This window comes from Brevibacillus centrosporus, from assembly GCF_046622605.1.
In the GTDB taxonomy this organism is placed as follows: Bacteria; Bacillota; Bacilli; order Brevibacillales; family Brevibacillaceae; genus Brevibacillus; species Brevibacillus centrosporus.
This window is the reverse complement of sequence record NZ_CP176856.1, coordinates 27501-84382: the sequence shown is the minus strand read 5'-3', so window position 1 is coordinate 84382 and position 56882 is coordinate 27501. Positions and strand designations below refer to the sequence as shown.

General features: G+C 49.8%; 58 protein-coding genes, 2 tRNA genes, 1 rRNA gene, 1 other RNA gene, 1 pseudogene and 1 other annotated feature (2 of these 64 cut by a window edge). Of the genes and pseudogenes, 17 read left to right on the top strand and 46 right to left on the bottom strand.

Translation table 11 applies throughout. From position 1 onward, the window contains the following. The 7 genes from holB to ACLIN2_RS00495 form a co-directional block, all read right to left on the bottom strand. A protein-coding gene (holB, locus tag ACLIN2_RS00525; RefSeq protein WP_301173241.1) for a DNA polymerase III subunit delta' crosses the window boundary here: on the bottom strand, window positions 1-824 show its 5' portion. It extends 157 nt beyond the left edge of the window; only the first 824 of its 981 coding nucleotides appear in the window; its start codon is at window positions 822-824; its stop codon lies beyond the left edge, outside the window. Window positions 825-840: 16 nt separating this feature from the next. Beyond that, window positions 841-1287 carry a YaaR family protein gene (locus ACLIN2_RS00520; RefSeq protein WP_092274896.1) on the bottom strand — a complete coding sequence of 149 codons (447 nt, stop codon included), beginning with the start codon at window positions 1285-1287 and terminating at the stop codon, window positions 841-843. A gap of 103 nt (window positions 1288-1390) precedes the next feature. Beyond that, the gene (locus ACLIN2_RS00515) at window positions 1391-1720 is read right to left on the bottom strand and encodes a cyclic-di-AMP receptor (RefSeq protein ID WP_007719896.1); all 330 of its coding nucleotides are present in this window, start codon (window positions 1718-1720) and stop codon (window positions 1391-1393) included. Window positions 1721-1858: 138 nt separating this feature from the next. Then, complete coding sequence (gene tmk / locus ACLIN2_RS00510) at window positions 1859-2494, bottom strand: dTMP kinase (RefSeq protein WP_400588027.1); 636 nt, start codon at window positions 2492-2494, stop codon at window positions 1859-1861. Window positions 2495-2536: 42 nt separating this feature from the next. Next, a complete protein-coding gene (locus tag ACLIN2_RS00505) occupies window positions 2537-4009 on the bottom strand; it encodes an aminotransferase class I/II-fold pyridoxal phosphate-dependent enzyme (protein WP_411503008.1) in 1473 nt (490 codons plus the stop codon). A gap of 97 nt (window positions 4010-4106) precedes the next feature. Further along, entirely contained in the window at window positions 4107-4289 is a 183-nt protein-coding gene (locus tag ACLIN2_RS00500) for a sigma factor G inhibitor Gin (RefSeq protein ID WP_092275068.1), read from the bottom strand. 60 nt (window positions 4290-4349) lie between these two features. Continuing rightward, window positions 4350-5345, bottom strand: coding sequence for a hypothetical protein (locus tag ACLIN2_RS00495; RefSeq protein ID WP_411503007.1), 996 nt, complete (start codon window positions 5343-5345; stop codon window positions 4350-4352). Between the two features lie 191 nt (window positions 5346-5536). On the opposite strand from ACLIN2_RS00495, the gene ACLIN2_RS00490 reads away from it, so the two are divergent. After that, on the top strand, window positions 5537-6064 hold the full coding sequence (locus ACLIN2_RS00490) for a hypothetical protein (RefSeq protein WP_411503006.1): 528 nt from the start codon (window positions 5537-5539) through the stop codon (window positions 6062-6064). Window positions 6065-6083: 19 nt separating this feature from the next. On the opposite strand, the gene ACLIN2_RS00485 is transcribed toward ACLIN2_RS00490, so the two are convergent. The 10 genes from ACLIN2_RS00485 to ACLIN2_RS00440 form a co-directional block, all read right to left on the bottom strand. Continuing rightward, on the bottom strand, window positions 6084-6350 hold the full coding sequence (locus ACLIN2_RS00485; RefSeq protein WP_092274881.1) for a pro-sigmaK processing inhibitor BofA family protein: 267 nt from the start codon (window positions 6348-6350) through the stop codon (window positions 6084-6086). Between the two features lie 12 nt (window positions 6351-6362). Next, complete coding sequence (locus tag ACLIN2_RS00480) at window positions 6363-6593, bottom strand: DUF2508 family protein (RefSeq protein ID WP_092274878.1); 231 nt, start codon at window positions 6591-6593, stop codon at window positions 6363-6365. 12 nt (window positions 6594-6605) lie between these two features. After that, a complete protein-coding gene (locus ACLIN2_RS00475; RefSeq protein WP_411503005.1) occupies window positions 6606-7580 on the bottom strand; it encodes a CPBP family intramembrane glutamic endopeptidase in 975 nt (324 codons plus the stop codon). 57 nt (window positions 7581-7637) lie between these two features. Then, window positions 7638-8120: an SRPBCC family protein gene (locus tag ACLIN2_RS00470; RefSeq protein ID WP_122961463.1), complete on the bottom strand. Its 483-nt coding sequence runs from the start codon at window positions 8118-8120 to the stop codon at window positions 7638-7640. Between the two features lie 80 nt (window positions 8121-8200). Beyond that, entirely contained in the window at window positions 8201-8797 is a 597-nt protein-coding gene (gene recR, locus ACLIN2_RS00465; RefSeq protein ID WP_092274871.1) for a recombination mediator RecR, read from the bottom strand. Between the two features lie 30 nt (window positions 8798-8827). Beyond that, window positions 8828-9139 (bottom strand): YbaB/EbfC family nucleoid-associated protein, encoded by a 312-nt coding sequence (locus ACLIN2_RS00460; RefSeq protein ID WP_092275065.1) that lies wholly within the window; start codon window positions 9137-9139, stop codon window positions 8828-8830. A 39-nt stretch (window positions 9140-9178) separates the two neighbouring features. Then, window positions 9179-10879, bottom strand: a complete 1701-nt coding sequence (gene dnaX, locus ACLIN2_RS00455) for a DNA polymerase III subunit gamma/tau (protein WP_411503004.1) — start codon at window positions 10877-10879, stop codon at window positions 9179-9181. Window positions 10880-11139: 260 nt separating this feature from the next. Beyond that, window positions 11140-12570, bottom strand: coding sequence for a PAS domain-containing sensor histidine kinase (locus ACLIN2_RS00450; RefSeq protein ID WP_092274865.1), 1431 nt, complete (start codon window positions 12568-12570; stop codon window positions 11140-11142). Window positions 12571-12832: 262 nt separating this feature from the next. After that, window positions 12833-13097, bottom strand: an RNA gene (ffs, locus tag ACLIN2_RS00445) — signal recognition particle sRNA large type. A 71-nt stretch (window positions 13098-13168) separates the two neighbouring features. After that, window positions 13169-14752 (bottom strand): HD domain-containing phosphohydrolase, encoded by a 1584-nt coding sequence (locus ACLIN2_RS00440; RefSeq protein ID WP_411503003.1) that lies wholly within the window; start codon window positions 14750-14752, stop codon window positions 13169-13171. 322 nt (window positions 14753-15074) lie between these two features. Here ACLIN2_RS00440 and ACLIN2_RS00435 point away from each other — a divergent pair, with 322 nt between their 5' ends. Further along, window positions 15075-15965 (top strand): EamA family transporter, encoded by an 891-nt coding sequence (locus ACLIN2_RS00435; RefSeq protein ID WP_411503002.1) that lies wholly within the window; start codon window positions 15075-15077, stop codon window positions 15963-15965. Between the two features lie 57 nt (window positions 15966-16022). Here the strand turns inward: ACLIN2_RS00435 and ACLIN2_RS00430 are convergent, their stop codons facing one another. The 3 genes and pseudogenes from ACLIN2_RS00430 to ACLIN2_RS00420 form a co-directional block, all read right to left on the bottom strand. Next, entirely contained in the window at window positions 16023-16901 is an 879-nt protein-coding gene (locus ACLIN2_RS00430) for a DMT family transporter (RefSeq protein WP_411503001.1), read from the bottom strand. 251 nt (window positions 16902-17152) lie between these two features. Further along, window positions 17153-17621 (bottom strand): annotated as a pseudogene (locus tag ACLIN2_RS00425) (DedA family protein); the annotation flags it as partial. A 22-nt stretch (window positions 17622-17643) separates the two neighbouring features. Further along, complete coding sequence (locus tag ACLIN2_RS00420) at window positions 17644-18231, bottom strand: class I SAM-dependent methyltransferase (protein WP_092275062.1); 588 nt, start codon at window positions 18229-18231, stop codon at window positions 17644-17646. 249 nt (window positions 18232-18480) lie between these two features. Between ACLIN2_RS00420 and ACLIN2_RS00415 the strand changes: the two genes are divergently transcribed. After that, window positions 18481-18789 (top strand): DUF4870 domain-containing protein, encoded by a 309-nt coding sequence (locus ACLIN2_RS00415; protein WP_092274849.1) that lies wholly within the window; start codon window positions 18481-18483, stop codon window positions 18787-18789. A 144-nt stretch (window positions 18790-18933) separates the two neighbouring features. Here ACLIN2_RS00415 and ACLIN2_RS00410 read toward each other — a convergent pair whose 3' ends face one another. The 9 genes from ACLIN2_RS00410 to ACLIN2_RS00370 form a co-directional block, all read right to left on the bottom strand. After that, window positions 18934-19569: an NAD(P)-dependent oxidoreductase gene (locus ACLIN2_RS00410; protein ID WP_122961470.1), complete on the bottom strand. Its 636-nt coding sequence runs from the start codon at window positions 19567-19569 to the stop codon at window positions 18934-18936. Window positions 19570-19891: 322 nt separating this feature from the next. Continuing rightward, window positions 19892-20281, bottom strand: coding sequence for a rhodanese-like domain-containing protein (locus ACLIN2_RS00405; protein WP_092274842.1), 390 nt, complete (start codon window positions 20279-20281; stop codon window positions 19892-19894). A gap of 23 nt (window positions 20282-20304) precedes the next feature. Continuing rightward, window positions 20305-20571, bottom strand: a complete 267-nt coding sequence (locus ACLIN2_RS00400; protein ID WP_092274839.1) for a metal-sensitive transcriptional regulator — start codon at window positions 20569-20571, stop codon at window positions 20305-20307. 62 nt (window positions 20572-20633) lie between these two features. Beyond that, window positions 20634-21116 (bottom strand): DsrE/DsrF/DrsH-like family protein, encoded by a 483-nt coding sequence (locus tag ACLIN2_RS00395; protein WP_092274836.1) that lies wholly within the window; start codon window positions 21114-21116, stop codon window positions 20634-20636. Window positions 21117-21210: 94 nt separating this feature from the next. Further along, the gene (locus tag ACLIN2_RS00390; RefSeq protein ID WP_092274833.1) at window positions 21211-22002 is read right to left on the bottom strand and encodes a sulfite exporter TauE/SafE family protein; all 792 of its coding nucleotides are present in this window, start codon (window positions 22000-22002) and stop codon (window positions 21211-21213) included. 320 nt (window positions 22003-22322) lie between these two features. Continuing rightward, window positions 22323-22547: a sulfurtransferase TusA family protein gene (locus ACLIN2_RS00385; protein ID WP_092274830.1), complete on the bottom strand. Its 225-nt coding sequence runs from the start codon at window positions 22545-22547 to the stop codon at window positions 22323-22325. 45 nt (window positions 22548-22592) lie between these two features. Beyond that, complete coding sequence (locus ACLIN2_RS00380; protein WP_411503000.1) at window positions 22593-23744, bottom strand: MBL fold metallo-hydrolase; 1152 nt, start codon at window positions 23742-23744, stop codon at window positions 22593-22595. Between the two features lie 34 nt (window positions 23745-23778). Further along, entirely contained in the window at window positions 23779-24360 is a 582-nt protein-coding gene (locus tag ACLIN2_RS00375; RefSeq protein WP_411502999.1) for a sulfurtransferase TusA family protein, read from the bottom strand. A gap of 22 nt (window positions 24361-24382) precedes the next feature. Next, a complete protein-coding gene (locus tag ACLIN2_RS00370) occupies window positions 24383-24697 on the bottom strand; it encodes a rhodanese-like domain-containing protein (RefSeq protein ID WP_411502998.1) in 315 nt (104 codons plus the stop codon). Between the two features lie 229 nt (window positions 24698-24926). On the opposite strand from ACLIN2_RS00370, the gene ACLIN2_RS00365 reads away from it, so the two are divergent. From ACLIN2_RS00365 to ACLIN2_RS00350, 4 genes are all read left to right on the top strand, one after another. Beyond that, the gene (locus tag ACLIN2_RS00365) at window positions 24927-25457 is read left to right on the top strand and encodes a hypothetical protein (protein WP_411502997.1); all 531 of its coding nucleotides are present in this window, start codon (window positions 24927-24929) and stop codon (window positions 25455-25457) included. 17 nt (window positions 25458-25474) lie between these two features. Then, window positions 25475-27637 (top strand): ATP-binding cassette domain-containing protein, encoded by a 2163-nt coding sequence (locus tag ACLIN2_RS00360; RefSeq protein ID WP_411502996.1) that lies wholly within the window; start codon window positions 25475-25477, stop codon window positions 27635-27637. A gap of 12 nt (window positions 27638-27649) precedes the next feature. Then, on the top strand, window positions 27650-28171 hold the full coding sequence (locus ACLIN2_RS00355; protein WP_400587989.1) for a GNAT family N-acetyltransferase: 522 nt from the start codon (window positions 27650-27652) through the stop codon (window positions 28169-28171). A gap of 65 nt (window positions 28172-28236) precedes the next feature. Continuing rightward, window positions 28237-28362 carry a hypothetical protein gene (locus ACLIN2_RS00350; protein WP_258957874.1) on the top strand — a complete coding sequence of 42 codons (126 nt, stop codon included), beginning with the start codon at window positions 28237-28239 and terminating at the stop codon, window positions 28360-28362. A 126-nt stretch (window positions 28363-28488) separates the two neighbouring features. Here ACLIN2_RS00350 and ACLIN2_RS00345 read toward each other — a convergent pair. Beyond that, window positions 28489-28577 (bottom strand) — tRNA-Ser (locus tag ACLIN2_RS00345). 157 nt (window positions 28578-28734) lie between these two features. Between ACLIN2_RS00345 and ACLIN2_RS00340 the strand changes: the two genes are divergently transcribed. Continuing rightward, a complete protein-coding gene (locus ACLIN2_RS00340) occupies window positions 28735-29451 on the top strand; it encodes a pseudouridine synthase (protein ID WP_092274809.1) in 717 nt (238 codons plus the stop codon). 75 nt (window positions 29452-29526) lie between these two features. Here the strand turns inward: ACLIN2_RS00340 and tadA are convergent, their stop codons facing one another. Next, window positions 29527-30012 carry a tRNA adenosine(34) deaminase TadA gene (gene tadA / locus ACLIN2_RS00335; RefSeq protein WP_258957883.1) on the bottom strand — a complete coding sequence of 162 codons (486 nt, stop codon included), beginning with the start codon at window positions 30010-30012 and terminating at the stop codon, window positions 29527-29529. Between the two features lie 285 nt (window positions 30013-30297). On the opposite strand from tadA, the gene ACLIN2_RS00330 reads away from it, so the two are divergent. From ACLIN2_RS00330 to nagE, 6 genes are all read left to right on the top strand, one after another. Further along, window positions 30298-30795 carry a ribonuclease H-like YkuK family protein gene (locus ACLIN2_RS00330; protein ID WP_092274803.1) on the top strand — a complete coding sequence of 166 codons (498 nt, stop codon included), beginning with the start codon at window positions 30298-30300 and terminating at the stop codon, window positions 30793-30795. 276 nt (window positions 30796-31071) lie between these two features. Continuing rightward, window positions 31072-31926: a glucose PTS transporter transcription antiterminator GlcT gene (gene glcT / locus ACLIN2_RS00325; protein ID WP_092274800.1), complete on the top strand. Its 855-nt coding sequence runs from the start codon at window positions 31072-31074 to the stop codon at window positions 31924-31926. 127 nt (window positions 31927-32053) lie between these two features. Then, entirely contained in the window at window positions 32054-32548 is a 495-nt protein-coding gene (locus tag ACLIN2_RS00320; RefSeq protein WP_122923880.1) for a PTS sugar transporter subunit IIA, read from the top strand. Between the two features lie 33 nt (window positions 32549-32581). Beyond that, window positions 32582-32845, top strand: coding sequence for an HPr family phosphocarrier protein (locus tag ACLIN2_RS00315; RefSeq protein ID WP_092274794.1), 264 nt, complete (start codon window positions 32582-32584; stop codon window positions 32843-32845). Between the two features lie 32 nt (window positions 32846-32877). Beyond that, window positions 32878-34590, top strand: a complete 1713-nt coding sequence (ptsP, locus tag ACLIN2_RS00310) for a phosphoenolpyruvate--protein phosphotransferase (RefSeq protein WP_411502995.1) — start codon at window positions 32878-32880, stop codon at window positions 34588-34590. Between the two features lie 153 nt (window positions 34591-34743). Continuing rightward, window positions 34744-36183 carry an N-acetylglucosamine-specific PTS transporter subunit IIBC gene (gene nagE, locus ACLIN2_RS00305; RefSeq protein ID WP_092274788.1) on the top strand — a complete coding sequence of 480 codons (1440 nt, stop codon included), beginning with the start codon at window positions 34744-34746 and terminating at the stop codon, window positions 36181-36183. A 103-nt stretch (window positions 36184-36286) separates the two neighbouring features. Here nagE and ACLIN2_RS00300 read toward each other — a convergent pair whose 3' ends face one another. Beyond that, window positions 36287-36640 carry a winged helix-turn-helix transcriptional regulator gene (locus ACLIN2_RS00300; RefSeq protein ID WP_400588053.1) on the bottom strand — a complete coding sequence of 118 codons (354 nt, stop codon included), beginning with the start codon at window positions 36638-36640 and terminating at the stop codon, window positions 36287-36289. Window positions 36641-36849: 209 nt separating this feature from the next. Between ACLIN2_RS00300 and ACLIN2_RS00295 the strand changes: the two genes are divergently transcribed. Then, the gene (locus tag ACLIN2_RS00295; protein ID WP_092274785.1) at window positions 36850-37260 is read left to right on the top strand and encodes a DoxX family protein; all 411 of its coding nucleotides are present in this window, start codon (window positions 36850-36852) and stop codon (window positions 37258-37260) included. Window positions 37261-37363: 103 nt separating this feature from the next. Here the strand turns inward: ACLIN2_RS00295 and ACLIN2_RS00290 are convergent, their stop codons facing one another. From ACLIN2_RS00290 to ACLIN2_RS00265, 6 genes are all read right to left on the bottom strand, one after another. After that, window positions 37364-38578, bottom strand: coding sequence for an MFS transporter (locus tag ACLIN2_RS00290; protein ID WP_411502994.1), 1215 nt, complete (start codon window positions 38576-38578; stop codon window positions 37364-37366). Window positions 38579-38615: 37 nt separating this feature from the next. Then, window positions 38616-39041: a MarR family winged helix-turn-helix transcriptional regulator gene (locus tag ACLIN2_RS00285; protein WP_411502993.1), complete on the bottom strand. Its 426-nt coding sequence runs from the start codon at window positions 39039-39041 to the stop codon at window positions 38616-38618. Between the two features lie 131 nt (window positions 39042-39172). Further along, window positions 39173-40009: a pentapeptide repeat-containing protein gene (locus ACLIN2_RS00280; protein WP_400587977.1), complete on the bottom strand. Its 837-nt coding sequence runs from the start codon at window positions 40007-40009 to the stop codon at window positions 39173-39175. An 86-nt stretch (window positions 40010-40095) separates the two neighbouring features. Further along, complete coding sequence (gene spoIIP, locus ACLIN2_RS00275; protein WP_411502992.1) at window positions 40096-41814, bottom strand: stage II sporulation protein P; 1719 nt, start codon at window positions 41812-41814, stop codon at window positions 40096-40098. 204 nt (window positions 41815-42018) lie between these two features. Further along, window positions 42019-42222, bottom strand: a complete 204-nt coding sequence (locus ACLIN2_RS00270; RefSeq protein WP_092274774.1) for a hypothetical protein — start codon at window positions 42220-42222, stop codon at window positions 42019-42021. A 227-nt stretch (window positions 42223-42449) separates the two neighbouring features. Then, a tRNA-Arg gene (locus tag ACLIN2_RS00265) sits at window positions 42450-42526 on the bottom strand. A 312-nt stretch (window positions 42527-42838) separates the two neighbouring features. Here ACLIN2_RS00265 and ACLIN2_RS00260 point away from each other — a divergent pair. Further along, a complete protein-coding gene (locus ACLIN2_RS00260) occupies window positions 42839-44101 on the top strand; it encodes an MFS transporter (protein WP_122961482.1) in 1263 nt (420 codons plus the stop codon). Window positions 44102-44192: 91 nt separating this feature from the next. Here the strand turns inward: ACLIN2_RS00260 and aceA are convergent, their stop codons facing one another. The 7 genes from aceA to guaB all read right to left on the bottom strand — a co-directional run bounded on the left by aceA (window position 44193) and on the right by guaB (window position 54012). Next, window positions 44193-45482 (bottom strand): isocitrate lyase, encoded by a 1290-nt coding sequence (gene aceA, locus ACLIN2_RS00255; RefSeq protein WP_327933937.1) that lies wholly within the window; start codon window positions 45480-45482, stop codon window positions 44193-44195. A gap of 27 nt (window positions 45483-45509) precedes the next feature. Beyond that, window positions 45510-47120, bottom strand: a complete 1611-nt coding sequence (gene aceB, locus ACLIN2_RS00250; protein ID WP_411502991.1) for a malate synthase A — start codon at window positions 47118-47120, stop codon at window positions 45510-45512. 486 nt (window positions 47121-47606) lie between these two features. Further along, window positions 47607-48887 (bottom strand): serine--tRNA ligase, encoded by a 1281-nt coding sequence (gene serS, locus ACLIN2_RS00245; RefSeq protein WP_092274765.1) that lies wholly within the window; start codon window positions 48885-48887, stop codon window positions 47607-47609. A gap of 137 nt (window positions 48888-49024) precedes the next feature. Then, window positions 49025-49245, bottom strand: a binding site (T-box leader). Window positions 49246-49412: 167 nt separating this feature from the next. Next, window positions 49413-49988, bottom strand: coding sequence for a pyridoxal 5'-phosphate synthase glutaminase subunit PdxT (gene pdxT, locus ACLIN2_RS00240; protein ID WP_092274762.1), 576 nt, complete (start codon window positions 49986-49988; stop codon window positions 49413-49415). 10 nt (window positions 49989-49998) lie between these two features. Further along, window positions 49999-50883, bottom strand: coding sequence for a pyridoxal 5'-phosphate synthase lyase subunit PdxS (pdxS, locus tag ACLIN2_RS00235; protein ID WP_092274759.1), 885 nt, complete (start codon window positions 50881-50883; stop codon window positions 49999-50001). 170 nt (window positions 50884-51053) lie between these two features. After that, window positions 51054-52361: a D-alanyl-D-alanine carboxypeptidase family protein gene (locus ACLIN2_RS00230; RefSeq protein WP_092274755.1), complete on the bottom strand. Its 1308-nt coding sequence runs from the start codon at window positions 52359-52361 to the stop codon at window positions 51054-51056. A 190-nt stretch (window positions 52362-52551) separates the two neighbouring features. Further along, a complete protein-coding gene (gene guaB / locus ACLIN2_RS00225) occupies window positions 52552-54012 on the bottom strand; it encodes an IMP dehydrogenase (RefSeq protein ID WP_092274753.1) in 1461 nt (486 codons plus the stop codon). 167 nt (window positions 54013-54179) lie between these two features. Between guaB and ACLIN2_RS00220 the strand changes: the two genes are divergently transcribed. Then, window positions 54180-55214 carry a YaaC family protein gene (locus ACLIN2_RS00220; protein ID WP_411502990.1) on the top strand — a complete coding sequence of 345 codons (1035 nt, stop codon included), beginning with the start codon at window positions 54180-54182 and terminating at the stop codon, window positions 55212-55214. A 145-nt stretch (window positions 55215-55359) separates the two neighbouring features. Here ACLIN2_RS00220 and ACLIN2_RS00215 read toward each other — a convergent pair. Next, window positions 55360-56882: ribosomal RNA gene (locus tag ACLIN2_RS00215) — 23S ribosomal RNA — on the bottom strand; it runs 1405 nt beyond the window's last position.

Below are 56882 nucleotides of genomic sequence, written 5' to 3'. Positions count from 1 at the left end.
TCGCTGTTAATGAGATGGGCATGCCTGCCTACTTGCACATACAGGATATCGCGCAGCCAAAGGATGAGCAAATCTAAAAAGAGGGGTAGTTCCTCTTTAATTTTGTCGCTCTTTTGCAACATATCATGGATGGTAAAAAGCGCAGACGAATTGCGTTGTTTGCACTCCTGAATCAATTGTATCACTAGATTTCTCAGCTGTGCAAACGATTCTGATTGGCTGAGCACCTTGGCCTCTTCCACATTTGTCGTAATGTGGGAAGCAACCTGTGCCATGCCTGCCAAAACGCCTTCTCTTCGCAGTTCTACGGCGATTGCTTCTGCAGAAAGTGGGGAAAATTGTACGATTTGGCAACGCGACAAAATCGTAGGGAGCATCGCATGACTGTGCTCGGTAAGCAGCAGGGCCAGCACACCAGCAGGCGGCTCCTCCAAAAACTTGAGCAAGCTGTTGGCTGCCTGTGTCGTCATTTTATCGACATGCTCAATGATGTACACCTTGTGCTGGGATTCTACCGCTCGCATCGCCATTTCCTTTTGCAAGGCACGGATCTGGTCGATTTTAATAGAAGCTCCATCTGGTGTAATGAACAGCACATCGGGATGGTTGCCCCCCTCGATGCGCCTGCATGTAAGACAGGCCCCGCAGGCGTCAGCCTCCCTCTCCGGACAAAACAGGGATTTCGCCAGATGCAGGGCCATCTGCTTTTTGCCCGCGCCCTTGGGACCTGCTAGCAAGTAAGCATGCGCCAGCCGTTCGTTGCGAAGGCTATGGTACAGCAGCTCGGAAGCTCGAGGCTGCTGGGTAAATTGTGTCCATGTCATGTTTCTCAACACCTAACTAAAAGTACAGGTTGATCAGCATACCGCGAATCTCACCAATGCGGGCGAGCAAGTCGATCATCGGAGCTTGATCACTGAGCAGCTCATCGGTTAGTTTGAGCAGCTCCGCATCTACTTCTTTCACGATCTTGTACAGCCTGCTGCGGCCACGCCGGTTCATCCCCCGTCGATCGTCTAAGGCGATACCGTATTTGACGGCTTCCTCCATGAACTGTTTGACGAGATTTTTATAGGAATAAAAGTCACGTACGGAGCGGGAACGAGCTAAAATCTGCCCTTGCTTGTCGATATCAGACAGCAGCCGGTTCAACCGCTCCTGGGACATGCGTTCATCTTCACCTTGCACCATCGTGCCAAAATTCAGCTTTTCCAGCTGAGGATTTCTACGTGTATCTGCCGTTTTTACCATGTCCAGTTTAGGCCGAAGACCATCGCTGATTTTCAAATCGCCACCTCCGCATCCGATTCACAGTCTTTTTGTCCCCATGAGAATCAGTATATACGAAAGTGGCGAAAAAAGAGAGCAGGAACTACTTGAAAGAGAGCATTTAAAAAGAGTGGAATTCTCCGACGTCGAGTACGAATACGGCAGCTCCGCCTACCTGCACTTCCAGTGGATAAGGCATAAAGGAGTCTACGGCATTGCTGAGTGGGGATACAGGAGTGACCATCTGTTTACGGGATTTGCAGTTATGCGCAATGATGTCGATTACTTCCGGCACGCTTTCGTCAGACGTACCGATCAAGAATGTTGTGTTACCAGCGCGTAAAAAACTACCGGTACTAGCTAGCTTGGTAGCTCGAAACCCTTTTTTCACCAGCTGCTGAGACAGACGACCACTATCTTTGTCTTGGACGACCGCAACTACCATTTTCATCGGCTATCACCCTTTCCGCAAATAATCATTCCCATTAGGATGCTTGGTGTTTCATTGTATGATAAACATGTGGGCGTGGTACGATATTCTTCCTAAACATATTATACAGCATGTACGCGCTGAAACGGTACTGTCACCTTACAGTCTTGCAGTCAAAGCTGCCAAAGCGTCCGCGTACACCTGCTCCTCCGACTGACCGGCATCGATCATAACAAAGCGCTCAGGATCTCGCGCTATTGCCAGCTGGTAGCCTTCCCGGACGAGCTCGTGAAAACGCATCCCCTCCAGATCGAGACGATTTACCTCGCGCCCTCTCGCAGCATTAATTCTCGCCAATCCCACCTCGGGCTGGACGTCGAAAAACAGCGTCAGCTCTGGCATGCAGTCCCCTACAGCAAACTTGTTGATCGCGTACACTTCATCGATGCCCAATCCACGTGCATGTCCCTGATAAGCCAGGCTGCTATCGATAAACCGGTCGCAGAGCACCAGCTTGCCAGCTTCGAGAGCAGGCAGTACTTTCTCGGCCAAGTGCTGACTACGAGCAGCTGCATACAGCAAGGATTCCGTTCTTTTGTCCATTTGGGTATGCGCTGGATTTAAAATAATTTCGCGAATTTGCTCCGCAATCTCGATACCACCGGGCTCCCTGGTCAGGAGCACGTCCATACCTCGTTTACGCAGCTCCTCGTAAAGCCGTGCGATGATCGTGGATTTCCCCGCTCCTTCACCACCTTCCACCGTGATAAAACGACCTTTTTTTCCTGTTGTCACTTCTAGACTCCTCCCAGATCGGTTAAATCGCTTGTCGCTTGCTTATCGAAGTACTTGAATCGTCTGCAGCTGGTCGTCCTGTACACCATGAAAACGGGTCTGTCCCTTCCGGAGCTCGAGGAGCATCGCCAATCCTTGGGCATCCACACGCTCACCTGGGACGAGAACAGGGATTCCAGGCGGATAAGGAATCACCATTTCCGCGACTACTCTTCCCAGCGAGTGGTCCAACAGGATGGATTCCTTTGGTAAATCGACGGCCTCATCCATCGGTAAGACCTGCTCACGCAAATAATGCGAGGAGACAACACCTGCCTCCAAAATGCGCTCTGACCCCGGCTCGACCTCTATATCCAAGGATTCCAGCAGCCGAGCCAACGAGTCCAGATCACGGGCGCAGGTCCCTGCTGATGCTGCCAGCAGCACATGAGCAGAATCGGCCAGCTCAGGAAAAATTCCGTGCTTTTCCATGATGTGCTGCAAGGCAAAACCGTTTATTTGCTCCGTACGTACGTGTAAAAACAGCTTCAAAGGATCAAGAGTCGCGTAAACACTGCTGGCATCGAGCTGCGGCCACTCCAGCCATTCCAGCCTGCCGGTACGCTCCCGCAGCTTGTCCAGCTGAGGCAAAAGCCGCTCCCATTCCTCGTGGGCTTCCTGCACCAAATGACGGCGGGCCAAATCGAGCGAAGCCATCAGTACATAAGAGGGGCTCGATGATTGAATCATGGCCAAATACCGAAACAGTCGCTCCCGATCAATCCGCTCCCCCTGCATGTGCAGCATCGAGGACATCGTCATCGCCGAAGTCATTTTATGCGTGGACTGCACGGCTGCATCGGCACCGGACTGCATCGCAGAAAGCGGAAAGGCCGGATGGAAGCCAAAATGGGAACCGTGTGCCTCATCAATCAAAAGAGGAATGCCGTGCCTGTGTACGGTAGCTGCCATTTTCTCCAGGTCGATTCCCATTCCATAGTAGGTCGGGTTCGTCAAAAAGACTGCCTTGGCGTCGGGATGTGCTTGCAGGGCTCGTTCTACATCCTCACGCCTGACTCCGGCAGCCACTCCGGTAGCCAGATCTACGGCAGGAACCAGAAAGATGGGCGTTGCTCTTGCCATGATAATCCCGTGATAAACGGATTTGTGGCAATTGCGTTGGACGAGAATCTTGTCCCCTGGTCGGCATACCGTCATGATCAACGCGAGATTCCCTACCGTACTGCCCCCGATGAGAAACCGCGTCTCCTCTGCACCGAACGCCTCGGCTGCAAGCTGCTGCGCCTCGGCGATCACACCCTCCGGCTGATGCAGATCGTCGGTACCGTTGATTTCCGTAAGATCGATTTCCAATATACTTTGAAACCTGTGTTTGCCTTCTCTGTCAAAGCTATGTCCCATTTTATGTCCCGGAACATGAAACGGATGCGGGCGACGTTTGACGTGCCGTTCCAGCTGTTCATACAGGGGGGCTCGCTTTTGCCGCTCCCGAAAATCAGCATGTTTCCCCAACACGTATGGCTCACGTCCTTTATTGAAATGAATTACCCACTATTTTAGCATGATTTGGCATGAAAAAAGGCATCGGGATTTATCCGTTGCCTTTTTTCCTTCACGCATCTTTCCGTAGCCATATTCTCCGCATCTGGTGAATAAAGAACGGGTACTTTTCATCCTGCACGTCCGTGTTCACCATTTCCTGCTCGCATCTTTCGCAAATAAACTGCTCACAGATGGCGATTCCGTCGCTGCGCTCCAGTTCACAGACGATACATCGCTGAGCAATCTTTTCCATAGTATGAACGCCTGCCCTTTTCCTCAATCTACCAAACATTATACCCCATTATAATCAGCATCATTCCCAAACGTTCGTCTTTTCGCCGATAGCTCGGTAGCTGTGGAGCAAGCTGCGTGCTTCCTGAAGTGGAAAACAAGCGCAAGCGTCTAGAACAATCGCTTGTTTCATACATAGAACCAACTCGTGCAGCGGCAGTCCCCTGATGATACCGTCCGGTTTGCCAATCACCAGTAAATCTGCGTCTTTCAGTGCTTTTTCCCACGTCCTGTTCGTTGTCCATTCCGGAAAGATGTCGTTCGGAATTGACTCATCCTCTTGGGTAACCAAGCATACCTCTTTTCCCTGCAACCAGCTTTTATCCATCTCTCTCCAAAGCACAGCAGGACCCCATAGCGCGACTCGATGCACGTTCGACTTTTCTGCTACAAGCCTACCTTCCCGCTCAATCCACTGCATCACGCGCCGGTGGTCCAAACGTTCGGGATACAGCCAGTCCTGCCCTACTCTTCGGTCCATTCCCATCGCGCGCGCTACGGTTTGTAGAGAGATACCCTCCTGATCGCATACTTCTCCGAGCTCCACAAAAAAACGTTCCTTCCACACAAAATAGAGCGGCAGCTGACGGACTGCCTCGTCCACCTCCTTCGCTTTACAGACCAGCGACACCCGTTGACTTTTGGCAAGCGACCGACAGAGCGTACGCACCCAGAATCCATCTGCGGTACCACCGATCAACGCCTTTTCTCCGTCTGCCACCAGCGCCATCCTGACGACCTCCCATGCTTCATCGCCATCGCTGTTGTCGACCAATCGCTGTGCCCAGCCATATGGGATGCTCGGGCCATATAATAGCAGCAGTCCAGGAGTCGCACTTAATACAGGAAGCGCCTCTTCCCAAGCCCCCTGTGACGCCTCTTTGGTCAGCAGCACTCCATCCACCTTTTGTCTAGTCCACTCCGCCTGCTTTCCATAAGGGATCAGCTGTATGCCGCAAGCTTTCAAATCCCGACTCACCACCGAAGTGATCTCCTCTGACAAAGCCAGTAATCGCAAATCCGTACCTCCTCTACCTTCCTCCCTATCCTACCCATTCTTCCCTGCCGCTCATGCCATGGGCGCACACCAGCAAAAAAGCCGCCGGCAACGCCAACGGCTGAAATCTTTCCCATCTGATTCTTTTTCATCCAGGATGTCTGTGCGATAATAAAAATCGAAATCAAGGCTTGTCAGAGAGGAAGTGACGTATGAAGGAACCAATCAGTCAAACCATCTACAGCTACAAACTCCTATACCGCTTTCGTTGGGGTGTGATTGGTTACATGCTTCAATGGCTGCTGATGGGCTCGTCCTTGATCGGCATCTCCCTGTATCTGAGCATACCTGTTGCCAGGCTGATCGTCACACTCGCGATACTGCCAGCGATAGCCATCTGTCATCTCATCCTTTTTCGTCTCTACGCCCAGATGCGTATGCACAAGCCGCAAACGACAGCGGACATGCTCGTCTCACCTTGGTGGGGAAGTGGCTATCGCCTACCGGTTCCTCTAACCGTCTATCGCACAGGGGAGAGCACCGTTTTGTTCGGCTGCCTGCTTCTCGCTGCAGCTGCCTATGTATGGCTGCCCGTCGAATACGGCTTGACCTTGCTCAGCGGCACTATGGTTCTATCACTCCCTCGACTGCTGGCGCTGCTCGCGTCCTTTCGCCAGCCCAAGCAGTGCCGGGTAAAATACGAAAACCGCGGCGTCGCCTTCCTGCTTACGGATGGATAAAGCCTTCGTGCTCTGCTCGCTACATCACCCAAAGCTTGATAACTACGAGGGCTGCCAGGCCAGGGAGCCGCAGAAAACCAGCAAGCAATGCCGTAACCGGATTGATCGGGATGTGAAAGCTGGCAAGCTCCCCGACCAGATTGGCAAAGAACAGCAGGATGGCTCCGATCACCAATTGCATGATTCCAAAGCCAATCCAACGTACGGGGCCCGTCACCGATTTACTGGCCGCAATGACGAGTAAGATCCCCGCAATAATCAGCCCAACAACCCATCCCGTTTCCATGAGCTTTCCCCCTTACGCTTGCTTACGATGATGCTCCCGCTTCGCTTGCGAGAGAAGATACATATAGCGTTTCTCCGTCAACTGCAAATAGTAAATCGCATCATCCAAGCCGCCATCCGGCTCGCTGATCTCAACCAAATGGCGGGCGTGCTGCCAATCCTGTCTCGCCTGATTGACCGCAGCATCCAACCCCCCTGCGTCTACGTCGATCAGTATTCTCGTTTTCTTCCCCCACCTGCTCACCTGTGTACCTCCTTATTGAAAGTAGTACAGTACGCCAGTCAGATTGTTGACGGCATGCAGCAAAACCGCACCCCATATTGAGTCATAGCGATGGCGGACAAATCCCAATCCAAGCCCAATTACAAAGAGTGGGACAAACAAAGCCAAATCAATATGCAGCAGCGCAAACCATAGGCTGCTCAAGACAATGCCTATGACCGCTCCCACGCGTCGCACCAAGTACGTTTGGATAACTCCGCGAAACAGGATCTCTTCTGCGATAGGAACCATAATTCCAATCACGAGAAAGGACGCCGCTGCTGCCAGCATATCCGTCTGCTTTGCCTGCACAATCTCTTTTTCAATTTGCTGCTCACGCTCAGATGAGAGGGATAGCCCAAGCCAGTCCGACAATGGATTGGTTATCGCCACGTCCAAAACCTTGGCAATAAAAAGAAACAGAATCAACAGTGTGATGAGCATCCGTCCAAGCTGCGCAGGTCGTCGTACGCCGATTTCCCCCAAACGCCCCCGGAACCAAAGCGGGATCACAATCAGAAGAAACATTTGAAACGAAGCCGATTCAAAAGCCCCTCCGATGGTCCCCTCCGTAAAGAGAGTCCCTTCGAGAATCAAACCGTACAAGATCAGTGTGCATGTCTGAAATACATGCATCCATGCCACCATGTGCAGCACGTCATTGCCCGTCAAATCGCGGTCTCCCCAGTGCCATAGCGAGAAGCGACTTTGCTTCCACACACTGAGTACAAACCCCATCGCTCCGATCAAGCTAAGAGCCGTGATGATCAGCACCGTCAGCGATAGCCACATGGGCGGCTGCTCCATCGTCGATGCGACCCAGCGCCCGTCTTCTCCCCGGTAGAAACGTATGACGGAAAACTCTGCGGCAAACATCAGCCAATACCCTATAAACAGCATGATCGCCCACGGAGTAGACCGATGTCTCTCTGGCTCGATCCGCAGCGACATTCCCGGTCCTGTCACCATCTCTTCACGCTCCTATCTTCACTCTATGTCTCGTCCCACAAAAAAAGTCCGGTATTCTCAGACCTTCTTTTCTTCCATCTGCTTGAACTGCTTCTCTGCGACTTGCTTTAAATAGAGATTCCTCTCCAGCAGAAACCGTGTCATGTAAGCCTCCAGGACTAGCCTGTCCACGATTCTTCCCAGGAGCCCAAGCGGTGACGTATAGTCGAATGTATCGAGCATGCGGGTTCGATTTTTTCCAACGGGAATGAATTCATGCTCATGCCGAAAGCATTTGAATGCTCCGGAGACCATTTCATCGACAAAATAACGCGGCTGCTCCATCTCTGTAATTTTAGCCGTCAAACGCTGCTTGATGCCAAAGTGCACGGCCTCCCAGGTCACAGACTCTCCCAGCTCGATCAGACCGCTCGTTACGCCGCCTATCGCCTTCTCGCCCGTCTTGGCTGTTGACTCCATATGCAAATCAATACTTCTCGCTGCATCAAAACACACCTGCTGCGGTGCTTCAATCATCAGCTCCGAACGGATGACAGGCATCCCGTTTCCCTCCCTGCTTGGGTTCAAACATTCGCACAAAGCAAAAAAGACAGGTTCCCCCGTCTTTTAAGTTACTGCTCCTATAGCTCACGCCGACCTTCCAATGCTTTGGTCAACGTCACTTCATCTGCGTATTCCAGATCGCCGCCCACCGGCAATCCATGGGCAATGCGTGTGACCCGGATTCCGAAAGGCTTGATCAGACGAGAAATGTACATCGCTGTCGCTTCCCCTTCGATGTTGGGATTTGTCGCCAGGATGACCTCTTTGACTTGCTCGTCACTGAGGCGTTTCAAGAGATCCGGGATGCGAATATCTTCCGGACCGATTCCGTCCATGGGTGAGATCGCACCATGCAGCACGTGATAGTAGCCTTCGAATTCTCTCGTCTTCTCCATCGCCACCACATCCTTGGGCTCCTGTACCACGCAGATAACGGAGCCGTCTCTGCGCTTGTCCCTGCAAATGTGGCAAGGATCGAGATCCGTGATGTTGTTGCAAACGGAACAATAGTGCAGCTGGCGTTTGGCATTCACGAGCGCCTTTGCCAGGTCCAGTACATCGTCCTCTTTCATGTTCAGAACAAAAAAGGCAAGCCGCCCAGCGGTCTTGGGACCGATGCCGGGCAGTTTCATGAAGCCTTCGATCAGCTTGGATACCGGTTCTGGATAGAACATCGCGTCTGCTCCTTCAACTTCCTAATTCATTTAGAACAAACCTGGGATGTTCATTCCTCCTGTGAATTTGCCCATGTCTTTTGCCATCAGTTCGTCTGCTTTGCGCAGAGCGTCATTCACTGCAGTCAGCACGAGGTCTTGCAGCATTTCCACATCGTCTGGATCGATTACTTCAGGTTTGATGACGATTTCTTTTACTTGCTTGTGGCCGTCTGCTTTTACCAGAACAGCGCCACCACCAGCAGAGCCTTCGACCACTTTATCTTTCAGAGCTTCTTGCGCCTTTTGCATTTCTTCTTGCATTTTCTTTACTTGCTTCATCATTTGTTGCATTTGCTGCATGTTTTTCATGTGAGAGTCCTCCCTTTATTTGGTGTAGCTTCAGTCTTTTACTTCAACAAGATCTTCACCCACGAGCTTGATGGCTTCCATTAAGAACGGGTCTTGCTGTTCTTCGGCAGGCGTATCCTTCTGCCCTACCTGCTGCTCGACTGACTGCCATTCCTCTTCCATGATGGAGAGAAGCTGCAAGGGTCTTCCCAGCACACTTTGCAAAACTCGTTCAACGACGCCTTTCAGTTCAGGCTCCATGGTTTTATCACAGTGGATGGGACTGGTGAATGTAACCACCACTGAATCACTCGAGGCAGCAACAGGCTGACCGTTTACCAGCCAAGCCTGGTACTGGATTTTCACTTTTTTCAGATCGGTCAATATCTGGCTCCATTGTCCGCGCACCTGACGGGTCAGGTTTTCGTCCATTGCTTTGGCTACCTCACGCACTCTGTTCATCGAGGTACGCGAGCCGCCCCCTGCAGCAGCAATACGCTTTGGCTCCACTTTTCGTGGCTCCTCCGATTTTTGCGTCGGCAAGCTTACCTGCCCCTGCAATACTTGTGTGAGCCTCTCTTCCAAGACACGAATCCGATTTGCCATGCCATTTACTTCTTCATGATTCACTTGCACAGCTGCAGCAGCTGGTGCCCCCGCTTGCTGTGCAGTCGGCTGACAAAGTTTGACCAGCGTCAGCTCTACCAGCACTCTGGCGTACGTAGACCATTTTAGCTGAGATAGCGCCTGGTTGCACGTTTCGATCGCCGCGTACAACTCGGGAAAGCCGTAAAGCTCGGCTACGTGGGAGAATTGATCGTCAATCATCGTCCTCTCCACGATCTCCTCCAATTGAGGGGCCGTCTTCAAGAGCAGCATATCACGATAGTAATACAGAAAATCGTGCAGAAACTGCTCAGGGTCTTTCCCTTGCACCATGATCTGATCGAACTGCTCCATGACCTGTGCTACGTCACGTTCGGCGATGGACCGTGCCAGGACAGAAAAATACGTCTGGGAAACGGTTCCCGTGATCTGCATGATGTCGCTAGCTCGCACTTCGTCACGGCTAAAGCTGATCGCCTGGTCCAGCAGACTAAGAGCATCACGTGCACCGCCCTCCGCCATTTTGGCTACGAGCTGAAGCGCTTGTTCTTCGACTCGAACTCCTTGCGATTGGCAAATCTTTTGAAGCAGATTGACCATTACCTTTAGCGGAATCCGATGAAAATCGAAACGCTGGCAACGAGAAATAATGGTCGCAGGCAGCTTATGTGGCTCCGTTGTCGCCAAAATGAAAATGACGTGCGAAGGCGGTTCTTCCAGCGTTTTTAACAGCGCATTAAACGCCTCCGTCGTCAGCATATGCACTTCGTCAATGATGTACACCTTGTACTTGACATCGCTTGGGGCAAATTTGACTTTATCGCGAATATCGCGAATTTCTTCTACCCCACGGTTGGACGCGGCGTCAATCTCGAGTACATCTGTCACAGAGCCGCTTGTAATCGCCCGACAAGAACCGCATTCATTACACGGCTCACCGTCAATCGGCTGTTCACAGTTCACTGCTTTGGACATGATTTTCGCCGCACTGGTCTTACCCGTACCACGGGGACCATTGAACAAATAGGCATGGGAAAGCCGTCCTTCACGCAAAGCATTGCGCAAAGTAATCGTCACATGTTCTTGTCCGACAACATCCTGAAACGTCTGCGGTCGGTATACGCGATACAGCGCAGTATAAGCCATGTTCGTGTGACACTCCCCATCTGACAGTCCTCTTCTATATCCTTTTCATTATACACTATTGGCCTAGTTGGTACTAGGAAACTTGGATACGCCAATGGGCGGAGCCATAGTACCCAAAGGGCATAAGTCTCGCTTCTCTCACTTTGTTCGAAGTCTCGCTATGTTGCGCATGTACTGGATAGGAATCCTATAATTACTATCTGTACAAAGAAAACGCCCCATACACAAGGCTGCGCGGGACGCTTTCGCTTCTTCGTTTTTTACAGGTAAGGGAGCATGATATGAAAGGTTGTACCGTATCCTTTGGACGAGACGCGGATTTGCCCTCCGATATCGTGAATGATCTTCTGGCACACAGAAAGACCCAAGCCTGTTCCTTCTTCTTTGGTTGTGAAAAACGGGTCGAAAATCTTGTCGATGATGTAGAGAGGGATACCTGGCCCCGAATCGTGGATGTCGATGCTCACTTTGTCGCCATCCTGGTCGATGTGATGGGAAATGTGCAGAGTTCCTTGCTCGCCCATGGCCTCGATGCCGTTTTTGCAGATATTGAGGAATACCTGCTTGAGCAGCTCATTGTCCCCCACTACCATCGGAAGCTTGCCATTGGAGGTAAACTTCACGTCGATTCCATACAGGATTGCCTGTGATTCCACGATTGGCAAAATCTCTGCGAACACGGTATTGAGGTCCACCATGGAATACTGGATATTGCGCGGCTTGCTCAGCAAGAGAAACTCGCTCACCAGGGAATTAATCCGATTAATCTCAGTCAGCATGATTTCCGTGTATGCCTTTTCCCGATCCATCCCGCTTTCCGCAAACGATTGCAAGAACATTTGCAAAAATCCTTTGATAGATGTAAGCGGGTTACGGATTTCATGGGCTGTACCGGCAGCGATTTGCCCGATCATGGCTAACCGTTCGTTTCGTTCCAGCTTTTGCTCAAAGGAGCGCAGATTTGTAATATCTTTAAAAAGGACAAAAGCGCCTACCGTTTTCCCTGTCTCGTCCTGCAGTGTATTGGCATCTACGATCAGTTCATAGCGCTGATTGTCGTTGGTCCATGACGTGGCGATATTGTGCAATTTGACCCCTTCCAGCAGCTCTTTTTTAATGAGCCGATGCTGCTCCGGAATCCCCGCGAAAACACGGTCGATGTGTTTGTTGATGACCTGCAGGCGCTCCATACCTAGGAGCTTGCATGCCGTCTGGCTCGCCTCAATGATGTGGCCCTGTTCATCGAGTATAAACAAACCGAGGCTGGTGTCGTGTGTCAGCTTCGTCAGCAGTCGTTGAGACAACGCATGGTTGGTTTCCTGTGCCAACTGGAACAGATGAATCAAATACAAAGGCTGTTCGGTTTGCTGCACCAAAATCATCGCAGGGGTTTTTCCACACTTTCCTTGCCGATTCAGCCATTCCACTTCCACACTACATTCAAGCTGCTCTTCCTTTTGCAGGTGCTCGTCGTACATCTGTTCCATCGTACCATCAAAAGGAAGGATGATTTGAAACGGCCGATTGACAAGTTGATCGCGTGAAAATCCGGTTACGCGAAGCAATTGTTCGTTTACCTCTACGATACTACCCGCCTCATTCACCAGTAAAACAGCAGTAGGCAGTTGATGCATGAAATTCTGCAATCGTCTGGACGAGCCAACGAGATGTAGCGAAAAAGATGCACTCACAGCTTGTCCCCCCTGACCTATGGCGTATTTCAACGTGCAGGAAAGTACCTATTATCTCCCTCTTAAAAAATTTCGCGAAGAACCTCGTAAAACCTGCCCTGCAGCTTGTTCAAGAGGATAGAAATGTTTCGCTGTTTATCGTCAAAAAACAACAAAAAAAACGTGGGTCGATTGGAAAAGTTGGCAGGATGGACTTGAAGTGTGTAACAAAAATAGCATGCCTCCCGAAGGAAACATGCTATTGCTTTGTCGATATTAGGTACCGTGCACCTATCTTCGATAATCCTCATCCAAGCGTTACTTATGGCAGCAGCTCAGACCAGGCTGCCCTGCGGCACACGCGATGATCCACTTATGGCTGCTTCCTTCCGGACCTGACCAGGTTCATGGGTTCGCGTTGCACAGGACCCGATCCTCAACACCGCCGCCATAAGGCAGCCTCACATGAGGAAACCTATGATAGGAATTCAACCCTGCTATTGCGGATTGCAGGTTACAGGGCACCGCAACCTCCCCGTCTAGCACGGTACGATTAGAATACCAGAGATAAGAGTCGATAGCAAGGCGTAAACCCCAACCAATACAGGGAAACGTCCCCTTACCTTGCTTGTTTGGTTTGTTCCGGCGCTTTTTCCAGCGCGATCGCGCGCGGAATAGACTGCGCCTTTTCTTTTAAATGCAGCTCTTGGTATGCCTGTTGAAATACGTTCACGATCTTGGGGTCAAACTGCGTGCCTGCGCATTTCACAATTTCCTCATACGCCTGATCGAACGTCAACGCCTTTCGGTACGAGCGCGTCGTCGTCATGGCATCAAATGTATCCGCGACCGCAATAATTCGCCCGAAGAGGGAGATTTCCTCCCCTTTCAACTGATCGGGATAGCCTTTTCCGTCCCAGCGCTCATGATGATGGCGGACACCTGGACTAACGTGGGCCAAGCTCGCGATCTGTTCGACTATATTGGCACCAATAGACGAATGCTGCTTCATTTTTTCATATTCCTCGTTCGTCAGCTTCCCAGCCTTTAGCAGTACCTGGTCAGGAATCGCTACTTTGCCGATGTCGTGCATTAAACTAGCATAGCGTAAATCATCACGGGAGAATTGATCTCGAGTTTTTTCATCCAAATAATCGTAGAGAATAAGTGCGTATGCCGTGACTCGCTCTGTATGTCCTGCCGTATAGGGATCCTTCATCTCCACAGCCAGATAAAAGCTGCGCACGATTTGATCCAGGCTCTCCTGCATATACTCCCGTTCTCGCTCAATCAGGGTTTGCATTTGACCCGCCATCCGGTTGAATTTCTTCTCCAGCAGCTTGATTTCGTCCATCCCTTCAATCGGGACACGGATCGAGAAATCCCCACGCAAGAGCGAATCCGTAGCGGAGACTAATCTGTAAATCGGCTGACCAATCCACCGCGAGAAACGGTGGGCGACATATGCAGAAAAACCGACTACCAAACAGATTGTGATAAACAAGATCAGCTGCAGCCGCTCCAGTCGCTTATTGATCTCATCGGCTCCAATCCATTCCAGATAGCCGCTTCCACTGAAAGGAGATACGTAGTATACCGCATAATAGGTCTTTCCCTCGAGCCGGTACGTAAAGACACTGGTAGTCGACTGGCTGCTTACTATACTTCTTACAATATCCCGATTCTCAATCTCCTGTATTTGTTTGCCGATCTGATTCCCTCGGGTTTGGAGAAAAATTTTTCCGGTCTGGTTGATCACCATCAAATTGTCCTGCTCCTTGGAATAGCTCGTACGAATCCACTTGGAGAGGCTGTCCAAACGTATCTCTACCAGCAGTAAAGAGATTGGCTTGTCATCGTTGTCTCTGACTCTCTGTGCGATGTATATCGACCGGGGATTCCCCTCTGCATCCGTTCTGCTCAGTGCCCATATATTGTTTGAACTTTGCTCAAACGATTCCCTGGTGAACGAAATGGAGTCCTCCCCCCCTGTCCATCCCTTCTCAGGGTAAAGTGACGCAATGCTGCGATCACTCCTGATCAAGTGAATGTTCCCCACCATATCCTGATACTTCTTCTGGGAGAACAAGGGACGAAGCACTTCCAGATTGCGCTCGTCCGCACGCAGCAGCGGATGCTTCGCCAGGTGGTTGACCTCATCCTGTACCGTACGTAAAAACAGAGACAAGCGCGCATCAGCCATTTTGAGCTGACCCACTGAATTGGACTTGTACTGTTCAAATATAGCCTCTTTGGCCTCCTTATAAAACAAAAAACAAATAAAGAGAATTGGGAATAGGCTTAACAAAAGAAATGTTGAAAACAATCGATCTTTTACTTTCGATGAAAACATCCGCCCTCCCCTTTCCACTCGTGCGGTCCATTCGTCACTTCCTTATTTCCCGCACGGAGCCAGAGGAAAACCTCGGATTCGAGACAATATGAACGACTCACATAGACAAAGCCTGTAGTGCGTATTATCCTAGCTAAGGACTAAATGACATGTACAAGGAGACTTCCCATATATGCGCTACATTCTACTGGTTTTTTTAGGGGCTTGCAGCTATGGAATCCTCTCTACGATCGTCAAATTGGCTTACGAACAAGGGTACTCTCCAGCAGAAGTGATCAGTGGGCAAATGTTCTTCGGACTTGTGCTGACCTTGCTGCCCTCCTTGTTTTTCTTGCGCAAAAGACCGCGCAAAGGCCAATGGCTCCTCCTCGTTGCAGTCGGTTTAACCGTGGGATCGACGGGAATCTTCTACTACAACGCACTCCAATACATCCCAGCCTCCATCGCAATCGTCTTGCTTTTTCAATTCACATGGATGGGGGTATTCGCAGAGGCCATCCTGAATCGCCGACTACCCGACAGACAAACCATGGGCTCGCTAATTATTCTGCTGATCGGAACTTTGCTCGCCGGCGGTATTTTCGAGAGTGGCGGGATCGAGGAATTCAATCTGATCGGTGTATGCTTGGGTCTTCTTTCAGCGGTTTCTTATACGTTGTTTCTGCTTTTTAGCGGGAAGGCTGCGACTACGGTACATCCCTGGGTACGAAGCGCAAGCATGGCTTTCGGCTCCTTCCTTTTGGCGAGCGCAATCTATCCGCCTGTTTTCCTTTTCAATGGAGCTTTGTGGGATGGATTGTTCCCTTACGTTTTTTTGCTCGCTTTCTTCGGAATTTTGCTGCCAACTGTCCTGTTCAACTTTGGCATTCCACACATCGGTGCGGGAATGGCAGCCATTCTCGGTGCCGCCGAGCTGCCCATGGCTGTTGTCTCGTCCTACTTCGTTCTGCATGAATCGGTGAGCATGCCCCAGCTAATTGGCGTGATTGTCATTCTGCTAGGAATCGTACTGCCGGAATGGCTCCGCCAGCGCGGGACCAAACGCAATCCCGCCCGCAACTAATCACACGGGAAACCCCACCAGCTTGCAAGAAGCATAGGTGGGGTTTTGCATCGACAGCTATGTACGTTGATCGCTGAGCTCCGTAATGTAAATGCCGGCCAGCAATAAAAACACACCCGCCAAAATAGTCGGTGTAACGATTTCCCCCCACAGCAGCCAGGAAAACAGGAATGCAAACGCTGCTTCCAGCGAAAGAATGATGCTGACGTGTACAGGCGGAGAAAATTGCTGCGCCTTGATCTGAACGACATAGGCAAGCAGTGTGCCCAAGAGACAGTCAAACCAATAAGCAAACCATCCGTAGGGGCTGAGCCCATGTGGAACTGGCTCGGTAAACAGCGCAATGACAAGATCGATTACTCCCACAACGACAAGCTGGATCATGACGAAGCTGAGGGAATCGACATCTGCCTTTTTTTCATAGAAACGGTCAACCATCAGGATGTGCATGGCAAAAAAGACCGCACACAAAAAAACGAGTAGATCCCCGGAAGAAAGCCCTGTCCAATCCCCTTCTCCAGACAAGCAGGCCAGTCCCAAAAAGGCGAGAACGCTACCGATGATCGCCCCTTTTCCCACAGTCTTGCGACGCCAAAGAAAGTAAAGAAACGGGACGAGAATCACATTTGTCCCCGTAATGACCCCAGCTTTCCCCGGAGTCGTCCGATCGATCCCCAACAGCTGCAGCGTGAAGGCAGCACACAGAACCACCCCACATCCTATCCCTTGCAGCCATACTTCACGAGGAAGTGCTTGCAGCCTCCTCCAGATAAAAGGAAGCAGAATGAGTGCCGCGATGAGAAACCTCGTCCCTAAAAAATAATAGGGTGTCAGCTCCATCAGCAAATCCTTGCTCAAAATGAATGTATACCCCCAGGCCAGCGCGATGACAAACAGCGATAGATCGGCCCAGAGCAATTGTCTTTTTGTTGCCACAATCGTTTGTTCTCCCCTCTCACTCCGGTCTATTATAGTCGAAATTTCAAAATCAAAAAAACCTCCGGGATACCCAGAGGTTTACTTGCTGTATTCTTTGGAGGCAACTGTCCGCTCTTTTCGCCGTTTCCATACCTTGTAGCCATACACAGCTACTGCCGCCACGAGGACAAGACCCGCCACACCTGCCGCCATACCTTGCGTCAGCGTACTCAGATGCGCATTGAGGTAAGCGACGTTATTGCCGGTAATATGGCCAATCACAAACAGAATCAGTGTCCAGACAAGACCTGTCGTATAAGAAAACAGCGCATAGCGGCGAAACGTCATCTTGCCGATCCCCACCAAGTAAGGAACGACGTGGCGGACCACAGGCAAAAAATAACTGATGCACAGCGCATAGCTCCCGTACCGCTCCAAAAGAGACTGCGCATGTGCTACGTACTTGTGCATCCCCTTTTTCCGCCCGATCCAGTTTAAAGCTGGAGCGCCTACGGTTCTGCCCAGGACGTAACCAAGCGACAGCCCCGATACAACCCCCAAATAAGTAGCTACAAAAGCCGGGATGATCTTCAGAACGCCTGTAGAGGTCAACACACCGGCGGATAAAACAATCACTTCATCTGGAATTGGCATTCCCACAATCCCTAGCCACAACAAAAAGAAGAGGGCAAGATAACCAAACTGACCTACCGAATCCGTCAGCATCTCGACTACCATTCTCGTGTATTCCTCCTACGATCTATCCGATTTCCTTTCGGCACACATATACAAATGCAGGGGGAACATTGAATGGCACCAATTTGACAGATACGTCCGTAAAGACGTCCTTCAACTGTTTTTTCATTTGCAGCGAATATTGGAACGCTACAAATACCCCACCTGGCTTCAGGGCAGCATATACCTGCTCCATGATTTGATCACGCAGTGCCTGGGGAAAATTGGCAAACGGCAAGCCTGAAATGATCCCGTCTGCTTTTCCTAGTCCTGCTTCATTCAAAACACGCACCAGCTCTACGGCATCCTCGTGAAAAAGCGTATCTGGAAATTGAAGCTCCAGCCGCTTGCGCATGCTCGTTTCCTTTTCAAACGATACCAGTGTAGCGTCCGTTCGCTTTAGCTCCTCAATCCATTTGGTAAAAATGCCAGTTCCGGCACCCAGCTCTACGATCGTTTGCGCTTTATCCCAGTCGATTGGCTTCATCATTTGTTTGGCTAGCGCATGCGAACTTGGCGTAATACTTCCTACTTGACCCGGAGCTTGCAAGAAATTATAGAAGAACATCAGCCGTTCCTTTAAGCTGACCGGTTGATGGCAATGAATCATCATGGTTTGTCTCGCTCCTTTTTCTGTATAGAACATCTCGCTATACATGTCATCATACCCATTTTCCATTTAGAATTACTTATGGAAATACAAAAGATTTTCTTAAGATTCACAGTAACGGATTAGAAAGGAGTTTTCCTCCGTCTGCAGTCGGAATCGAAAATCACGCTTTTGATGGTTTTGGTTAGCCATATTCCTCGTATACAATAGGATCATAGAAGTTCGTCAGTGACGACGAGGAGGACTAATTCAATGGATTATAACGGTGTTAAAGCTATCACACATGCGAGTGCGTTTTTTGCTCCCTTCCTGGTGCCGTTGGTGGTATGGCTGCTCATGCAGGATCGCGATGCCAAAAATATGGCTCTACAGGCTTTGCTGTTTCACGTCTGCATCGGAGTACTGATCAGTATTTCCTGGGCATTGTCGTTCATTTTGATCGGCATTCCGTTCCTGATCGTATTCGGCCTGATGGGTATCTACTATCCAATCAAAGGCATCATTTACTCCTTAAAGGGAAGACCTTTCCACTACCCAGTGATTGGATCGCTGGTACGATAAATCCTCAGTAAATTTATATGCTTTCCGATAGTATAAAAAAATATAGAAAAATTGAAATAGGAAATTAGAACCTTTAGAAAATAAAATAAAAAAAGACGTGCATGGAGGACTTCCTCGGCACGTCTTTTTTCGTTTTCCTGGGGCTTACTTCGATCCTACCGTGAATCGTTCGTTGCGGTGCTGCGGGTTTTCGATTTCATCCAAAACGGCAATCGCATAGTCAGCGTAGCTCACGTAGCTTTGACCGCTAGCATTTACCAGCAGATGATCTTTTCCTACTACATAGGAACCTGTGCGAGCCCCTTCCGCGTCGAAGAAGGCAGACGGGCTGATGAACGTCCATTGAATGGAATCCGTCCCTTGCAGGATGCGCAGGTTCTCTCCCTGATTTTTTGCAGTTGCCAAAAACATTTCAGGGAAATCAGGAGTTTCCAGCACACGAGTTGTTTTGGCCTCGTCTACAAACAGGCTGCCAGCTCCGCCCACTACCAGCAAACGAGTGTTTGGTGCCCCCTTCATGGCTTCGATCAGCACGTTTCCTGCTTCTACATGCAACTGTTCTTCTCCGAGCGGCGCACCGAAAGCATTGACGACAACGTCTAATCCTTTCAGATCTTCTGCTTTCAGAGCGAAAACGTCTTTTTCCAATACCGCAACGTTCTCCTCCTTGATTTTTGCAGCGTCACGTACGATGGCAGTTACTTCATGTCCACGATCCAACGCTTCTTTCATGATCAACTTTCCTGCTTTTCCGCTTGCTCCAATAATGGCGATTTTCATGATCAATTCCCTCCGATAATGTATAGGATTCGTTTTAAAAAGGTATCGTTTTTTATTGTTGTAACCACACCGGTTACATCTGCTCCATAAAAGAAAGAGGTTTGACCACCTCTCGTTGTAATCATTTTAGTTACAACAGATAAAAATGTCAAGCTGTATTAGATCGCTACTGTCGCTCTATTCCTGGCATCCGAGGACTCCAATTTCGTCAATGGCGTTGTAATCGCGGCAGATGCCGGCTGGTCAGCCTACTAAGACTGAACAACAAAACCCCACAGAGATTGGTGTGCCTGGTGCATCCGTCTCTGTGGGGTTTCTCGTTCTATTTTTTCTTTTTTGCTCCTTGCCATGTCGAAATGCCGCCTCGCAAGTGAGCCATTTTGCTAAAACCGTGCTTGCTCAAGATTCTTGCGGCTTGCTTGCTGCGCATGCCGCTTCGGCAGTAGAGCAGAATATCATTTTTGCTGGATATTTCCTTGACGCGCTTGTTCAACTGGGACAGAGGAATATTCACAGCAGTCGGAATGAACCCGCTTTTATACTCGTGCGGCTCTCTCACGTCAATCAAAAGAACTCCACTCTTCTGCTGGACCCGCTCTTTAAACTGCTCTGCTGATAAGTTTTCCAGCCCCTTCACAGCCCTGAACTTTGAGATTAAATACCAGGTTGTAAACGCATAGGCAATGATCAAGACAATCGTCGACCAAACCATACAAGCACCTCCTCCGTATGTCCTTAGCGGCTTTTCACCAGCAGCTCGACAGCTTCCTTCACCATTTTCCCCGTGTCCCCTCCTGCCGCCTGTTCTTCCAACAGACAGCGCTGGAGATTTTCCGCCACGATCTGGGCAATGGCGCGGTCAGATGCATTCCGCACGGCAGACAGCTGCGCGACAACGTCCTTGCAGTTTTTCTGCTCGTCCATCATTTTCAGTACGCCGCGAACCTGTCCCTCGATTCTTCGCAGGCGACGCTTGATATCTTCACCGTAGTTGTAGTCCATTTTGAGAAACCTCCCGTTTCAGACAATACGTAGACAGGTATATTATACGAGAAAGGCGACCGTTAAATAAACAGATTTACCTTTGCTTGTGTGGCATCGCCCAGGTAAGCCGCTACCCCCGCGTATTCCATTCCGTCCAGCAATTCTTCCTGCTTTAAGCCCAACAGATCCATCGTCATCGTGCAGGCAACCAGCTTCACTCCCTGCTCCTGCGCAAGCTCAATCAGCTGTGGCAATGTCAAGGCGTTGTGCTTTTTCATGACGTGCTTGATCATTTCTGGTCCCATGCCCATCATGTTCATCTTGGACAAGCCGAGCTTTTTCGCTCCGCGTGGCATCATCCAGCCAAATGCTTTCTCGAGAAACCCTTTGTTCACCTTGACGATCTCGTCCTTACGCATAGTGTTCAAGCCCCAAAAGGTAAAAAAGATCGTGACGTCGTGGTCATAGGCAGCCGCTCCGTTTGCAATAATGAAGGCAGCAATCGCTTTATCTAAATCCCCGCTAAACAGGACAATCGTCGTTTTTTCTTTTTGGTTTTCCATGAAAAGACCCCCCCTTAGACTTTATACCATTACCCCTATAGGTAATTTACACGTGATGGAGAGCTTTTGTAAACGGAAATTTGCAGATTCCCGCCTACAGAAGAATTTCACTCCAAATTTTGATTGCTGTGGCGGCTATCAGGATCAGTAGTCCGTAACGCAACAGATTAATGTTTATCTTGGCACTAACCCTGCTCCCCAGCGGCGCCCCGATGACACTCCCGATCACCGTAAACAGAACGGGCCATACCGGAATATGCCCCGTCGTCAGCTTCCCTAGCACACCACCAATTGCAGAAATGAATACGATAGCGAGTGAAGACGCAATGGTTACTCTGGTAGGGATCTTCAGAACTGTGAGCATGATGGGAATGAGTACAAAAGCTCCGCCTGCCCCTACAATACCTGAAACGATGCCCACCACGAATGCAGACGGAATCGCGATGCCCCGGTTATAGGAAATCTCCTGTGCAGCCTCTTCGCTTCCCTTGTTCTTGATCAGCATGAGGATGACCGCCACTACAGCCAGGATTCCGTAAACGAAATTAATGCTCTCGCCTGACAAATACCGTGAGACAAAAGCGCCAATCAGACTCCCGAAGAGAATGCTGATCCCCATGTCCTTGACCAGCCCTTTGTGAATCAGCGGCGAGCCCTTTCCGTTTCTTTTGCGGAAAGCCAGCACTCCTGACAGCGAGGCAAAGAACACCTGGAACATGGAAATCGAAGAGACCTCCTGCGCCGTGAAGTGAGCCACTCCCAGCCAATCGGGGACGAAGAGCAGCAGCGGGTAATTGATGATCGCCCCGCCGATGCCAAGCAGCCCGGAGAAGAAGGAGCCGATCAGCCCCAGTATCAGCATGAGTACAAACAATAGAACTTCCATACGTCCTCCCTTCATTCTCAAAGATGGCTTGAGAATGTGCTTTCTGCCTTTTCAAATGAAGGATTATCAGGTAAAATCAATTCCAAGTAATTTAATGTGAATAAGGTGATATAAATGATTCGATATTTGAAATCGATCTTTCAACACCGTTGCCCCACCTGCCAAGAACGATTGCATTCTCATATAGATGGATTACGCTGTGAAAAAACATGTCCAAATGGCCATTACAAAGAGGAAACCTACGCCCATTTAGGTGTACGCATCATTTATGAGGATGGGAAATAAGCGAACACGACGCATCGTGCTCGCCTTTTTTCTGTTTAAGACTTTCTCACGAGAAATTTGTATACGCCGTTTTCTTCTTCGTGGGAGATCAATTCATTCTTCGTCTGCTTCACCCACGCAGAAAAGTCGTTGAGCGAGCCTTTGTCCGTCGAGAGAACCTCCATCGTTTGACCAGACTGCAAGCTGTCCAAAGCCTTCTTCGCTTTCACGATCGGCATTGGGCAAGCCATTCCCTTTGTATCTACTATAATATCAGCCATTCTGTATTCCTCCTCTTTATTTTTGACCCTTTTTCTGTGTTGTTTTTATTTATCGTGAACGGCACAGCGATTCGGTCCAATCTCCATTTCTCGCTGCTCATTCTCACTCGGCTTTCTTTTTCCCATGTTGGTTTGTCGAATCTCTTGATACGCATTCGGCTGCGGCGGCAGATTTTCTGTCACTGTTTTGCGGAATACCTCTTCGTCCTCCATTTGCAGACCAGGATTATTTGCAAACAGGTCACCCAAGCGTGCAGATACCACGCCCCTCTCACCCAGCTCTGTATATTGGCCGAAGTGAGCGGGAAGAACCAACAGATGATCCGACAGCTCCCTATATCGATTATACAAAGTATTCCGCAGGTCTCCCACCCAGTCTTCGGCAAGACCTGCCAAGTCAGGACGCCCGATCGAAGCGACAAACAGGATGTCTCCAGTCAGGAAATACGCCTCATCAATGATAAACGACGTACTCCCGATGGTATGTCCTGGAGAATAAATCGGCTGAATGGCGATTTTGGCGTTTCCCACCTGGATGTCGCGTCCTTCCTCCAGCTTTTCGTAGGCAAACGTCACCTCTGCCGCATCCTTCTCAGGGAGCCAATAGGTCGCTCCCACCTGCTCTGCCAGCCTTTTCCCACCCGAGATGTGGTCTGCGTGCAGATGCGTATCGATGGTGTGCGTAATTTTCACCTGCAGCTGTTTGGCAAATTCCGTATACGCCTCTGTCATGCGCAGTGTGTCAATTACAGCGGCCTCACCGTTTGAAACGACCATATAGGACAGACAGCCTTTTCCGATCCGGACAAACTGGTACAGCTCTCCCCCAGCGCGTAGGTCACCGACTTTTACCGGCTCCAGATGCTCGCTCCATGCTTTCATGCCGCCCTGCAAATAATAGACATCCGTTCTGCCTGCCTCAACCAGCTGCTCGGCTACAAAGATGGACGATCCCTCCTTCGCACAGACGACCAACACCTTTTGTCCCTCAGGAATTTGATCTAGAGCCGCTTCTACACCATCGATCAGATCAAAGTAAGGGATGTTCAGCGTATGGATGTTGTGTCCTTCGATTTTCCAATCGAGATAATCGCTCTCGTTGCGTACGTCCAGAATAAACAACGGCTGTTTGTCGAAAAGAATATGCGTCAGTTCATGCGGAGTCATCCGTTGCAAAGCTGCCGTTTGTGTAGTCATCTTTTATTTCCCCCTTCATGGTTCTTGAGTTGAATTATTGTTTTTCCGTCGGACCAGTCCAACCTGACATGCCGGGAACGACGTTTTTTACCTGTGGGAAGCCTTTTTCAGCGAGTAGCTGGCACGCCATGTCGCTACGATTACCAGAACGGCAGATGACGAGTATCTCGTCACCTGGATTTAGTTGATCCAGATTCTTTTCCAATACCCCTAGCGGTATCGAAAGTGCTCCATGAATACGTTGAAAGAGATATTCTGCTGGTTCGCGAACGTCCAGCACGACGATCGGCTCTTTCTTTTGCAGCTTAACCGCCAACTCTTCGTTGGTAATGGTGTTCGGATATTTCGTTTCCAGCTTGGTTTCATTGGCAGTCGCTTTGCGCAGAAAATGCTTGAGCACATCGCCCTCATGAATCATTCCTAAATACTGATGACCCGTATTTTTTGCCCAGCCTTGCAGATCGGCAAGCGAGCCTTTATCAGTCGCTTGGACCTCAATCACTTGTCCGGGCTGCAGCTGGTCAATGGCCTTCTTTGTCCGTACGATCGGCATCGGACATGCCAGTCCTTTGCAATCCAATACTTGATCGACAGCAATTGTTGATTGATTCGTCATTTCAAAGCTCCCCCTCGTATTTTTATCGCTCCCGTTTTCCTGTCCATGCCAGCATGCCGCCGACCATGTTGTACATTTGGGAATACCCGAGCTGTGCCATGTACTCACATGCTTTGCCACTCCGGTTTCCACTTCGACAAATAAAAATGACTTCCCGATTGTGATCGATTTCATTTGTGCGAGCAGGCAGCTCTGACAGCGGGATCAGCTTGGCGCCTGGTATATGATCATCCTCATATTCATCCGGATTGCGCACATCGATGAGCTGTATTTCTGGATCATGGGACAATTTTTGTTCTACCTGCTCCGTCGTTACATCTTGCCATCCTTTGTTCATGAAGAGTGCCTCCCTATCGGTGAATTGTAATTTCAGCTTAATACCAATACCCCTATGGGTATAATATTAAGTGGTAGTGTCTTCTTTGTCAACACCTCTCCTTGGCCCACTTCCTCTTTCCGCAAATGGCCCGATTGAAGCGAAAAGGTCGATAGTTACAGCGACTCTATTTGTTTGTTATAGTGGAAAAAGTGAGATTGGAAATCGAATCCAGTGAAGGTGAGCAAAGATGAGCTACGATTTTTCTGTTTGTGCAACCGAGTTCTACATGCAGAATTACCTAGAGTTTTTACTGGAGAATTACTCCAAACTGAACCTCCCTTATTCATTTCCCGTTACCCTCAGCTATATCGCGAGCCCTGCCTTCATGGAGCAGATCGCTATACTTTGCTATTCCGATGACCACGAAATGATTGGGACGATCGGCTGTATTCTAGGTACAGGAGAGAACGATTACCAGGATACTCACATTGCGCAGATTCAGGTCATTCACTTTTTAGAGCCTTTTCGCCGCACCCTGCTTTTCCTCAGGACGATGCAATTTTTTACGCAGCATCTCGCCCAGCTGCCAGTTGATATCCGTGAGCTGCGTTTTTGGGCACCTGCAGACGATTACCTCCGTCCGCTGTTTTCCAAGCTTGCCAAGCAAACAGCAGTTGTCGAAACAGACCACGGTGGTACTCTCATCGAATACCGTGCCTCTTTTTCGGATTGGCACTCCTATGCGGCCAAGTTCCGGCATGATCAATACTACGACTGATTCCAAGGAGTATCACCATGCTTACCGTCATCAAAAGCCTGCTGAGCTACCTGCGCTCCTACAAGCTGCTTACGTCACTCTTTTTATTGGCCTTGCTGTTTGACCTCACTTTCATTTCCCTTGCACCTTTGAGCTTTACATTCATCATCGACAAGGCAGTTGAACCTCGCGATCTGGACTATTTTTTCTTTATTTTGAAAGTCCTTGTGTCTACCGGTGTCATTTGTATCGGCATGGGAATCTTGAGCGATTATGCGCTTGCCCGCCTTCATACTCGTGTGCAAGAAGACCTGCACAAACGAGTCTTTGAACACATTCAGCACCTTCCTATCAGCTATTTTCAAAAGAATCGGTCCGGTGATCTTGTTGCCTTTTTCTCCGTCGATTTGCCAGCCATTGGGAGAGTCATGAATGTCCTGTTGACGACAGGCATCCAATCGTTTTTCGTCGTGATCGTCAGTACGGTAGTTTTGTTTTATTTACAATGGAGCATGGCTGTGTTGATACTGGTCGGTGCCTTGGTCATCTTTATCGGTCCCTATTTGTTTGGTCCACGCGCACGCAAAGCGAATGAAGACGATTTACAGCAATTTACCCATATGACCTCAGAGCTGCAGGAGAACATGAAGGCACAAAATGTCATCAAGGGCTACCATCTGCAGGCTGCTATGATTGAAAAATTCAGTTCGCGTCTTCAATTGCTATCGGCTACCGGCTATCACCGACAGCTCGTGAATCAGCAGCTGGAACGAATCCCGCTGATCAGCCTCTTGTTCATCAACCTGACGATCATCGGACTCGGCTCTTACCTGGCTTTGACAGGTAAAATTACTGTCGGTGCGCTCGTCGCTTTTTTTACGATGTATACCTCCATGGGTAATTCCGTCTTTGGCTTGACCTTCATCATCCCCGCGTTTACAGAAGCACGCGTGAGCATGGAGCGCATCGCCGACCTGTTGGCGCAGTCTCGGGAAGCAAGTGGAGAGCTGATCCCCTTTTCTTCGGAAAATCAGTGCCAAGCAGAAGTCCACGTGGATCACGTCACCTTTGGGTATGAAGCAAAGCAGCCTGTTCTAAAAGAAGTCAGCCTGCATATCCCTTCTGGCAGCCGAGCAGCTTTCGTCGGCTCCAGTGGCTCTGGGAAAAGTACGATGCTCCAGCTGCTGCTCGGTTTTTACGACCCACAGCTTGGGCAAGTAAAAATAAACGGAGTGAGTCTTGCGGATTGGAACCGGGGAGCCTTTCGGGAGCGAATCGGAGTCGTTTTTCAAGACAACTTTTTGTTTCACGGCTCGATCTATGACAACATCCGAATCAGCCGGCCACAGGCTACACGTGAGGAAGTGATCGCCGCAGCGAAAAAGGCGGAGATTCACGATTTTGTTAGCAGCCTCCCCGAAGGCTACGAGACAATGGTTCTAGACGAAGGAAGCAATTTTTCCGGAGGTCAGCGACAACGAATAGCCATCGCGCGGGCCATCCTTCGCGATCCGCCCATCCTTCTTTTGGATGAGGCAACCTCTGCTCTTGACCCGATTTCGGAAGCTTCCATTAATCGAACCTTTGAAGATCTGGCAAAAGGACGGACGGTTATTTCCGTGACACATCGTCTGGCAGCTATTACGGGGTATGACCAGATTTTCGTCTTTGATCAGGGAAAGCTGATCGATCAGGGAAGCCATCAGGAGATGCTGGATAGTGGGGGATTTTATAAGGCCTTGTGGGAGAAGCAAAGCGGGTTGTTCCTGTCCCAAAATGGGCAGGAAGCGACAATCGATAAAGAACGTCTGTCTCGGCTCCCATTCTTTCAAGGAATTGAATCAGCTATTCTGGAGGAAATATCGGACCTGTTTCAAACCGAAGCCTACACAAATGGGCAGGCCGTCATTCACGAAGGAGACGTTGGGGAAAAGTTTTACCTGATTGCTCGTGGAAAAGTGGAGATCACCAAAGCCGCACCTGACTCAGAAACCGGGGAAATCCGTCTGGCCGTCCTTCAGGATGGTGATCATTTCGGGGAAATCGCGCTGTTGGAGAACGTGCCTCGTACCGCGACCGTAACTGCCTTGACACCGTGTGTCTTTTTGACCCTGCAGCGTAAGGTTCTCTACTATATTTTATCCCGTTACCCGGAAATCGACGCCCACGTGAGAATGACGTTGGCGCAAAGACGTAGCTAGGAGTGCATGTGAATGCTAGGAAAATTCAGGATGTGCACAAGTGACGCGGACTATGCAAAATTTACGCTGTACTTTATCCGCCACCGCAGAGAGTTCCACCCGTTTTTCACCTTATACGACACACTTTCGCATATTTTTGTCACTCTGCCCCACGCTCGTATTATCCTCGTGGAGGATTTGAACGATGATGTCATTGGGTGGGGGCATTACCAGTACTACAGCGCCGACTATCAGGACGATCCTCAAGGCGAGATCGTGTTGGTGAATTCTGTCATTCTCGATCAAAAATTCCGAAGCAGTCGACTATTCATCCACGGATTTCGCCATTTAGCCAATCAGATTGCCGAAGAGAATCCATCCATCAAGCTCTTCCAGTTTTCCGCAAGAGAGGATCATCCCTATCTCAACCGTCTGTATAGCAAATTTGCGCAGCCTATTGGCAAAAGAGAAGGATATAACGGCACGGAAAATATTTATTCAACAGAATTTGAGCGTCTGCTATTTTATTTGAATCATCCGAATACCAGGAATTGACGCTATTTCGTCTCCAATGTTATGATTTACATAATATGACATTGACAGAAGGGGGGATTTTTAAAATGTTTCCAATGCCAGGGTATGGTAAAAAAGATATCAAAAAGGGCAGCGGTTTCGGGCGCTTTGGCCTGACTAACCTCTTGAAGCAAAACGAACAACTGAGAACTGCAGCAACACCAGCAAAATAAGCTGTCTTTTATGGACAAGCTGTCATCGAGCGATTTCGGTGGCAGCTTATTTGTTTTGTAGGTTCCTGTCAAAAAATGAAAAAAGCACGATTTCACCATTCGGCAAAATCATGCTTTCACAATAAGCGGAGAGAGTGGGATTCGAACCCACGCACGCCTCACGACGCCTAACGCATTTCGAGTGCGTCCCCTTATGACCACTTGGGTATCTCTCCAGAATCGATATTCAGTCAGAAACATTACTAACTATAGCAAATCCACCGTAAAATTGCAAGACTTAATCCTTGGTGTTCCTCTTGATTTGCGAGCTGCATTAGGCCAAACTAATAACCATATACCTGTCCTAGAGTAGAAGAAAAGTGAGGAACACACATGAAACGTGAACGTTTAGATAAAGTACTGGCCAATATGGGTCTTGGCACGCGCAAGGAAGTGAAGGTCCTGGTCAAACAGGGGCTGGTCGTTGTCGATGATGTCGTCGCTACCGACCCCGGCATGCATGTCATTGCAGAAGAGCAAAACATCGTCGTCGATGGAGAGCCGCTCAACTTTAAACGCTGGGTCTACGTTTTGATGAACAAACCCCCCGGGGTCGTCTCCGCAACCGAAGACAATGTACATGAAACGGTAGTAGATCTTTTGCCTTATGAATGGGCGATCAAGGTGCACCCGGTAGGTCGCCTGGATATCGACACGGAAGGTCTTTTGCTGCTGACCAACGATGGACAGCTTTCCCACAGCCTGCTCTCTCCGAAAAAGAAAGTGGACAAGGAGTACTTCGCGAGAATCGATGGCCGGGTAACGGAGCGCCATGTCGAAGAATTTGCCAAAGGCGTTGAGCTAGAGGACTTCACGACTCTGCCAGCCAAGCTCGAAATCCTCTCCTCCGGTGAAACCTCTGAGATTCGTGTCACCATCATGGAAGGAAAGTTTCATCAGGTGAAGCGCATGTTTGCAGCTTTTGATCTGCACGTGACTTACTTGCAGCGCATCCGCATGGGTCCCTTGCATTTGGATCCCGCTCTGAAGCCGGGAGAATACCGCGAATTGACGGATGAAGAGCTGGACATGCTGCAAAACCAGCGATAAAAAACACAAGACCGCTCGGCATCTATGGATACGATGCCAGCGGTCTTTTTTACATGGCCAGCATAACAGGTGCGCTCAGCCCTCTTTGGACTGCCGTCTCTGACGCAGGGAGCGAAAGAAATCCTTCAGCATTTGCCCGCATTCCTCTGCAAGTACACCTTCGATTACCGGTACCTGATGATTAAAGCGCGGCTCCTCCAGCAGGTTCATAAGTGTCCCGGCACAGCCCGCTTTGGGATCGCGTGCACCGTAAACGACTTGCTCAATCCTGCTCTGAACGATGGCACCGGCACACATCGGGCACGGCTCCAGCGTCACATAGAGGGTGCAGCCGATCAGCCTCCAGCCGCCCAGCCGCTCGCTCGCTTCGCGGATCGCGATCATTTCCGCATGGAGCGTCGGATCCTTTTGCGTTTCCCGAAGGTTGTACCCTCGTCCTACAATTTCCCCGTTCCGTACGACGACGGCGCCAATCGGCACTTCTCCGATCGCAGCCGCCTTTTGCGCTTCCTCCATGGCCGCCTTCATATATCGTTCATGCTCTTGCAGATGAGATCCTATCACTGTTTTTTTTACACACCTTTATCTTCATGATTAATCACATGATTTGTAAATGAGGACAAACTATTTTCTTCATCAATTCTTCTTCGTTCCTTTAAGCATACATGGCAGCATGCTGTACGGAAAGCGAAATGTACTCCTTCTGCCGCTTTCCATCCGACCGCATCGTTTGCTCGATAAGTTTTTTGTCCGACCTGTTCACATACTCTCTGCGAGATTACATACATTAATGATGTACGGATCAGATTTGGAAACTAGAGATTGCCTCTATCTGGAGGGATGTGAGTGGGCTTAACCTCTGCAAATTCTCTGTTCGATTGTTTTCACAGTCCGACTAGAGGGCTGCTTGCCAAGGAGGATGTATTCTCCCATATCGAGCAAACCATCTCGTCAATGGCCGGTCCATTTGAGATTATCGTGGGAGCCGATTCACAGCTCAAAAGCCGTGGAACCTTTTTTGCGCTAGTCATTACGGTGATTCGCCCTGGTCATGGAGGCACCTTTTTCTATCACAAATTCCAGGAAAGGCGTTACTCCTCCCTGCAGCAGCGCATTTTTCAGGAAGCGATGTACGCAGTGGGTCTCGCTACAGAAGTGCGTCAGTACCTCCGTGATCGCCAGCTCGATACCCCTATTCGCCTGCACTTTGACATCGGAGCGAACGGTCCTACCCGTAAGTTTATCCAGTCCTTGCTAAGCCTAGCAGAAACCAACCATTTCCGGGCAGAAATCAAGCCAAATTCCTTTTGTGCTTCGACCATCGCAGACAAATTCACCAAATAACGAGGCAAGCTGGCGGGTTCCCCTTCATAGCCGTCAGCTTGTTTTTTTGGCATTCCCCTGCCCTCGGTGATAGAATTTTGGCTGGTAAAATAGGGCGTACAAGCCCGGTGTACAGGGTGATTGACAACCAGAAAAACGTGAGCTATGATAAAAATCAATTGAAGCGTTTTCACACAGGCGTGTTACTGGTTATGCAGGCATGAGCCGAGAAGATCTTTTTAATTGATAAAAAGGTTTTTTCGGCTCTTTCTTTATGTAACAAAGGTGGTGAACTGGTTGTCCCGAGAACAGGAAAAAGTATATACGATCACACGCGTGTTGAACCACAACGTCGTACTGGTTGAAGAGCCTGACTCCCATCAGGAGATCGTGCTGTTCGGAAAAGGCATCGGATTTAGTGCAAAGCCCGGGAACACCATTCCTGCCCAGGACCCTCGTGTGGAGAAGCGTTTTCGATTGGAAAGTGAAAGTCATCAAAAGCAATATCAAACGATACTCAGTCAAGTAGACCCTGCTGTCGTCGGTATTGCGGAAGAGATCATCGCCTTGATCGCGATTGAGATCACACCGAAGCTGAACGAGCACGTGCACGTCGCCTTGCCTGACCATATCCAGTTTGCTATTTATCGGCTGCGAAATGGCATGGAGATCGTCAATCCGTTCCTGTTTGAAGTACAGACGCTGTACGCAAAAGAGTACGCGCTGGCGAAACGGGCGGCGGATATGATCAAGAAGGCGTTTTCCCTGGATATTCCCGAGAGTGAGATTGGCTTTTTGGCCCTGCATATACACTCGGCAATCAGCTATTTGCCCGTAAACAAGGCAGTTCAATTTGCCAACATCATCAGCGAGCTGGTGTCCATCGTCGAACAGCGCACAGGCCAAACCATCGAACGCAGCACTGTCGATTATGTTCGCCTGATCACTCATTTGCGATTTGCCGTAGAGCGTATCCGCCAGCAAAAGTCGATTCAAAATCCGCTGCTGGACCGGGTCAAAACCACGATCCCGGACGCTTACGAGCTTGCCTCTGAGCTGGCTGATTACATTTCAACCCGACTCGAAGTGACAGTACCTGAAGACGAAATTGGCTATATGGCCATGCACGTCTATCGTTTGCTACAACAATAAACTGATCATAACCTGCGTGTTACTAGGTTCGACTAGGCATGAGCGGTTAGAACATACGGACATAGTATAGATGTCCTGTGTTTAACCTGCTCATGCCTATTTTCGTTCAACGCAAAAGGAGGAACTTATGCTACGCGGTTTGTTTTCCCGTAAGAAACAAGAAGAAGTCACTTTTCTTGCACCACTGACTGGCGCGATCGTGCCTCTTTCCGAGGTGCCAGACCCTGTTTTTGCCCAAAAGGTAGTCGGCGATGGTGTAGCGATTTTGCCATCCGAGGGGCTCCTGCTCGCACCGATTGACGCCAAAGTCACTCACCTGTTCCCTACTCATCACGCGATTGGTTTAACCAGTGACTCCGGTCTGGAGATTCTCATGCACATCGGGATTGATACAGTCAAATTGAAAGGCCAGGGCTTTACTCCCTTCGTATCTGTCGGTGATCAAGTCAAAGCTGGCGACAAGCTGATCGAGTTTGATGCATCTGTCTTGAAAGAAGCCGGTTGCCCGATTGTCACTCCGATCGTGATTACCAATGGCGATGTCGTAGCAGAAAAGAACGTCGTAGCCAAAGCTGACGTGCAAGCTGGTCGCGAGCCGATCATGACCGTTCTTCTCAAATAATCGGCCACGAGGCTCATGTAACAGGAGGTCCCCATGATTCAGTTTCAAGTAACCGTAACCGCCCCTGGCGGGCTGCATGCTCGCCCGGCAGCTCTCTTCGTTAGCCGCACGTCCCAGTCCCAATCCAAGATCACCTTGAACAAAGGGGAGAAAATGGCTGACGGTCGCAGCATTCTTGGCATCATGACCTTAGGTATTTCCCAAGGTGATCATTTGACCATCCAAGTCGACGGCTCTGACGAAGAGCGCGTCGCAGCTGAAATCCAACAGCTTTTTCAGCAGGAATTCGCAAGCTAATCACACTCCAGAAAGAGGACGGTGAGTTTCTTATGTTAAAAGGTATTCCGGTCTCTGCTGGCATCGCGATCGCCCCCATCGTCCAGCTTTCTCAGGATCAACCGCTTGCGCACGAGACAGCTATCTCTTCTGCTGAGGTAAGCAGCCACCAATCCCGTCTCGCGCAAAGCATCGAGCTTTCGCGCCAGCAGCTGGAGCAACTGAGAGTGCAGACGGAAGAACAGCTCGGAGCAGAAAAGGCAGCCATCCTGTCCGCACACCTCGCGTTCTTAGACGATCCGGCGTTCACAGGGGAAATGAATAGCGCTATTGAAAGCCAGCTTCTCAGCGCTTCCGCAGCCGTTTCACAGATAGCCGATCAATTCATCTCCCTGTTCGAGAGCATGGACGATGCCTACATGCGCGAGCGAGCTGACGATATTCGCGATGTGAGCAGACGCCTCATTCGCAACCTTTCCGGGGAAGAATCATCGGTCAGCTTCCCGGAAGAGCCGTTCATCCTCATTGCCGTAGATGTGACCCCTTCCGAAACCCTGCAGCTGCCCCTGTCGCACGTACGGGGCATCGCAACGGTAAAGGGAGGCTCTACCTCTCACGCAGCCATTTTAGCGCGATCACTTGGCATTCCCGCTGTGATGGGTGTAGGGGAGTCGCTTATGGCTCAAATGGATGCAGAGACGCTGCTCATTTTGGACGGTTCAACCGGTCAGCTCTACCCCGCTCCCGATGAGGAAACACGAAAGCGCTACGAAGCAAAGGCACAACAGGAAGCCACCCAGCGCGAAGCCTACGCCGCTATAAAGGACCTGCCTGCAAAGACCCTCGATGGTCACCGTGTTCATCTGATGGCGAACATGGCTGTCCCGGAAGAAGCAGACGCGCTGGTCGCATCGGGAGTAGAAGGGATCGGGCTGTTCCGTTCCGAGTTTCTGTTTATGGACCGCAGTACCCTTCCTGATGAGGAAGAGCAGTTCCAGGCTTACAAGCGTGTAGCCCTTGCCTTTGGCGACAAGCCCGTGATTATCCGTACCTTGGATGTGGGCGGCGACAAGCACTTGCCTGCTCTCGCTCTCGAACAGGAAGAAAATCCGTTTCTCGGCTTCCGAGCCATTCGCATTTCACTTGCACGGCCAGAGCTGTTCCAGGTTCAGCTTCGCGCTCTGCTGCGTGCCAGTGCTTTTGGACGACTGCTCATCATGTTTCCGATGATTTCTCATCTGGAGCAGCTGCGAGCGGCTAAAAGCATTCTGGAGCAAGCCAAATCGCAGCTGAGCGAGGAAGGCATCGCCTTTGACGAAGACATCTCAGTCGGCATGATGATGGAAATCCCGGCGGCATGCCTGCAGGCAGATGCGTTTGCCAAAGAGGTGCAATTCTTCAGCATCGGGACCAATGATCTTGTGCAGTACACCTTGGCAGTCGATCGCATGAATGCAAATATCGCTGACTTGTACAGCTATTACCATCCGGCGGTTCTTCGCCTGATCTCCCAGGTCATCGAGGCCTCGCACCGTGCTGGTATCTGGACAGGGCTGTGCGGGGAAATGGCTGGCGATCCTGTCGCAACAGAGCTGCTGCTAGGACTGGGGCTGGATGAATTCAGCGGAGCTGCATCAGTCATGCCAAAAGTCAAACAGCGCATCCGCTCAACAACAATGGAGCAAGCAAAACGTACCGCAAACCACGTCCTCACTCTTTCGACTACCGAAGACGTCGTTGCGTTTTTGAACAACAAAGCAGAGTAACTGTTTTGTTGTTTTACCCCAGAGCTTGTAAGCGATTTCAATAATATCGATCAGAATAGTCTACTCCGGGCAATCTTCGTGCTCTCATCCTCTGCCTTTCATCCGGAGAACGGCTTTTTTGATATACATCTCATTCCTAAGGAGGTTTTCCTTATGCTCGCCTTTCTGCAAAAGATTGGGAAAGCACTGATGCTCCCAGTCGCCACGTTGCCGGCCGCAGCGCTCTTGCTTCGCTTCGGTGCCATCAACTACGAAACCGAGTTTCACCTGGGATCAGCTGTTGGTGGTTTCCTGAACCAGTACATTGCGCCTTTCCTGCTCGCTGGCGGATCTGCTATTTTCGATAACTTATCTTTGATCTTCGCCGTCGGTGTCGCAATCGGTCTGGCTGGAGACGCTGTAGCCGCCTTGGCTGCTGTGATCGCCTACATGGTACTGACTGCCGTGCTGTCCAAAGTGCCGGCTGCCATGCCGTTCATCGCTGATGATGCGAAGCTGAACATGGGTGTTCTCGGCGGTATCCTCGCGGGTGGAGTTGCTGCTTACTGCTACAACCGTTATCACAACATCAAGCTCCCTGAATGGCTGGGCTTCTTCGGGGGAAAACGCTTCGTTCCTATCATCACTTCACTTAGCATGGTCATTATCGGTTTGCTCTTCGGGATCGTTTGGGGTCCAATCCAAGACGCTTTGACCAGCATGGGTAACTGGATCGTCGGTCTGGGCGCACTGGGTGCCGGTTTGTTCGGCTTCTTCAACCGCCTTCTCATCCCATTTGGTCTGCACCACGTGCTAAACGCCATTGCCTGGTTCCAAATCGGTGACTTTACCGATGCAGCAGGAAAGGTGGTCCACGGCGACCTGAATCGTTTCTTCGCGGGTGACAAATCCGCTGGTATGTTTATGACAGGCTTCTTCCCGATCATGATGTTTGCTCTGCCAGCAGCTGCATTTGCCATCATTCACACAGCAAAACCGGAAAAGCGTAAGGCAATCGCTTCTGTCTTTATCGGTACGGCGCTCGCTTCCTTCCTGACAGGGATTACTGAGCCATTGGAATTCGCGTTCATGTTCGCAGCTCCCCTGCTGTATGTCATCCACGCGGTTTTGACCGGGGTATCCGGGTATATTGTTACAGCGATGGGCATCAAGCACGGCTTTGGCTTCTCTGCTGGCTTGATTGACTACGGGCTGAACTTCCCGCTCTCCACCAACGCATGGCTGATTATCCCGATCGGTCTGGCGTTTGCAGTCGTTTACTACTTCCTGTTCCGTATCTTGATCGTGAAGATGAACATCAAGACTCCTGGACGTGAAGATGACGATGTCGAAGTCAGCACAACAGGAGGCACTAATACCATGCAGGAGAAAGCACAAAAAGTACTGACCCTCATCGGAGGAAAAGAAAACGTCGTGAACGTAGACGCGTGCATCACCCGTTTGCGCCTCGTCCTCAAAGACGACAAGGTCGTCAATGAAAAAGGGCTAAAGGACCTCGGGGCTGCTGGTGTCATGAAGCTTGGTCAGGGCAGCGTTCAAGTCGTTTTCGGTACACAATCCGAGCTGTTGAAGGACGAAATCACAAAGCTCTAAAATAAAATGGCCCGGTAACGGTTTATCCGTCCGGGCTTATTTTTATTCCTATTCATCGAATCCAGCGTCGGTGTCATTTCGGCGCTTCTTTGTTGTTCACCAGTTAGTCATTGGAACGGTCGCAATCCGCCGGGTCCTTTGGGTCCAGCACGATCCATTCCTGTGCCCAGCTCTCGATTCCTTTTAATACGGGCTCCATGGCAAGCCCCATCTGTGTGAGAGAATACTCTACCCGTACAGGGGCAGAATCGGTGAAGACATCGCGATGCACAAGGCCTTCCTTCTCCAGATCCTTCAATCTTTCAGAAAGTAGCCTTCCGCTAACTGGCAGAGCGCCTTCCAGCGCACAAAAACGCTGCGGTCCCTCCAGTAACTGATATAAGATTAGCCCCGTCCATCGCTTCCCAAGCATTTGCATGCCTTTTTCGAATTTCGGACAAAGGGAGGACTGTTTCATCGGAATCACCTCATTCTCCTTTAGTATAACGCTCTTTTGCTGATCCTTCAAAAGAGAATGCGCAGAAACAGGCGCTTTCCCCTCGGTTTCGATTGGGTGTTTTTTCTTAGAGAGATTAGTTTCTTGACACGAAACTTTTCTTATTATAAACTAACTAACGAAAGGTAACTATGTTACTTAAAATAAATTCTTCTTGGAGGTAATTATACATGTCTTCTCGTTTTGAATGGAGTGCTATTGTTTTACGTTTTATCGCTGGGATCACGTTCGTCATTCACGGAATCGCCAAGTTCCAAATGGGCCTGGATAACGTCGCAGGCTTCTTCGGCACCATGGGATTGCCTGCTTTTATCGCTTATTTTGTCGCTTTCGTTGAAGTCATTGGCGGGATCACACTGATTCTCGGATTGGGTACGCGCATTTTCGCTGGTGTATTGGCGATTGTCATGATTGGTGCCATCGTCAAAGCAAAGCTGGCTGCTGGGTTTATGGGCAGCAATGGTGGCGCCGGCTATGAGCTGGAATTGGCTCTACTCGCCATTACGGCTTCCCTCGCAATCAGTGGCAGCAACAAGCTCAGTCTGGATAATGCCCTTTTCGGCAAAAAGAACCTCGCGTAATTGTTCGTATTTTGGAAGTGCCCGAAGCCGCATCTGTGTGGCGGACGGCACTTTTTTTCTTTTAGGAGAAAAAATAGCCCCACAAAGGTAGGGCTCTTCCTGCTTACTGACCGGATGCGGGCAGCGTTACTCGTTTTTCCTGCAGCTTCTTCCTGTTCGAGGCTTGATGGTACAGACGGAAATATACGATTCCCGCAAAGGCGACAATCAGCGAGGAGATCAAGTACATCGAGCTGAAATTCATAGCCGAAGCAATGATCCCCAGCACGAATGATCCGATCCCCATTCCCAAATCGAACAACAAATAATAGGTTCCCGTCGCCACACCTCTTCTCTCTGTCGGTGCGGACTTGAGCGCGATGGCCTGGAAGCTCGGGAAGACACTGCCGTAGCCTAGTCCAATAACCGCGCTCGCTACCAGGAACAGCATGGGTCCGTTTGCCAGACTCAGTAAAATCAGCCCAATTGCGTACAAAATAATACTCGGGTAAATGACGACATGCTCGCCCATCCGGTCAAACAGCTTCCCGGTAAATGGTCGGGACAGTACGATCATGACTGCATAAATCACAAAGAAATAGCTCGATACCTCTGCTGCCCCAATCTCTTTGGCATAAACGGGGATAAAGGATAAGAGTCCACTGTAGGCAAAGGACATGAGACAAGCAGTCAGTGAGATCGGCATCGCACCTGGTTCAATGAAGTTTTTCCAATGAAACTTTTGATCCGCTCTCTTCTTCACAGATGCCTGAGCTTCCTGCACTTTGGTCAATCCACCGCAAACGAAGGAAATGATAGCAAACACAGAAATCAGCATACATAAAACGGAAAAGCTATACGTGTTCATGATCAGCAGCCCTACAAACGGACCGATGACCATCGCCAAATTCATGAACAGCGCATAGTAGCCAATACCTTCCCCTTTTCGGGCTTCAGGAACGAGATCAGTGGCAATGGCAGCCATAGCGGTAGTCGCAAAGCCGAAGCTCAGCCCGTGCACAAAGCGTAGTCCCAAGAGAAAAAGAAAGCTGAGAGCTCCTGCGTACGTGAAGGCGGAAAGCATAAACAAAGCGGATGCAAGGATGGCTACCTTTTTCTTGCCGAGCTCATCCACCCATTTCCCGGCGATCGGTCGAGCGATTACAGCCGCGATAATAAAGAACGTTAGCGTCAAGCCCACTTCCCGTTCGCCGCCGCGCATCGTATCCATGATATAGATCGGAAGCGTCGCGACGAGAGCATAGTACGTCATAAACAAAAACAAGCTGCTCAAGCATATTTTGATGAAGTCCCTGGTCCATAGGGGCTGTTTATCCAAATGAATCTCTCTCCTATCCATGCGGCACCATTCTTTACTATTCCGCGTTTACATTCTCTCTGATTTTTGAAAGCAATTGCTTCAGAAAAGCGATTTCCTCCTCTGATATTCCCCTGAGCGCGACTTCGTGGACGTGTTCATCGATCGGTATCAGCTGCTCGGTGATCTCTCTTCCCGCTTCCGTCAGACAGACCAACGATGAGCGCTTGTCTTCCGGGTTTGGCTGTCGGACCAGGTATCCCTTACGTTCCAGCAAGTCGGATATTCTCGTTACATTCGCCTGGTCCTTTCCGACTCGTTTACTCAGTTCTTTTATCGTGAGTCGATCTTCTTCCTCCAAGCCTTTTAATACTGACCACTGTTCAGTCGTGACATCCATATGACTGAACGCACTCGTCAAAAACCGCGTCATGCTGCGACCCGTATTATTGATCAAAAACCCTACCGCATCATCCAGCTTCAAAAATGCTCCCCCTTTCGCCGCTCAATTTACATGTCATAACATATATGTTACAGCAAACAAAATAATAACATAGGTAAGGAATGGGACGCAATCCGAGAAAAAGAAAAACGCTTATCCAGATAAGAGTTTCCTTAGGACCAGTGTGTTGGCCGTGCAAACGAGGGTGGCAGCTTTGTACGAGCGTCGCCCTTTGCAGCATTTAGTTGTGGCTGGGTTAAGAAAAGGCTGTCGGACAAGTCTGCTCCCCGCAGGTCCGTATCCCGGAAATCTGCGCCGATCAGATCAGCCATTCGCAGATCTGCTTCCCGAAGGTCAGCAGCGATCAGGTATGCCCCTCTCAGGTTTGCACCTCGAAGATCCGCTCCTCTGAGCTTGGCACCGATCAAATCTGCTCCTCTGCCGAATGTCTTCTTTTTTCCTTTTTGCAAGGACACCGCTTTCGCCCGTACAAGCTCACTCGTCTTCAGGAGCCACTCATTTACTCGAGCCCGATGAGCCGCTATGTCTACTCTTTGCAGCGCGTCCGGGCGTAGCTCTGTCAGTCTTTTTGTCTCATCAAAAGCAGCTTTGAGGGAATCCTGGATAGAATGTGCGGCTTCCAGTGTCAGGGCCTCCGTCAAATACCAGAGCAGCTCATGCAGCTGCCACATGAGCGGAAACACTTCAAACATCTGCCTCGCTACCTGCGGATGCTGACGCCAATCGCTGCCCTGGAACGTTTTTTGTGAGACCTTTTGTCCCGCTCCAAAGCAGTCAAACACGGTACATCCTCGAAAGCCAATGTCCCTTAGCTTGCTATGGACGCTGCACCGGTAGTCGGACTGCAAGTTGCTACAGGGCTGGCCTCCGTCCTTGTTCACGGCGAAATCAGATGAGGCTGCAAAGGGCAGTGCAACACAGCACAAGCCAAAGCAGCTGTCACAATCTCCTTTTAGCAATTGTCTCTCTTGGTCATTTATCTTTGACATAGACATAGGGACCTCCTCATACCGTCGTTACAGATAATAAAAACACGACTCCCCCGCTTCTGGTGGCGAAGGAATCGTGCTTGTCTTTATTGAAATGCGATTTGTGACTCCAGCATATAGTTGGTGAACACGTCGGCGAAGGCCTCAGCCGTGTTGTAGCACTCTTCAAGCGTATTGTTGGTTCCGCCAAACTCAAGCAGCAGACTTCCTTCGGAAACAGACTGATTGTAGACGCCGTTTCCTTCGTTCGTTCCTTTCAATATCACTCCGCGGGACAAGCCGGGATAGTTCGCTTCCAATCGTGCATGCAGAGCTTCCGCCAGTTTTTTGTTTTCCAGGTAAGTCGGGTTGGCTGTTCCGATTACGAACAAGACTCGCGAATACGTCTTTCCGTTGATGGTGATTGCGACCTTGCTGCGAGGCTCGTTACTATCCCGATGTATATCAAAAATATATTTCAGATTCGGGCTCACCGCTGCCGCTGCCGCCACCGCTTTATACGATTCCGTGTAGGACATCGCGAAGCTTTTCTTTTGCTCGGCCAGCTTCTGGGCAAAGTCGTCCTGGTTGACCATTGTCGCAATCCCTTTGGCTTGCAGCAAATCACCCAAACGTTTTCCAACCAAGGTAATATTGATTTCCGGGTCGTCAACAGAGCTTCCCTGTGTATTTCGGGCAACATTTCTCCACGACTCACGGTTATGCGTAGAGTAAATGTACACTTTTTCGTTTCCGACCATTCCGCCGTTGTAGCCTACACCCAAGGGATCTACTCCGTTAGAAGGGGTGCTGGTCGTCGGCTGAATCAGGTCTACAATCCATCCAGCTATGTAGGCGGTAGAACCGTCGGACATCCGGATCAAATACCAGTCGCCTTCCGATTGCACGACGGGAAACACCTGGCCGGGCTGAGCATTCCCCACGACCGGATAATTGGTTCCGGGGCCGCTTCTCAGATTGGTATCGGCATTTTTTACCCGAATCGAGGCTTCCTGCTGTGTCGGAGCGGGATCTGGCGTCACGGATACTTCGCTCGGTACCGTCTGCCCTGCCTCATCCGATGCGATCGGCTTATAGATGTAGGCGTACGTTCCTGCGTAATTGATCGTATACCAGCCATTTGCATAGCCGTATTGATTGACAATCGTTCCTGCGCTCAATTGACCAAGCACTGTGCCCAAAAAGTCTGGAGCCGTGTACACATCGACCCCTTCGGTCAATGCAATCGTTCCTGTCCCTGCATCAACTGGGTAGGTAGGAGCGATTGGCTCAGTTGGTGTCTGAATCGGTGTTGGTGCCGGGGCTGGCGTAGGGACAGGGGTAGGTGCTGGCGCAGCTGTTTCGGTCAAATAGCGTATGTTTACCCATCCATTTGCCTGATCTGAAAGCTTGATCTGTGCCCAATCCCCTTGTTTTTTCACTTGCAAAAATACGCCGTTTTTATCGATAATCTGCAAGATTTGGGCAGCTGCATTTGGTTCTGCCCGAACATTCAGCATGTCTACGGTACTTTTTACGTATTTGATCTGGGGGACCTCGATCATTTTTACGTACTTGTTATTGATCCAACCCGTCTTTCCACTGGCAAGCTTCACCTGTGTCCAATCTTTTTGCTCCGTAACGATTGGCAGTCGCGTTGCTTTTGTTACCGTTCCCACGATTTGCGTGGTTGTTCCAGGCGCACTACGAATATTTAACTGATCGACTGCGACCTCGACATGGGTAGCTGCTTCGGCAAATGACGGGGGCATCAGCATCATCAGGAAACAAACAGCTAGTAAGCTCTTTTTTACTCGTACCACCAAGAAACTCGCTCCCCCTCCTCTTATATTTTTTGGAAAATACATCCTGAGGTAAGAGTTCTCGGCTTGTCTACATTTTCCTCCATACAGCGACATCTTTTGCCCCCAGCAAATAAAAAAGAGGATGAAGCGACAGGCTTCACCCTTTTCTCCCTCCCTTTATTGCTTAAGCCCTGCCTTTAGAGATGAACACCATCGGTAACGGACTCACTTTTTGCCATATCTCCATAGCATATAGATGTTCACAAGCGAGGTTAGAAAGAGTAATCCCAATAGAACATTGGTCACGATCAACGTGTGAGTCAAGCTCCTGAGGGGTTCATTGATCGTCGCAACCACACTCATCAGCTTGTTCGGGAGATTGTTGAATGTCGCAAGGATGTCGTTAAAATACTGCACGTAGCTGGCCAAACTCCAATCCTCCTTTTACCCCCTATTCTCTGTAGCGTTTGATAAAGAGTGCCCGCCTAAACATCCATGCATTTTTTAAATGGAAGGCCTCGGATATACGGCTAGGAAATTGCGAGGTGTTCGTTTGGTGCTGGTGGACGAGTTGACGCTGAAGAAGCTCCGCAAAATGAAAACGCGGCTCTCTAAGTAATAGAGAACCGCATTTCGAACAACCATTTGCACCTGTATGGCGTCCCCGAGAGGATTCGAACCTCCGACCTACAGTTTAGGAAACTGACGCTCTATCCTGCTGAGCTACGGGGACATTTTTTGACAACACACTTATCTTCTTATTATATGCAGGTACTCACTTTTTGGCAAATACAGCAGTGGCTCCCCCTGTTCCTTTTATAACTTTCACGGAATTGACTAATATTCTAAATACTATTATAACTCGCTTTAATGTTTTAATTGCAAAATGTAAGTTTTGTAATTAAAACGATAAAATTCAAGGAAAGGAGGCTTACTCGTAGATTCATACTAGCCCGCTCCTACACGAGAGCCTACTCAAAAAAGAGGTTTCCGCCCAAAGATGCCCCCATGTCTATCAACTACCACGATCGAGGTGAAACTTCACATGCTTACTGAGCAAAAACGCTGGTTCTACGTAGCTCTACCGGTCTTTTTCTTTTGGTTTTTTGGACAAATCGATAAGTTAAGCATTTCCATCATTCAGACCGATCCCCAATTCCTGCAGGATCTCGGATTGACCGGACCTAATAAAAACGCGTTAGTCGGTTTACTTACGTTAATATTTACGATCGCCTACTCTGTGTCGAATATTTTCTGGGGCGTTATCATCGATAAGCTCGGGGCAAGGAAAACAGCCATCATTGGCCTGAGCGTATGGACTGTGACGATGGTGGCTGGAGGTATGGCTCAATCGTATGAGATGTTTATGCTCAGCCGCATTATCCTTGGACTTGGAGAAGGCATGATGATTCCGGTCTCAGCAAAATTCATCTCGAACTGGTTTAACAGTCGGGAAATTGGGCGGGCTCAGGCATCTTGGATTATCGGCAACTATTTGGGGCCTGCCATCGGTGCCTTGATATTAACGTATTTAATCACAACGTATAGCTGGCATGTGTCGTTCTACGTACTCGCGAGCTTTACTCTCTTTATCTCCCTTCCGTTGTTCATGTTTTTGGCACGCAATACTCCGGAAGAACATCCTGGCGTCAGCCAAAAAGAACTCGCTCACATCCGCTTGGCTGAGACGACTGCTCGAACTTCAGAAGAGAAAAAGAGCTTCCTCACGAATTACCGGTATTGGATCGTGTTTTTCGGTAATTTAATGTCCTCCTTCATTTTTTTCGGTATCAGCATCTGGCTGCCAACGTATTTGGTTGAAGCCAAGCATTTTTCCCGCGAAGCGATGGCCGGTATTACATCCCTATCTTGGATGTTTGCGCTCTGTTTCGTCATCCTCGGCGGTTTTTTAGCTGATAAAAAGAAGCGCCCGGGCTTGCTCGCTTCCATCTGGTTCATCCTATGCGTGCTGTTCCTCACGTCCGCTTACTTCGCAACCAATCCACTGATTGCCGGAGTATCCCTCGGAATTGCCATGGGTACGCAGGGAGGCATGTTCCATTTAGTAAACCTGTTTGTCGTGAAATATTCCACGAAAGAGACTGCCGGGAAAGCAGCTGGTATTATGGGCTTCACCAATATTTTAGGTGGCTTCTCCAGCTACATCATGGGCTGGATGAGAGATATGTCCGGTGGAGATTTTACACCTACGATCATGCTGCTCATCGTAACTGCCGCTCTTGGGTTCATTGCCTACGCGACTACCTTAAAAAAAGAATCGGAAGAAATCCGCAGTTTCCACGCGTAAATAGTGAATGGATAGAGACTTCAGAGAAAATCTGAGTCTCTATCCATTCTTTTTTGATCGCCTTCTATTTACTCAGACATTTGGCATTGCCTTAATTATGCTGAAACTGCTCTTCCTCTGTAGATCCGCTCAGTGCTGTCGTCGAAGAAGTTCCCCCGGAAATGACCTGCGCGACTTCATCAAAGTATCCGGTACCTACTTCACGCTGGTGGCGTGTGGCCGTGTAGCCGTGTACTTCACTCGCGAATTCAGCTTGCTGCAGCTCGGAGTAAGCAGCCATACCGCGATCACGATAGCCTCTTGCCAGCTCGAACATCCCGTAGTTCAGAGCGTGGAAGCCTGCAAGTGTAACGAATTGGAATTTGTAGCCCATCTCGCCCAGCTCTTCCTGGAAACGTGCGATCGATTCTTCATCCAGCTTTTTCTTCCAGTTGAAGGATGGGGAGCAGTTGTAGGCCAACAGCTTTCCAGGGAATTTCTCATGAATCGCTTCGGCAAAGCGGCGTGCTTCCTCCAGATTTGGCTCCGATGTCTCGCACCAGATCAGATCCGCGTATGGTGCGTATGCTAGGCCGCGAGCAATAGCTGCATCCAGACCACCACGCAAGCGGAAGAATCCTTCTGGTGTTCGCTCTCCTGTGAGGAAAGGCTGATCCGCTTCGTCGATGTCACTCGTGATGAGGAAGGCGCCATTGGCATCCGTACGAGCTACGATAATAGTAGGTACACCCATCACGTCTGCTGCGAAACGGGCAGAGATCAGGTTGCGAACAGCTGCCTGGGTCGGAATTAACACCTTGCCGCCCATATGACCACACTTTTTCTCGGAAGCCAGCTGGTCTTCAAAGTGAACGCCCGCTGCTCCCGCTTCGATCATACCTTTCATCAGTTCAAATACGTTCAGAGGACCGCCGAACCCTGCTTCCGCATCGGCTACGATTGGCGCGAACCAATGCGTGTCGGTTCCACCTTCGGATTGATCGATTTGATCTGCCCGTTGAAGTGCCTGATTGATTCGTTTTACCACTTGCGGAACACTGTTGGCAGGATAGAGGCTTTGGTCTGGATACATTTGCCCGGAAAGGTTGGCGTCCGCTGCTACTTGCCAACCGCTCAGATAGATCGCTTTTAATCCCGCTTTTACCTGCTGGATTGCCTGATTCCCTGTCAGAGCACCCAGCGCTTTGATGTGATGCTCCGTATGAAGCAAATTCCACAAGCGCTCTGCTCCGAGTCGCGCCAAGGTATGCTCCACTTGAACGGATCCACGCAGTCGAACGACATCCTCTGCTGTGTAAGTACGGGTAATGCCTTGAAAACGCTCTTGATTCCAGCTTTGCTCTACCTGCTGAATCGCTTCCTGCTTGTTTTGTTTGCCCATTTTCGTTTCCCCCACTCGTTTTTTTATTTATTGAAGATAGGTATAGCCGGGAACAGTTAGGAAATCCTCGAAATCATCCTCCGTCACAAGCTTCAGGAACAACTTGCCTGCCAACGGGAACTTGCTTGTTTCATATCGCTCTGGACCGATCGCTGTTTTCAATACTTGCAGTTCCTCGGTCAGCATCTGTTTCACCAAAGCTTCCGTGACCTTGCGTCCATCCTGCAAAACGCCGCGTGGATGACGAATCCATTGCCATACCTGGGCTCGGGAAATTTCCGCTGTCGCTGCATCCTCCATCAAATTGTGGATAGGAACGGCACCGTAGCCCCTCAGCCAAGCTTCTACATATTGCAAACCGACACTGATGTTTGTACGGACGCCTTCCTCGGTAATGACTCCTTCTGGTACATCCAACAAATCACTAGCCGTTACCTGTACGTCCTCCCGTTTGTACCAGATCTGATTAGGCTCTCGCATCAATCGGTTAAAGACTTCCATCGCCACCGGTACCAAGCCAGGATGCGCTACCCAAGTACCATCGTGACCGTCGTATGCTTCGCGCTCTTTGTCAGCACGTACTTTAGCGATCGCTTCCTCGTTTTTGACCGGATCGTTTTTCACCGGGATCTGCGCAGCCATCCCCCCGATGCATGGAGCCTGTCGTCTGTGGCACGTTTTTACTGCCAACGACGTGTATGCTTTCATGAAAGGCACCGTCATCGTGACCTGGGCCCGGTCCGGGGTAATTACATCTGGTTGATTCCGCAATTTTTTGATGTAGCTAAAGATATAATCCCATCGCCCACAGTTCAGGCCAGCGCTGTGCTCTCGCAGCTCATACAAAATTTCGTCCATTTCAAAAGCAGCCAAAATCGTTTCGATCAGGACTGTAGCCCGAATCGTGCCGCGCGGGATATGAAGCTCATCCTGAGCAAACAAGAAGACATCATTCCACAATCGAGCTTCCAGATGACTCTCCAGCTTTGGCAGATAGAAGTAAGGTGCTGTACCATTGGCCATCAGCGCCTGGACATTGTGGTAAAAGTAGAGGCCAAAGTCGAGCAGACTCCCCGAAATCGCTCTGCCTTCCAGCCTGAAGTGCTTCTCTTCCAGATGCCAACCGCGCGGGCGTACGATCAAGACTGCTGTTTTCTCTTGAAGGGCATACCGTTTGCCCTCGGGACTCGTATAGGAGATATTGCGGCGTACTGCGTCCTTCATGTTGATCTGACCTTGGATGGTGTTTTCCCATGTAGGGGAATTCGCATCCTCGAAGTCAGCCATGAACATACGCGCACCTGAGTTGAGTGCATTGATGACCATTTTCCGATCGGCCGCTGGCCCCGTAATTTCTACACGTCGATCCTGCAAGTCCGTTGGCAAAGGAGCCACTGTCCACTCTGCTCTGCGGATCTGTGCCGTCTCGGGCAAAAAGTCCGGCAGCTGCCCCGCATCTATTTTCAGCTGTCGCTCCTGACGATCAGCGAGCAGCTGTTGGCGTCTGTCTCCAAATTTCTGTTCCAGCTTGATGATAAACTGAATGGCTTCTGGCGTAAGAACGTCGCGGTACCCATCATGCATTTCTCCGGTAATGCTCAGCTCGAGCGGATACGGATTGGTTGGAATCGTAGTCAAATGAGCTCCTCCTCCATCAGAAGAAACATTATTATGGTACAGTATCGATTATTGAAATGTATTATAGTACAGACCACGCAAAAAAAATGGTTTTTACTCCTGATAACCGCTTCCACTGCAATGGCTGCAGCTTACATGACCATCGCCCAGACAATGGTGACAAGCCACCCCATGCTCATCGTGGCCGACTCCTCCACACCTCGTGCAATTTTGTTCGCCGTTTCCCTCACAACGGTAGCAGTCCATTTCCCATTCCCTCCGTATCTGTATTAAAACAATATTCTTAAGATTTGTTTTTATTATATAACAGCAATTGGTACAGTGCAACATGATTTTTTAAATTTTTCCTTCTGTATTAGTACACAGGATAATTTGAATAGACCAAGCGAAGGACGGGTCATCGTTGTACTTATTCCAAATCTATCTGTACAAAAAAACAGCTCTGTCCCTAGGGATCAAGAGCTGTTCTGCCTGTTTCGCTACTTATTATTTAGGGGAGACTTTTTCCACTCCACCCATGTACGAACGCAATACTTCTGGGATCACGATCGATCCGTCAGCTTCTTGGTAGTTTTCCAAGATCGCGGCAACCGTACGGCCAATCGCGAGGCCCGAGCCGTTCAGGGTATGCACAAATTCAGGCTTCGACTTGGTGTCGCGGCGGAATCGAATGTTCGCCCGACGCGCCTGGAAATCCTCAAAGTTCGAACACGACGAGATTTCCCGGTACGTGTTGTTGCTTGGAATCCAGACTTCGATGTCATACTTCTTCGCGGCAGTGAAGCCCAAATCACCCGTACACATGCTCAGGACCTGGTAGGGCAAGCCCAAGAGCTGCAATACCTTCTCCGCGTTGTTCACCAGCTTTTCCAACTCATCATACGAATCTTCCGGCTTGGTGAATTTGACCAGCTCGACCTTGTTAAACTGATGCTGACGAATCAACCCACGCGTATCGCGTCCAGCCGAGCCCGCTTCCGAGCGGAAACATGCGCTGTAAGCGGCGTAGTAGCGAGGGAGTTCTACTCCATCCATGATTTCATCGCGGTGCATATTCGTCACAGGAACTTCCGCTGTCGGGATCAGGAAGTAGTCAGGACCTTCCAGCTTGAACGCATCTTCTTCAAACTTCGGCAGTTGGCCTGTTCCGGTCATGCTTGTACGGTTGACGATATACGGAGGGATTACTTCTTCATAGCCATGCTCATTTGCATGCAAATCGAGCATGAAGTTCATCAAAGCGCGTTCCAGACGAGCGCCCATTCCTTTGTAGAACACGAAGCGGCTTCCTGTGACCTTTGCTGCCGTTTCAAAATCGAGAATACCTGCCTGGCTAGCCAGATCCCAGTGTGGTTTTGCCTCGAAGTCAAAGTGACGGGGCTCTCCCCATTTCCTTATCACTACATTGTCGTCTTCCGATGTTCCGACCGGCGTGCTCTCGTGCGGCAGGTTCGGCAGGCTCAACAGGATTTGTTCCTGCTGTTCATCCAGCTGACGCAGCTCTTCATCCAGCACTTTGATGCGGTCGTTTACTTCTTTCATTTCTGCAATCAGATGATCGGCATTTTCTTTATTACGCTTCATCACCGCAACTTGTTCAGATACAGTGTTGCGCTTGTTTTTTAAGGCATCCGCTTCTTGAATGACCTGGCGTCTTTTTTCATCCACTTCTGCAAACTGATCCAGTGCCGTAATATCCTCATTGCGATGGGCTAAACGGCGTCTTACTTCTTCCAAGTCTTGGCGCAGTACTTTTACGTCCAACATGTGAGAATCCCTCCGAATAGATTATCCATTAGAAAACTTGGCTACGCCAAGCTTTTGGCCGCAGCCTTAGCTGCCCTTATACTGGATAAGACCATTTATAGAGTCTTATCTAGAAAACAAAAAACACCCGTCCCCTGGTAAGGGACGAGTGTTGTATACCCGCGTTGCCACCCTCGTTGACAAATGCGCACAATTCCTCGCATCGGTCCACTCTTCCGTCATAACGGGACGGTTCCGGACAAAGTTAATCCTTTGCCACTCCGAGATGGATTCCTTCGCATGCTGGTTCGGTTTGCACCAACCACCGACTCTCTAGGCCAAGCTCTTACGAAGTACTTGTTCTCATCAGCGCATTCACATAAATTCTTGCTTCTATTGTTAACTGTACTACAGGTTCTATACCTGTGTAAAGGGCAGCTGTCTTGCTAGGACCCAGTATTTCCCCGTTCATCACCGTTCAGACTTTGCTGCAAAAATAAAGACCTACATCGTTTCGATGCAGGCCATGTTTCCGTTTTGGTTTGTTTAGCTCCGGTACTCCTTCACCATATCGAGAAAATACCGATGCAAACGATTATCCTCTGTCAATTCGGGGTGGAATGCTGCTGCCAGGTAATGTCCATCTCTTGCCACGACGATCTTCTCTTCATACTTTGCAAGCACCTCTCCGTTCTCCCCAACTTCCCGAATATAAGGAGCACGGATGAAGACTGCAGGATAATCAGCTGCTACTCCCGCTACAGGCATCGTAACTTCAAAGCTCTCCTTTTGACGTCCGAAGGCATTGCGCTCTACTAGGATGTCCATCAGGCCAAGGTGAGAGTCTTCTTGTCCACTGATGCGCTTCGCCAGGAGAATAGCTCCCGCACACGTGCCAAAGATCGGCTTTCTAGCTTTGCCAAACTCACGAACAGCTTCCATAAATCCGTATTTATGCATCAGCTTGCTGATCGTCGTGCTCTCACCGCCAGGTATGATCAGACCGTCCAGATCGTCCAGCTCTTCCACCTTTTTCACAGCAACGGCTGTTGCACCTGCCTCTTCCAGCATCCGAACATGCTCCGCTACTGCTCCTTGCAGGGCCAGTACACCGATTTTCATAGCGATCACCTTACCAGCCTCGGTCTTGCATGCGATCTGCTTCACGGATCTTGGAGATCTCAATACCTGTCATGGCACTTCCCAAGCCTTTGGACACGCGGGCGATCAGCTCGTAATCATCGTAATGAGTCGTTGCTTCGACGATGGCGCGGGCAAATTTCTCAGGATTTTCGGATTTAAAGATACCCGATCCAACAAACACGCCATCGGATCCAAGCTGCATCATCAAGGCAGCATCGGCAGGAGTCGCTACCCCACCTGCTGCGAAGTTCACGACTGGCAGCTTGCCGTTTTTGTGTACTTGCTCGAGCAGCTCATAGGGAGCTCCTAAATTTTTCGCTTCTGCCATCAGCTCGTCATAGGACATCGCTTGCACTTTGCGAATTTGAGCCATCATCGTACGCATATGGCGGACAGCTTCTACGATGTTTCCGGTTCCTGGCTCACCTTTGGTGCGAATCATGGATGCACCTTCACCGATACGGCGCAGCGCTTCACCCAGATCACGCGCACCACATACGAACGGAACAGTGAAATCCTTTTTATTAATATGGTACAGATCATCGGCAGGAGTCAGTACTTCGCTCTCATCGAGGTAATCGACACCCATTGACTCCAGAACACGCGCTTCCACGAAATGACCGATACGTGCTTTTGCCATAACAGGAATGGATACAGCATTCAGCACCTCTTCTACGATGCCCAAGTCAGCCATACGCGCTACGCCGCCAGCTGCACGGATATCAGAAGGTACGCGCTCCAGCGCCATTACAGCTACCGCCCCAGCTGCCTCTGCAATTTTGGCTTGCTCAGCGTTGATTACGTCCATGATGACGCCGCCCTTTTGCATTTCAGCCATACCTTTTTTCACGCGGGATGTTCCTACCTGTACCATTTTATTTCCCCCTATAGCACGAAGTTTGGACCACAACTGTTATGTGGTGTTATGGTTCATTGTTAAGGTCATTGTAAACGAAAGATACAGAAAAAAACAACCCCTATTTCTGTAAACTTGAAAAATGCAAAAAAAATCCCCACCTCACAAAGAGATGGGGATCCTGTGTTTTATTTACCTGTAACACTTCCAAACAAGTTGCCGAAGAACTGAATGATGCTGCGGAAAAACAGGCGAATCCAGCTTCCCTCTTCCACTTCCTGGCTAGCCACAATGTCTACTCCAGCCTTTGCTGCATCTTCCGGCTGCAAGTAATCGCTGTCCTTAGCGCCTTCTTCCTTCAACACAAGTTTACCAATTACTTGACCTTGCTTGATCGGCGCGGTCAGCTCCTGGAAGGTAACGGTTGGCGTGAATTTCGCCTCGGAGCCAATTTTGGTCAGAACGTTCACTTCACTACCTGCTGCTGCATTTACCGTCAGCTCAACACCATTTTTCACTGGTGCCGTCTCAAAGCCTTTGATCGTAGCACCTTTGTCCATTTGCTTGGTCAGCTTGAAGTTGCTGAAGCCGTAGTCAAACAGTTTTTTCGTCTCAACAAAGCGCTTTGTCTCATTATCGGTACCCATGACAACGGAAATCAGACGCATATTGTCACGCGTAGCTGTACCTGTAAAGCAATATCCGGCAGCTTGGGTATAACCTGTTTTCAGACCATCAGCGCCTGGATAGTAGTTATTCAGATCTGGCAGCATCCAGTTGTAGTTTGCTTTTTTCAGCTCATCTGGTTTGCCTTCACGAAACGTCAAACGTGGGATTTTGGATACCTCGATCGCTTCCGGGAAATCACGGATCAGCGCGCGTGCGAGAATCGCGGAGTCACGAGCCGACATCAGGTTTTCTACTTGATCCGTTTGCACGGAGTATGGACCCAGTTCATTTGCTGGCAACCCAGTAGAGGTGACAAAAGAAGTGTTCGTCATACCGAGTTCTTTTGCCTTCTTGTTCATCATTTGCACGAAGTTTGGCTCACTGCCAGCTACTTTTTCTGCAAGCAGTACAGTCGCGTCATTCGCCGATACAACTGCCATCGCCTTGTACAATTCCTTCACACTAAATGATTCACCGGCATTCAAATACACACCGGATGCATCCGAAATCTTTGCAACGTAAAAAGCATATTCACTTACGGGAACCTGTTCGTCCCAGCTGATCTTCTTTTGCTTAACCGCTTCCTGCACCAGGTACTCGCTCATCATCTTACTCATACTAGCAGGTGGCAATGGCACATCGGGATTGGTGGCATACAGGATTTTACCGGTCGTTGCCTCTAAGAGAATGGCAGATTTCGCTGCCAGTTGTAGATCGGCTGCAGGTGCCGCATCGGCCTTAGTCGCTGCTCCTCCCATTGCTGTAGCTAATACAGCGACAGAAAGGAACAGACCTGTTAAGCGCTTTGTCCATGTCTTTCGTTTCATTAGATTCTCTCACTCTCCCATTTCTGTCGATCTTATTTTCCTACTAAACGCACACACCAATCTAAGTTTACCATAGTTAGTAGGTAGGCTTGAAGCTTGTTTCGGACTGTAATCTTTGGCAAACGATAGAAAAACCCCCCTTTCACCTAGATGGAAAGGGGGGTTTAGGTCCTGTGAACTAAATTGTTTCCTAGGAAATTGAGTAGTTTGGAGCCTCTTTTGTGATTTGTACATCATGTGGATGGCTCTCACGCAAGCCAGCGCCTGTAATCCGCACAAACTGGGAGTTTTCGATGAGATCCTCAATCGTTTTCGCTCCGCAATACCCCATACCCGCACGCAAACCGCCAATCATTTGGAACGTAACGTCGGACAACGGTCCTTTGTAAGGAACGCGACCCTCAATGCCTTCTGGAACTAATTTTTGCTCATTCTCTTGGAAATAACGGTCTTTACTTCCCGCCTTCATCGCACCGATAGAGCCCATCCCGCGATACACCTTAAAACGTCGGCCTTGGTAAATTTCAAATTCTCCCGGACTTTCTTCAGTACCAGCAAACAGGCTGCCGATCATAATCGCAGATGCGCCTGCGCCAATAGCTTTTGGCAAATCACCGGAGTATTTAATGCCTCCATCGGCAATAATTGGAATATTGTATTTCCGCGCTACTTGGGCACAGTCGTTGATAGCCGTAATTTGTGGAACACCGATACCGGCTACAACACGAGTTGTACAAATAGATCCTGGTCCAATCCCCACTTTCACGACAGAAGCTCCGGCTTCGATCAGTTCGCGGGTTGCCTCACCAGTTGCTACGTTTCCTGCAACGATGGTAAGTTCCGGATAAACTTTGCGGATCTCTCTTACCGTGTCAATAACACCCTTAGAATGACCATGAGCTGTATCTACTACCAGCACGTCTACACCGGACTTGACCAATGCAGCTGCACGCTCGAAGGTATCGCCGGAAACGCCTACTGCCGCTCCGCAAAGCAAACGCCCTTGCTTGTCTTTCGCCGCATTCGGATACTGAATGGCCTTTTCAATATCCTTGATGGTAATGAGGCCCTTCAGGATGTTATTTTCGTCCACCAGTGGCAGCTTTTCAATTTTGTGCTTTTGCAGGATCGCTTCTGCTTGCAGCAGCGTTGTTCCTACTGGTGCGGTGACCAAATTGTCTTTCGTCATAACCTCATGAATCGGTGTCGAGAAATCATGGACAAAACGCAGATCGCGGTTCGTTAAAATCCCAATCAGATGGTTGTCCCCATCTACGATCGGCACACCGGAGATCCGGTATTTTCCCATGAGTGCATCAGCATCTTCTACCGTATGATCCTGTGACAAGGAAAACGGATTCGTGATAACACCGCTTTCCGAACGTTTTACACGATCCACTTCACTTGCTTGTTGCTCAATGGTCATGTTTTTGTGGATGATTCCGATCCCACCCTGGCGAGCCATTGCGATCGCAAGTGCAGATTCGGTCACTGTATCCATACCCGCGCTGATAAGAGGAATATTCAAGGTAACCGATTCGCTCAGTTTCGTTCTAAGGTCAACATCCCTCGGCAAAACCTCAGATTTTGCTGGAATGAGCAATACGTCGTCAAACGTTAAACCTTCTTTTACGAATTTATCTTCCCGCACAGCAGCAAGCCCCTCTCGGTGATAGTTTAAGCCAGTTTAGCAAACGGCATAATTTACTGTCAAGGAATGCATAAAATGTTCGGTTTTATAATGAATTATCCAGATAAATCAAAAAATGAGCTTGTATAATTAACTGTTTTTACGAAAATTATTAAAGGTGGATTTGTATGGATAATGCCTGGAAAGCCTTTCGTTTTTTAGAAACTGAACCGACTTCCCGAAAGTTTTTATCCTCCTGCTATGAAACGTTAGGGCTCGAGCATTACGACCGCCTAGCTTTTCAACAAAGTACACGATTTCTCTATTTATGGAGGCAGGCTAGGCAATATTACCTCACTGCCGAAGCTGCTGATCTCTCTATTCGGCCACTGCTTTTATTTTATGGATGCTCCCATTTGCTAAAAGGAATGCTGCTGACTCGCGACCCCTCCTATCCACAAAACAGCCGCGTCTTGCAGCACGGAGTAACCACGCGAAAATTGAAGCGATCAGCATACGTACTGACGGAAGATGAGATCCGCCCCCAAAAGGAAGGGTTCTTTGCACATTTGGCTCATTTATTTGGCCTGTCTCCCTTACAGGATCGCTATTTGGTAAACGATTTGTTTTCTTCTATACCTGCCATGAGCCAATCCTGTGCTCTGCTTTCCGATACGCCTGCCCTCTGGCAGCGTCTGCAATGGACAGCACTGTCTGCACTGCCCCCTTCCGTCTCAGAAGGGAATGAAGCTCTTAAAGCAGATGGACCCTGGGTATCGATTTCTTTTCCTGAAGGTGAGGGGGCATTAGCCTACTCCACTGAAACCTTTTCCCAATATATCCGCCGGTTATCGACAGCTTCTATCCCTACGCAGCAATTTCATTGGAGAGACCGGAAAGGAAAGGAACTGCTCTTCCCCCAGTTTGCCCTCTACGCATTGGAACAACACCCACTCTTTCGTCTTCAAGGACAGAAGCTGTATTTTTGGAACGGGTCTACCGATTCCCTGCCTTTGCCAGAATGGGCAAGCCATTATCTCCTTCTGTATTTGCTTAGCATGCTCTGCCGCTACGAGACTGAGTGGTGGGGAGAGCTGACGTTGTCCTATGGTTTGGCTGAGCGATATCTCGTTGAGCATTTTCTAGAGCATCACTTCGAAACATTTCCCACCGTTATTATGAAACAGATTTATCAAATTAACCCTCATTTCCTCCCTATGTAAATATCGTGCACGCTGGAGCCGTACATAAACATTAAAAACCTTCTTGCCTTTTCAGCGAGAAGGTTTTCTTGATAAATAAAAAAACCATCCTCTATGGATGGCTGCCTCGTGCCTTCAAAACTGGATCTGCATGTTTGCTAAGAGTGTGGATAAGTCCTCGACCGATTAGTATTCGTCAGCTCCACGTGTTACCACGCTTCCACACCGAACCTATCAACCTCATCGTCTATGAGGGGTCTTACCAGCTTGCGCTGTGGGAAGTCTCATCTTGGAGGGGGCTTCACGCTTAGATGCTTTCAGCGCTTATCCCGTCCGCACATAGCTACCCAGCTGTGCCACTGGCGTGACAACTGGTGCACCAGCGGTGCGTCCATCCCGGTCCTCTCGTACTAAGGACAGCTCTCCTCAAACTTCCTACGCCCGCGACAGATAGGGACCGAACTGTCTCACGACGTTCTGAACCCAGCTCGCGTACCGCTTTAATGGGCGAACAGCCCAACCCTTGGGACCTACTTCAGCCCCAGGATGCGATGAGCCGACATCGAGGTGCCAAACCTCCCCGTCGATGTGGACTCTTGGGGGAGATAAGCCTGTTATCCCCAGGGTAGCTTTTATCCGTTGAGCGATGGCCCTTCCATGCGGAACCACCGGATCACTAAGCCCGACTTTCGTCCCTGCTCGACTTGTAGGTCTCGCAGTCAAGCTCCCTTCTGCCTTTACACTCTACGAATGATTTCCGACCATTCTGAGGGAACCTTTGGGCGCCTCCGTTACCTTTTGGGAGGCGACCGCCCCAGTCAAACTGCCCACCTGGCATGGTCCTCTCGCCCGATAAGGGCGACGAGTTAGAAACTCCGTACATCAAGGGTGGTATCCCACCGACAGCTCCACAGAGGCTGGCGCCCCTGCTTCTCAGCTTCCCACCTATCCTGTACATGATGCACAAAGTTCCAATACCAGGCTACAGTAAAGCTCCATGGGGTCTTTCCGTCTTGTCGCGGGTAACCTGCATCTTCACAGGTATTATGATTTCACCGGGTCTCTTGCCGAGACAGCGCCCAAGTCGTTACGCCTTTCGTGCGGGTCGGAACTTACCCGACAAGGAATTTCGCTACCTTAGGACCGTTATAGTTACGGCCGCCGTTTACTGGGGCTTCGGTTCAAAGCTTCGCTTGCGCTAACCCATCCCCTTAACCTTCCAGCACCGGGCAGGCGTCAGCCCCTATACTTCGCCTTGCGGCTTCGCAGAGACCTGTGTTTTTGCTAAACAGTCGCTTGGGCCTTTTCACTGCGGCCCCCTCGGGCTATTAACCCTACCGAGGCGCCCCTTCTCCCGAAGTTACGGGGCCATTTTGCCGAGTTCCTTAGCAAGAGTTATCCCGCGCACCTTAGGATTCTCTCCTCGCCTACCTGTGTCGGTTTGCGGTACGGGCACCTTGTTCCTCGCTAGACGCTTTTCTTGGCAGTGTGAAATCAGGGACTTCGGTACTTAAATTTCCCTCGCCATCACAGCTTGCCCTTATGGTGTGCGGATTTGCCTACACACCAGGCTTGCTGCTTGGACGGCCATCCAGTAGGCCGCTCACCCTATCCTCCTGCGTCACGCCACTCACTCAAGCGGAACAGAGGTGGTACAGGAATATCAACCTGTTGTCCATCGCCTACGCC

Coding starts and splice junctions, on each gene's coding strand:
- ACLIN2_RS00395 (WP_092274836.1), bottom strand. CDS start 21,116: ATGGAAAACCAAAAAGAAAAAACGACGATTGTCCTGTTTAGCGGGGAT.
- ACLIN2_RS00460 (WP_092275065.1), bottom strand. CDS start 9,139: ATGCAGCAAATGCAACAAATGATGAAGCAAGTAAAGAAAATGCAAGAA.
- ACLIN2_RS00220 (WP_411502990.1), top strand. CDS start 54,180: ATGGATAATGCCTGGAAAGCCTTTCGTTTTTTAGAAACTGAACCGACT.
- ACLIN2_RS00380 (WP_411503000.1), bottom strand. CDS start 23,744: ATGACTACACAAACGGCAGCTTTGCAACGGATGACTCCGCATGAACTG.
- ACLIN2_RS00230 (WP_092274755.1), bottom strand. CDS start 52,361: ATGAAACGAAAGACATGGACAAAGCGCTTAACAGGTCTGTTCCTTTCT.
- ACLIN2_RS00280 (WP_400587977.1), bottom strand. CDS start 40,009: ATGTCAAAGATAAATGACCAAGAGAGACAATTGCTAAAAGGAGATTGT.
- recR (WP_092274871.1), bottom strand. CDS start 8,797: ATGTTCTATCCAGAACCGGTATCCAAGCTGATCGAAGGCTTCATGAAA.
- ACLIN2_RS00350 (WP_258957874.1), top strand. CDS start 28,237: ATGTTTCCAATGCCAGGGTATGGTAAAAAAGATATCAAAAAGGGCAGC.
- ACLIN2_RS00490 (WP_411503006.1), top strand. CDS start 5,537: ATGAAGGAACCAATCAGTCAAACCATCTACAGCTACAAACTCCTATAC.
- ACLIN2_RS00340 (WP_092274809.1), top strand. CDS start 28,735: ATGAAACGTGAACGTTTAGATAAAGTACTGGCCAATATGGGTCTTGGC.
- ACLIN2_RS00415 (WP_092274849.1), top strand. CDS start 18,481: ATGGATTATAACGGTGTTAAAGCTATCACACATGCGAGTGCGTTTTTT.
- ACLIN2_RS00500 (WP_092275068.1), bottom strand. CDS start 4,289: ATGGAAAAGATTGCTCAGCGATGTATCGTCTGTGAACTGGAGCGCAGC.
- ACLIN2_RS00360 (WP_411502996.1), top strand. CDS start 25,475: ATGCTTACCGTCATCAAAAGCCTGCTGAGCTACCTGCGCTCCTACAAG.
- ACLIN2_RS00515 (WP_007719896.1), bottom strand. CDS start 1,720: ATGAAAATGGTAGTTGCGGTCGTCCAAGACAAAGATAGTGGTCGTCTG.
- ACLIN2_RS00315 (WP_092274794.1), top strand. CDS start 32,582: ATGATTCAGTTTCAAGTAACCGTAACCGCCCCTGGCGGGCTGCATGCT.
- ACLIN2_RS00295 (WP_092274785.1), top strand. CDS start 36,850: ATGTCTTCTCGTTTTGAATGGAGTGCTATTGTTTTACGTTTTATCGCT.
- ACLIN2_RS00470 (WP_122961463.1), bottom strand. CDS start 8,120: ATGCCTGTCATCCGTTCGGAGCTGATGATTGAAGCACCGCAGCAGGTG.
- ACLIN2_RS00475 (WP_411503005.1), bottom strand. CDS start 7,580: ATGGTGACAGGACCGGGAATGTCGCTGCGGATCGAGCCAGAGAGACAT.
- ACLIN2_RS00420 (WP_092275062.1), bottom strand. CDS start 18,231: ATGATGATTCATTGCCATCAACCGGTCAGCTTAAAGGAACGGCTGATG.
- ACLIN2_RS00375 (WP_411502999.1), bottom strand. CDS start 24,360: ATGACGAATCAATCAACAATTGCTGTCGATCAAGTATTGGATTGCAAA.
- ACLIN2_RS00400 (WP_092274839.1), bottom strand. CDS start 20,571: ATGGACTACAACTACGGTGAAGATATCAAGCGTCGCCTGCGAAGAATC.
- ACLIN2_RS00365 (WP_411502997.1), top strand. CDS start 24,927: ATGAGCTACGATTTTTCTGTTTGTGCAACCGAGTTCTACATGCAGAAT.
- ACLIN2_RS00370 (WP_411502998.1), bottom strand. CDS start 24,697: ATGAACAAAGGATGGCAAGATGTAACGACGGAGCAGGTAGAACAAAAA.
- ACLIN2_RS00435 (WP_411503002.1), top strand. CDS start 15,075: ATGCGCTACATTCTACTGGTTTTTTTAGGGGCTTGCAGCTATGGAATC.
- ptsP (WP_411502995.1), top strand. CDS start 32,878: ATGTTAAAAGGTATTCCGGTCTCTGCTGGCATCGCGATCGCCCCCATC.
- ACLIN2_RS00390 (WP_092274833.1), bottom strand. CDS start 22,002: ATGGAAGTTCTATTGTTTGTACTCATGCTGATACTGGGGCTGATCGGC.
- ACLIN2_RS00260 (WP_122961482.1), top strand. CDS start 42,839: ATGCTTACTGAGCAAAAACGCTGGTTCTACGTAGCTCTACCGGTCTTT.
- ACLIN2_RS00405 (WP_092274842.1), bottom strand. CDS start 20,281: ATGGTTTGGTCGACGATTGTCTTGATCATTGCCTATGCGTTTACAACC.
- pdxS (WP_092274759.1), bottom strand. CDS start 50,883: ATGGTACAGGTAGGAACATCCCGCGTGAAAAAAGGTATGGCTGAAATG.
- aceA (WP_327933937.1), bottom strand. CDS start 45,482: ATGGGCAAACAAAACAAGCAGGAAGCGATTCAGCAGGTAGAGCAAAGC.
- ACLIN2_RS00410 (WP_122961470.1), bottom strand. CDS start 19,569: ATGAAAATCGCCATTATTGGAGCAAGCGGAAAAGCAGGAAAGTTGATC.
- ACLIN2_RS00320 (WP_122923880.1), top strand. CDS start 32,054: ATGCTACGCGGTTTGTTTTCCCGTAAGAAACAAGAAGAAGTCACTTTT.
- nagE (WP_092274788.1), top strand. CDS start 34,744: ATGCTCGCCTTTCTGCAAAAGATTGGGAAAGCACTGATGCTCCCAGTC.
- ACLIN2_RS00355 (WP_400587989.1), top strand. CDS start 27,650: ATGCTAGGAAAATTCAGGATGTGCACAAGTGACGCGGACTATGCAAAA.
- pdxT (WP_092274762.1), bottom strand. CDS start 49,988: ATGAAAATCGGTGTACTGGCCCTGCAAGGAGCAGTAGCGGAGCATGTT.
- ACLIN2_RS00300 (WP_400588053.1), bottom strand. CDS start 36,640: ATGAAACAGTCCTCCCTTTGTCCGAAATTCGAAAAAGGCATGCAAATG.
- ACLIN2_RS00485 (WP_092274881.1), bottom strand. CDS start 6,350: ATGGAAACGGGATGGGTTGTTGGGCTGATTATTGCGGGGATCTTACTC.
- ACLIN2_RS00385 (WP_092274830.1), bottom strand. CDS start 22,547: ATGGCTGATATTATAGTAGATACAAAGGGAATGGCTTGCCCAATGCCG.
- dnaX (WP_411503004.1), bottom strand. CDS start 10,879: ATGGCTTATACTGCGCTGTATCGCGTATACCGACCGCAGACGTTTCAG.
- ACLIN2_RS00440 (WP_411503003.1), bottom strand. CDS start 14,752: ATGGCTGATGCGCGCTTGTCTCTGTTTTTACGTACGGTACAGGATGAG.
- serS (WP_092274765.1), bottom strand. CDS start 48,887: ATGTTGGACGTAAAAGTACTGCGCCAAGACTTGGAAGAAGTAAGACGC.